General features: G+C 64.6%; 57 protein-coding genes and 3 pseudogenes (1 of these 60 running past the window's edge). 26 read left to right on the plus strand and 34 right to left on the minus strand.

Annotation, left to right across the window (positions count from 1 at the left end; all coding sequences use genetic code 11):
• Positions 1-150: 150 nt before the first annotated feature.
• The 7 genes from ACZY1F_RS14930 to ACZY1F_RS14960 form a co-directional block, all read right to left on the minus strand.
• Entirely contained in the window at positions 151-921 is a 771-nt protein-coding gene (locus tag ACZY1F_RS14930; protein WP_463942615.1) for an SDR family oxidoreductase, read from the minus strand.
• A 128-nt stretch (positions 922-1,049) separates the two neighbouring features.
• Entirely contained in the window at positions 1,050-1,991 is a 942-nt protein-coding gene (locus tag ACZY1F_RS14935) for a 2-hydroxyacid dehydrogenase (RefSeq protein WP_463942616.1), read from the minus strand.
• A gap of 55 nt (positions 1,992-2,046) precedes the next feature.
• Positions 2,047-2,796 (minus strand): SDR family oxidoreductase, encoded by a 750-nt coding sequence (locus ACZY1F_RS14940; protein ID WP_463942618.1) that lies wholly within the window; start codon positions 2,794-2,796, stop codon positions 2,047-2,049.
• Between the two features lie 93 nt (positions 2,797-2,889).
• Entirely contained in the window at positions 2,890-4,227 is a 1,338-nt protein-coding gene (locus ACZY1F_RS14945; RefSeq protein ID WP_463942620.1) for an MFS transporter, read from the minus strand.
• Positions 4,228-4,281: 54 nt separating this feature from the next.
• Positions 4,282-5,295, minus strand: a complete 1,014-nt coding sequence (locus ACZY1F_RS14950) for a 5-oxoprolinase subunit C family protein (RefSeq protein WP_463942622.1) — start codon at positions 5,293-5,295, stop codon at positions 4,282-4,284.
• Entirely contained in the window at positions 5,292-6,017 is a 726-nt protein-coding gene (locus tag ACZY1F_RS14955) for a 5-oxoprolinase subunit B family protein (RefSeq protein WP_463942624.1), read from the minus strand. Before ACZY1F_RS14955 ends, ACZY1F_RS14950 begins: the two co-directional genes overlap by 4 nt.
• Before the next feature lies 1 nt (position 6,018).
• Positions 6,019-6,807, minus strand: coding sequence for a LamB/YcsF family protein (locus tag ACZY1F_RS14960; RefSeq protein ID WP_463942626.1), 789 nt, complete (start codon positions 6,805-6,807; stop codon positions 6,019-6,021).
• Between the two features lie 417 nt (positions 6,808-7,224).
• On the opposite strand from ACZY1F_RS14960, the gene ACZY1F_RS14965 reads away from it, so the two are divergent.
• The 3 genes from ACZY1F_RS14965 (at position 7,225) to ACZY1F_RS14975 (ending at position 9,671) form a co-directional block, all read left to right on the plus strand.
• Complete coding sequence (locus ACZY1F_RS14965) at positions 7,225-8,145, plus strand: LysR substrate-binding domain-containing protein (RefSeq protein WP_463942628.1); 921 nt, start codon at positions 7,225-7,227, stop codon at positions 8,143-8,145.
• Positions 8,146-8,428: 283 nt separating this feature from the next.
• The gene (locus tag ACZY1F_RS14970; RefSeq protein WP_463942629.1) at positions 8,429-8,551 is read left to right on the plus strand and encodes a hypothetical protein; all 123 of its coding nucleotides are present in this window, start codon (positions 8,429-8,431) and stop codon (positions 8,549-8,551) included.
• Positions 8,552-8,741: 190 nt separating this feature from the next.
• Entirely contained in the window at positions 8,742-9,671 is a 930-nt protein-coding gene (locus ACZY1F_RS14975; protein WP_463942631.1) for a patatin-like phospholipase family protein, read from the plus strand.
• Positions 9,672-9,756: 85 nt separating this feature from the next.
• Here the strand turns inward: ACZY1F_RS14975 and ACZY1F_RS14980 are convergent, their stop codons facing one another.
• Positions 9,757-10,437, minus strand: coding sequence for a 4-carboxy-4-hydroxy-2-oxoadipate aldolase/oxaloacetate decarboxylase (locus tag ACZY1F_RS14980; RefSeq protein WP_463942632.1), 681 nt, complete (start codon positions 10,435-10,437; stop codon positions 9,757-9,759).
• A gap of 26 nt (positions 10,438-10,463) precedes the next feature.
• Complete coding sequence (locus ACZY1F_RS14985) at positions 10,464-11,672, minus strand: aspartate transaminase (protein WP_463942633.1); 1,209 nt, start codon at positions 11,670-11,672, stop codon at positions 10,464-10,466.
• A gap of 215 nt (positions 11,673-11,887) precedes the next feature.
• Here ACZY1F_RS14985 and ACZY1F_RS14990 point away from each other — a divergent pair, with 215 nt between their 5' ends.
• Positions 11,888-12,472, plus strand: coding sequence for a hypothetical protein (locus ACZY1F_RS14990; protein ID WP_463942634.1), 585 nt, complete (start codon positions 11,888-11,890; stop codon positions 12,470-12,472).
• Here the strand turns inward: ACZY1F_RS14990 and ACZY1F_RS14995 are convergent.
• On the minus strand, positions 12,469-13,698 hold the full coding sequence (locus ACZY1F_RS14995) for a beta-ketoacyl-[acyl-carrier-protein] synthase family protein (RefSeq protein WP_463942635.1): 1,230 nt from the start codon (positions 13,696-13,698) through the stop codon (positions 12,469-12,471). The two genes, ACZY1F_RS14990 and ACZY1F_RS14995, sit on opposite strands and share 4 nt — an antisense overlap.
• Positions 13,699-13,704: 6 nt before the next feature.
• Positions 13,705-15,318 (minus strand): peptide chain release factor 3, encoded by a 1,614-nt coding sequence (locus tag ACZY1F_RS15000; protein WP_463942636.1) that lies wholly within the window; start codon positions 15,316-15,318, stop codon positions 13,705-13,707.
• 199 nt (positions 15,319-15,517) lie between these two features.
• Here ACZY1F_RS15000 and arr point away from each other — a divergent pair, with 199 nt between their 5' ends.
• Positions 15,518-15,928, plus strand: coding sequence for an NAD(+)--rifampin ADP-ribosyltransferase (arr, locus tag ACZY1F_RS15005; protein ID WP_463942637.1), 411 nt, complete (start codon positions 15,518-15,520; stop codon positions 15,926-15,928).
• A gap of 46 nt (positions 15,929-15,974) precedes the next feature.
• Here arr and ACZY1F_RS15010 read toward each other — a convergent pair whose 3' ends face one another.
• Complete coding sequence (locus ACZY1F_RS15010) at positions 15,975-17,027, minus strand: SDR family oxidoreductase (protein WP_463942638.1); 1,053 nt, start codon at positions 17,025-17,027, stop codon at positions 15,975-15,977.
• Between the two features lie 95 nt (positions 17,028-17,122).
• On the opposite strand from ACZY1F_RS15010, the gene ACZY1F_RS15015 reads away from it, so the two are divergent.
• Positions 17,123-17,437 (plus strand): ArsR/SmtB family transcription factor, encoded by a 315-nt coding sequence (locus ACZY1F_RS15015; protein ID WP_463942640.1) that lies wholly within the window; start codon positions 17,123-17,125, stop codon positions 17,435-17,437.
• 13 nt (positions 17,438-17,450) lie between these two features.
• Here the strand turns inward: ACZY1F_RS15015 and ACZY1F_RS15020 are convergent, their stop codons facing one another.
• On the minus strand, positions 17,451-17,684 hold the full coding sequence (locus tag ACZY1F_RS15020; protein ID WP_463942642.1) for a hypothetical protein: 234 nt from the start codon (positions 17,682-17,684) through the stop codon (positions 17,451-17,453).
• Positions 17,685-18,055: 371 nt separating this feature from the next.
• On the opposite strand from ACZY1F_RS15020, the gene ACZY1F_RS15025 reads away from it, so the two are divergent.
• The 8 genes and pseudogenes from ACZY1F_RS15025 to ACZY1F_RS15055 all read left to right on the plus strand — a co-directional run bounded on the left by ACZY1F_RS15025 (position 18,056) and on the right by ACZY1F_RS15055 (position 24,560).
• The gene (locus ACZY1F_RS15025; RefSeq protein ID WP_463942644.1) at positions 18,056-19,105 is read left to right on the plus strand and encodes an aminoglycoside phosphotransferase family protein; all 1,050 of its coding nucleotides are present in this window, start codon (positions 18,056-18,058) and stop codon (positions 19,103-19,105) included.
• 83 nt (positions 19,106-19,188) lie between these two features.
• Positions 19,189-20,511: an alpha-amylase family protein gene (locus ACZY1F_RS15030; protein WP_463942646.1), complete on the plus strand. Its 1,323-nt coding sequence runs from the start codon at positions 19,189-19,191 to the stop codon at positions 20,509-20,511.
• A 292-nt stretch (positions 20,512-20,803) separates the two neighbouring features.
• Entirely contained in the window at positions 20,804-22,180 is a 1,377-nt protein-coding gene (locus ACZY1F_RS15035) for a sensor histidine kinase (RefSeq protein ID WP_463942648.1), read from the plus strand.
• Positions 22,173-22,856 (plus strand): response regulator, encoded by a 684-nt coding sequence (locus ACZY1F_RS15040; RefSeq protein WP_463942650.1) that lies wholly within the window; start codon positions 22,173-22,175, stop codon positions 22,854-22,856. The genes ACZY1F_RS15035 and ACZY1F_RS15040 overlap by 8 nt, the downstream gene beginning before the upstream one ends.
• An 83-nt stretch (positions 22,857-22,939) precedes the next feature.
• Positions 22,940-23,215, plus strand: a complete 276-nt coding sequence (locus ACZY1F_RS15045; RefSeq protein ID WP_463942652.1) for a hypothetical protein — start codon at positions 22,940-22,942, stop codon at positions 23,213-23,215.
• A 167-nt stretch (positions 23,216-23,382) separates the two neighbouring features.
• Positions 23,383-23,634 (plus strand): annotated as a pseudogene (locus ACZY1F_RS21260) (immunity protein CdiI family protein); the annotation flags it as partial.
• Positions 23,635-23,856: 222 nt separating this feature from the next.
• Positions 23,857-24,261 carry a VOC family protein gene (locus ACZY1F_RS15050; RefSeq protein ID WP_463942654.1) on the plus strand — a complete coding sequence of 135 codons (405 nt, stop codon included), beginning with the start codon at positions 23,857-23,859 and terminating at the stop codon, positions 24,259-24,261.
• Complete coding sequence (locus tag ACZY1F_RS15055) at positions 24,258-24,560, plus strand: winged helix-turn-helix transcriptional regulator (protein WP_463942656.1); 303 nt, start codon at positions 24,258-24,260, stop codon at positions 24,558-24,560. The genes ACZY1F_RS15050 and ACZY1F_RS15055 overlap by 4 nt, the downstream gene beginning before the upstream one ends.
• 229 nt (positions 24,561-24,789) lie before the next feature.
• Here ACZY1F_RS15055 and ACZY1F_RS15060 read toward each other — a convergent pair whose 3' ends face one another.
• Together ACZY1F_RS15060 and ACZY1F_RS15065 are read right to left on the minus strand one after the other, a co-directional pair.
• On the minus strand, positions 24,790-25,623 hold the full coding sequence (locus tag ACZY1F_RS15060; RefSeq protein ID WP_463942657.1) for a hypothetical protein: 834 nt from the start codon (positions 25,621-25,623) through the stop codon (positions 24,790-24,792).
• A gap of 1,170 nt (positions 25,624-26,793) precedes the next feature.
• A pseudogene (locus tag ACZY1F_RS15065) lies at positions 26,794-27,992 on the minus strand (IS110 family RNA-guided transposase).
• A 521-nt stretch (positions 27,993-28,513) separates the two neighbouring features.
• On the opposite strand from ACZY1F_RS15065, the gene ACZY1F_RS15070 reads away from it, so the two are divergent.
• Together ACZY1F_RS15070 and disA are read left to right on the plus strand one after the other, a co-directional pair.
• Entirely contained in the window at positions 28,514-29,056 is a 543-nt protein-coding gene (locus ACZY1F_RS15070) for a TOPRIM nucleotidyl transferase/hydrolase domain-containing protein (RefSeq protein WP_463942658.1), read from the plus strand.
• Positions 29,057-29,311: 255 nt separating this feature from the next.
• Positions 29,312-30,388 carry a DNA integrity scanning diadenylate cyclase DisA gene (gene disA, locus ACZY1F_RS15075; RefSeq protein ID WP_463918235.1) on the plus strand — a complete coding sequence of 359 codons (1,077 nt, stop codon included), beginning with the start codon at positions 29,312-29,314 and terminating at the stop codon, positions 30,386-30,388.
• A gap of 12 nt (positions 30,389-30,400) precedes the next feature.
• Here the strand turns inward: disA and ACZY1F_RS15080 are convergent, their stop codons facing one another.
• The gene (locus ACZY1F_RS15080) at positions 30,401-31,084 is read right to left on the minus strand and encodes a hypothetical protein (RefSeq protein WP_463942659.1); all 684 of its coding nucleotides are present in this window, start codon (positions 31,082-31,084) and stop codon (positions 30,401-30,403) included.
• Positions 31,085-31,218: 134 nt separating this feature from the next.
• Here ACZY1F_RS15080 and ACZY1F_RS15085 point away from each other — a divergent pair, with 134 nt between their 5' ends.
• The 5 genes from ACZY1F_RS15085 to ACZY1F_RS15105 all read left to right on the plus strand — a co-directional run bounded on the left by ACZY1F_RS15085 (position 31,219) and on the right by ACZY1F_RS15105 (position 34,121).
• Positions 31,219-32,211 (plus strand): iron-sulfur binding domain-containing protein, encoded by a 993-nt coding sequence (locus tag ACZY1F_RS15085; protein ID WP_463942660.1) that lies wholly within the window; start codon positions 31,219-31,221, stop codon positions 32,209-32,211.
• Positions 32,212-32,276: 65 nt separating this feature from the next.
• A complete protein-coding gene (locus tag ACZY1F_RS15090; RefSeq protein WP_463942662.1) occupies positions 32,277-32,708 on the plus strand; it encodes a DUF3592 domain-containing protein in 432 nt (143 codons plus the stop codon).
• A gap of 3 nt (positions 32,709-32,711) precedes the next feature.
• Positions 32,712-33,143: a DUF3592 domain-containing protein gene (locus tag ACZY1F_RS15095; protein WP_463942664.1), complete on the plus strand. Its 432-nt coding sequence runs from the start codon at positions 32,712-32,714 to the stop codon at positions 33,141-33,143.
• 36 nt (positions 33,144-33,179) lie between these two features.
• The gene (locus ACZY1F_RS15100) at positions 33,180-33,674 is read left to right on the plus strand and encodes a hypothetical protein (RefSeq protein ID WP_463942666.1); all 495 of its coding nucleotides are present in this window, start codon (positions 33,180-33,182) and stop codon (positions 33,672-33,674) included.
• Between the two features lie 153 nt (positions 33,675-33,827).
• Positions 33,828-34,121: a DUF3040 domain-containing protein gene (locus ACZY1F_RS15105; RefSeq protein ID WP_463942668.1), complete on the plus strand. Its 294-nt coding sequence runs from the start codon at positions 33,828-33,830 to the stop codon at positions 34,119-34,121.
• A 9-nt stretch (positions 34,122-34,130) separates the two neighbouring features.
• Here ACZY1F_RS15105 and dhaM read toward each other — a convergent pair whose 3' ends face one another.
• From dhaM to ACZY1F_RS15130, 5 genes are all read right to left on the minus strand, one after another.
• Complete coding sequence (gene dhaM, locus ACZY1F_RS15110; protein WP_463942670.1) at positions 34,131-34,838, minus strand: dihydroxyacetone kinase phosphoryl donor subunit DhaM; 708 nt, start codon at positions 34,836-34,838, stop codon at positions 34,131-34,133.
• Entirely contained in the window at positions 34,835-35,467 is a 633-nt protein-coding gene (gene dhaL, locus ACZY1F_RS15115) for a dihydroxyacetone kinase subunit DhaL (RefSeq protein ID WP_463942982.1), read from the minus strand. Before dhaL ends, dhaM begins: the two co-directional genes overlap by 4 nt.
• A 2-nt stretch (positions 35,468-35,469) precedes the next feature.
• Positions 35,470-36,471 (minus strand): dihydroxyacetone kinase subunit DhaK, encoded by a 1,002-nt coding sequence (gene dhaK / locus ACZY1F_RS15120; RefSeq protein WP_463942672.1) that lies wholly within the window; start codon positions 36,469-36,471, stop codon positions 35,470-35,472.
• A gap of 238 nt (positions 36,472-36,709) precedes the next feature.
• A complete protein-coding gene (locus ACZY1F_RS15125; protein ID WP_463942673.1) occupies positions 36,710-37,225 on the minus strand; it encodes an amino-acid N-acetyltransferase in 516 nt (171 codons plus the stop codon).
• Positions 37,226-37,366: 141 nt separating this feature from the next.
• Positions 37,367-37,879: a VOC family protein gene (locus ACZY1F_RS15130; protein WP_463942675.1), complete on the minus strand. Its 513-nt coding sequence runs from the start codon at positions 37,877-37,879 to the stop codon at positions 37,367-37,369.
• Between the two features lie 73 nt (positions 37,880-37,952).
• Here ACZY1F_RS15130 and ACZY1F_RS15135 point away from each other — a divergent pair, with 73 nt between their 5' ends.
• The gene (locus ACZY1F_RS15135; RefSeq protein WP_463942677.1) at positions 37,953-38,768 is read left to right on the plus strand and encodes a helix-turn-helix transcriptional regulator; all 816 of its coding nucleotides are present in this window, start codon (positions 37,953-37,955) and stop codon (positions 38,766-38,768) included.
• A 108-nt stretch (positions 38,769-38,876) separates the two neighbouring features.
• Here the strand turns inward: ACZY1F_RS15135 and ACZY1F_RS15140 are convergent, their stop codons facing one another.
• The 4 genes from ACZY1F_RS15140 to lysS all read right to left on the minus strand — a co-directional run bounded on the left by ACZY1F_RS15140 (position 38,877) and on the right by lysS (position 44,117).
• Positions 38,877-41,369, minus strand: a complete 2,493-nt coding sequence (locus ACZY1F_RS15140; RefSeq protein ID WP_463918249.1) for an ATP-dependent Clp protease ATP-binding subunit — start codon at positions 41,367-41,369, stop codon at positions 38,877-38,879.
• Positions 41,370-41,927: 558 nt separating this feature from the next.
• Entirely contained in the window at positions 41,928-42,257 is a 330-nt protein-coding gene (locus ACZY1F_RS15145) for a histone-like nucleoid-structuring protein Lsr2 (RefSeq protein WP_463942679.1), read from the minus strand.
• A 145-nt stretch (positions 42,258-42,402) separates the two neighbouring features.
• Positions 42,403-42,582: a hypothetical protein gene (locus ACZY1F_RS15150; RefSeq protein WP_463942681.1), complete on the minus strand. Its 180-nt coding sequence runs from the start codon at positions 42,580-42,582 to the stop codon at positions 42,403-42,405.
• 2 nt (positions 42,583-42,584) lie between these two features.
• Positions 42,585-44,117 carry a lysine--tRNA ligase gene (gene lysS, locus ACZY1F_RS15155; RefSeq protein WP_463942682.1) on the minus strand — a complete coding sequence of 511 codons (1,533 nt, stop codon included), beginning with the start codon at positions 44,115-44,117 and terminating at the stop codon, positions 42,585-42,587.
• A 67-nt stretch (positions 44,118-44,184) separates the two neighbouring features.
• Here lysS and ACZY1F_RS15160 point away from each other — a divergent pair, with 67 nt between their 5' ends.
• The 3 genes and pseudogenes from ACZY1F_RS15160 to ACZY1F_RS15170 all read left to right on the plus strand — a co-directional run bounded on the left by ACZY1F_RS15160 (position 44,185) and on the right by ACZY1F_RS15170 (position 46,830).
• Positions 44,185-45,072, plus strand: coding sequence for an alpha/beta fold hydrolase (locus ACZY1F_RS15160; RefSeq protein ID WP_463942683.1), 888 nt, complete (start codon positions 44,185-44,187; stop codon positions 45,070-45,072).
• A 30-nt stretch (positions 45,073-45,102) separates the two neighbouring features.
• A pseudogene (locus ACZY1F_RS15165) lies at positions 45,103-45,965 on the plus strand (alpha/beta fold hydrolase).
• Positions 45,966-45,999: 34 nt separating this feature from the next.
• The gene (locus tag ACZY1F_RS15170) at positions 46,000-46,830 is read left to right on the plus strand and encodes an alpha/beta fold hydrolase (protein WP_463942685.1); all 831 of its coding nucleotides are present in this window, start codon (positions 46,000-46,002) and stop codon (positions 46,828-46,830) included.
• An 88-nt stretch (positions 46,831-46,918) separates the two neighbouring features.
• On the opposite strand, the gene ACZY1F_RS15175 is transcribed toward ACZY1F_RS15170, so the two are convergent.
• Complete coding sequence (locus ACZY1F_RS15175; protein WP_463942687.1) at positions 46,919-48,409, minus strand: DHA2 family efflux MFS transporter permease subunit; 1,491 nt, start codon at positions 48,407-48,409, stop codon at positions 46,919-46,921.
• Positions 48,410-48,631: 222 nt separating this feature from the next.
• Entirely contained in the window at positions 48,632-49,264 is a 633-nt protein-coding gene (locus tag ACZY1F_RS15180) for a TetR/AcrR family transcriptional regulator (protein ID WP_463942689.1), read from the minus strand.
• A gap of 129 nt (positions 49,265-49,393) precedes the next feature.
• Between ACZY1F_RS15180 and ACZY1F_RS15185 the strand changes: the two genes are divergently transcribed.
• Entirely contained in the window at positions 49,394-49,675 is a 282-nt protein-coding gene (locus tag ACZY1F_RS15185; protein ID WP_463942691.1) for a hypothetical protein, read from the plus strand.
• 75 nt (positions 49,676-49,750) lie between these two features.
• On the opposite strand, the gene ACZY1F_RS15190 is transcribed toward ACZY1F_RS15185, so the two are convergent.
• The 7 genes from ACZY1F_RS15190 to ACZY1F_RS15220 form a co-directional block, all read right to left on the minus strand.
• Positions 49,751-50,461: a GAF and ANTAR domain-containing protein gene (locus ACZY1F_RS15190; protein ID WP_463942693.1), complete on the minus strand. Its 711-nt coding sequence runs from the start codon at positions 50,459-50,461 to the stop codon at positions 49,751-49,753.
• A 9-nt stretch (positions 50,462-50,470) separates the two neighbouring features.
• Entirely contained in the window at positions 50,471-51,166 is a 696-nt protein-coding gene (locus ACZY1F_RS15195; protein ID WP_463942694.1) for a GAF and ANTAR domain-containing protein, read from the minus strand.
• Positions 51,167-51,292: 126 nt separating this feature from the next.
• The gene (locus ACZY1F_RS15200; protein ID WP_463942696.1) at positions 51,293-51,538 is read right to left on the minus strand and encodes a hypothetical protein; all 246 of its coding nucleotides are present in this window, start codon (positions 51,536-51,538) and stop codon (positions 51,293-51,295) included.
• Positions 51,519-51,740, minus strand: a complete 222-nt coding sequence (locus tag ACZY1F_RS15205) for a hypothetical protein (protein WP_463942698.1) — start codon at positions 51,738-51,740, stop codon at positions 51,519-51,521. Before ACZY1F_RS15205 ends, ACZY1F_RS15200 begins: the two co-directional genes overlap by 20 nt.
• 289 nt (positions 51,741-52,029) lie before the next feature.
• The gene (locus ACZY1F_RS15210) at positions 52,030-52,956 is read right to left on the minus strand and encodes a 4-phosphopantoate--beta-alanine ligase (RefSeq protein ID WP_463942699.1); all 927 of its coding nucleotides are present in this window, start codon (positions 52,954-52,956) and stop codon (positions 52,030-52,032) included.
• A gap of 1 nt (position 52,957) precedes the next feature.
• On the minus strand, positions 52,958-53,848 hold the full coding sequence (locus ACZY1F_RS15215; RefSeq protein WP_463942701.1) for a Rossmann-like and DUF2520 domain-containing protein: 891 nt from the start codon (positions 53,846-53,848) through the stop codon (positions 52,958-52,960).
• On the minus strand, positions 53,841-54,539 hold the 3' portion of the coding sequence (locus tag ACZY1F_RS15220) for a PH domain-containing protein (protein WP_463942702.1). The gene runs 888 nt beyond the window's last position; the window shows 699 of its 1,587 coding nt (coding positions 889-1,587); its start codon lies beyond the right edge, outside the window; the stop codon is at positions 53,841-53,843. The genes ACZY1F_RS15215 and ACZY1F_RS15220 overlap by 8 nt, the downstream gene beginning before the upstream one ends.

The raw sequence follows: 54,539 nt of genomic DNA on the forward strand, positions 1-54,539 counted from the left end.
ACGCCACCTCCACCACGGCCTCATCCGGGGCCGGGGCCGCCACCGGGACCTCCTCGATCCGCAGATCCCCGGCCGCATACGCCACCACCGCCGCACCCGAGACCGGCAGCGCTGTATCTTCGGTCCCCTGAGCCACTGTTTCGATGCCCATCAGACCACCACCGTCATTCCACCATCGATAAAGATCGTCTGCCCGTTCACAAAGTCCGAGCCGTCCGAGGCCAGCCACACCGCCGGACCGGCCAGGTCCTGGACCGTGCCCCACCGGTGCGCCGGGGTCCGGCCCAGGATCCAGGCATTGAACTGCTCATCGTCCACCAGGTTCTGCGTCATCTCCGTATGGATATAACCCGGGGCGATCCCGTTGATCTGCAACCCGGAGCCCGCCCACTCCGCCGTCATCGCCCGGGTCAGGTTCCGCAGCCCACCCTTCGCCGCCACATACGGGGCGATCGTGGGCCGGGCCAGATCCGTCTGCACCGAACAGATATTAATGATCTTGCCCTTCCCCCGCGGGATCATGTGCCGGGCCGCCTCACGCCCCACCAGGAACGCGCTCGTCAGATCCGTCCTGATCACCCGCTCCCAATCCGCAACATCGAGCTCCAGCATCGGCACCCGATGCTGGATCCCCGCATTGTTCACCAGGATCGCCAACGGCCCCACCTGCTCCTCCACCCACAAAACACCCCGCGCAGCCTCGGCATCACTCGTAACATCAAACGCGACACTATGCACCCGGCCCGGCGCGAAATCAGCGGCCATCGCCGCCTCCGCCGCCTTCAACCGCTCCGCATTCACACCGTTCAACACCACCGTCGCCCCGGCCTCCGCCAACGCCCGCGCCAACGCATTCCCAATCCCCCGGCTCGAGCCCGTCACCAAGGCAACCCGCCCCGTCAAATCAAAAAGTGTATTCATAGTTGAGCAGCTCCTTCGCCGCGGTCTGCGCGGTATCTGCGAATAGTCGTTCGGTATGGCGCGAACGTACACTTGTGGCCCCCACAGCCATCGCTTTTAGGGCCTCAAGTGTACGTTCGCGCAGTTCGTTAGAAGGGGCCGTTCTGCACCAGGTTGGCCGGGGCCTGCCCGGCGGCGAGGGCTTCGAGCTGCTTCCTCAGGAGCTTGAGGATCCTGGGCTGGAAAGCCGAGGCGTTTCCGCCCACGTGCGGGGTGATCAGGGCGTTAGGGGTGGACCACAGCGGATGGTCCTTCGGCAACGGCTCCGGATCAACGACGTCGAGGGCGCACTGCAGGCGTCCGGACAGGACTTCCTTGGTCAGGGCCGCCGTGTCCACCACGGAGCCGCGGCCCACGTTCACCACCAATGCGCCGTCCGGCAGCGCGGCGAGGACCTCTTCGCCGATCAGCTGGTGGGTGTGCTCGTTCAGGGGCAGCACCGAGACGAGGATGTCGTGCGTCGCGGCCAGTGCGGTCAGCTCGCTGGACGCGTGCACCCCGCCGTTTTCGTCGGTGCGGGCCGAACTGCCCACCCGGGTGACGGTGACCTCGAAGGGTTCCAGGCGACGGGCAATTTCGTGCCCGATCCCGCCGACGCCCACCAGCAGCACCCGCCGGTCGGCAAGGGACTGCCGCCGTTCCGGCCGCCAGAGCCCGTACTGCGAATCGCGGACTGCCTGGTCGATACCGCGCAGCTTCGCCAGGATCAGGCCGACGGCGAGTTCCGCGGTGGCGGCCGCGTGGACACCGGAGGCGCTGGCAACGCCGGCGGCCGGCCCGGCAGCCTCAATAACCCCGTCGTACCCGGTGGACTGGGTCTGCACATATTTCAGGCCCGGGACGTTGCCGAGGGAGCCCAGCACGGCGGAGGCGTCGATGTACGGGAGAATGACGCCGTCGATCTCACTCAGCGTCCCGCCGTCGGGATCCGATTTCAGGTCCCACACCACCGCTTTCAGCCCTTCGGGCAGGGGCGAGAGATCGGCTAGGAGTTGCCGGTCGGGGAAGCTGACGGTGCGGACTGTTTGCATCGGAAAACCTATCGATCCTGGGTATGGAATGGGCCGGGTGGCGGGGCGTGGGCGCTCAGCGCCTGTCGAAGGTGAGGCCGCCGGGGACCTGGAAGGTGGGCATGAGTTCGAGCATGCCCACGTTCACGTGGCGGGGCGTTTCGATGGCGTAGTCCATGGCGTTGACGATGTCGTCGGTGGTCAGCGACTCGTAGCCTTCGTAGTACGTCTGCCACGCCTCTTCCATCGCCTCGGGCGTGCCGCCCATGTTGCGGCCGAAGATTTCCGTTTCGACGCGGCCGGGGCAGATTTCCGTGACGCGGATGCGCTTGCCCACGGTGTCGTTGCGCAGCTGCCGGGAAACCTGGTGTACCGCGGCTTTGGTGGCGTGGTAAACGGTGTGTCCGTAGAAGTTGTAGAGGCCCGCGATGGAGCTGATGTTGATGACGTGCCCGCGGTCGCGTTCCACCATTCCCGGCAGCACCAGCCTGGTCAGCTGGAGCAGGCCGCGCAGGTTGACGTCAATGAGTTCGTCGATGTCGCCCTCGCTGGAATCCAGGATGTTCCCCGGCCGGGACACGCCGGCGCAGTTCACCAAAACGTCCACTTCGAGATCACCGACGACGGCGGCCAGCGCCGTGGTGTCGGTCAGGTCCACCACGTGGGGGACGGCGCCGGTCTTGTCAGCGAGTTCGTTCAGGCGGTCCTCGTTGCGGGCGAGGGCATGGACCGTGAGTCCGCGCTTGGTCAGGCGTTCGGCGATCGCGGCGCCCATTCCGGTGGACGCGCCGGTGACGACGGCTGTTGAGTAGTCAGAGAAAGGCATGAAAGTCTCCTGGTGGGTGCTGCGGCGCTGATGCCCGCAAGTGGTGCGGTGCGCTGCCGTTGGGCAGCGCACCGCTGTTTGGATGGTGGCTGGTTAGGCGTCGCGGAGGGGCAGGTGTGCCCGGTCCTTGACCGTGCTGACGGCGGCCAGCGTGCCCAGCGCCGTGAGGACGGCGTAGAAGGCGGGCATGTAGATGTTGCCGGTGGACGAGATCAGCCAGGTCATCAGCAGCGGCGCGGTGCCGCCGAAGAGTGCCGAAGAAACGTTGTAGCCCAGGCCGTAGGCGGAGTACCGGACGCGGGTGGGGAACAGTTCGACGATCAGGATGTGGATGACGGCGGTGTGGCCGGCGAAGACAACGGCCATGATGCAGGCGCCGAGGATGGCCAGTGCCATGTTGCCCGTGGCGATCAGGGCGTAGGCGGGGATGCCGACGATTGCCATGGCGATGGCAGACCCGGCGATGACCTTTTTGCGGCCGATGCGGTCCGAGAGGGAGCCCATGAAGGGGATCGCGATGCAGATGGCCACCAGGCTGCAGGCGGTGACGATGAGTGCTTCACCGATGGTGAAGTTGAGCTGCTTGCCCTTCAGGAACGTGGGCATATAGGAGAAGAGGACGTAGTAGCCGGAGCCGTTCATGAGCGGGATGAAGAGGGCAAGGAGCATGGCGCGGCGGTGTTCGGCCGACTTGAAGGCTTCCTTGAGCGGGTTTTTGGACAGCCCGCCCTCTTCCTTCAGCTTCTGAAAGTTCGGGGTGTCACTGATGGCCTTGCGGATGTACCAGCCAATGATGCCCATGGGGATGGCAACCAGGAACGGGATGCGCCATGCGAATGCTCCGAAGCCGCCGCCGTCGATCGCTGCCTGTGTAAGCCAGGGCGACATGGAGAACGCGACGAGTGTGCCGGTGAGCAGGGCTGCGAAGGAGGCGATCTGGGCGTAGGAGGTGATGATGCCGCGCTTGCCTTCAGGGGCGTGTTCGGCGAGGAAGGTCATGGCGCCGGCAGCTTCGCCACCAACGGAGAAGCCCTGCAGCATCCGGAGCAGCACGAGGAGGATCGGGGCGGCGATGCCGATGGCCGAGTAGGCCGGCAGCAAGCCGATGCCCGCTGTGGCAACACTGATCAGCAGAATGACAAAGACGAGCAGCTTTTGCCGTCCGATGCGGTCCCCCAGGTATCCGCAGACCACGGCGCCGAGGGGGCGCACGAAGAAGGAAACGGCGTAACCGGCGAAGACGAACAACAGCGCGTTGTCCGGGTTGCCGGGTGCCAGGAACACGAGGGCAAGCGTTCCGGCCATGAAGGCGAAGATGCCGTTGTCGTACAGCTCGACGAAGATGCCGACGCAGCCGGCCGTCACAACTTTGCGGGTCTGCTTGCTGCTGAGCCGCTCTTGCGGCTGGGCCGCGTGCGTAGAAGTTGACATGGCTTTCCTTACTAAGGGGATGGTAACAAGGCTATGAATCTGATGCGAGGGTGGTTAGCTTCCGACTGCCGGGGCGAGCTGCTGCCAGCCTGGTCGACTGCCGATTCCGAGGAGTGCGAAGACGGTGCTGACAGTGGAGCGGAGATTCTCCAGTTCCCGCAGGGCCGCCCGGTATTTCGCTGTGGCGTCGGGGACTGTGGTCCTGCGGAAGATTATGGTGTGGCCCGGCCGGGCCTGGGCCAGAACGTCCAGTGAGCGGCTGGTGACCACTGCGAGGACGGGATAGCCGGCTGTGACTCCGCGGCCGCGGTGCAGCACCAGGAGTTCCTCCCGGGACGGCACTTCGATCGCGCCCACCGGGACGCCTCGGGAGAGCACTTCGGCGCTCGACTGGCGTTCGGGAAGTTCTCCGCCGAGGCGCAGTCCGATGTGGTTGCTCCTGGCGCTGACGGTGTATTCGGTGGTGTAGAGCAGGCCGGACGTGTCACCGAATTCGTCCAGGTCGGGGCCGTCCGTGACCTCAACCACGGCCCGGCTGCTGAACTCGGGCCGGGTCAGCCCCAGCCGGAACAGCGGCAGATCGAAGTAAGGCTGCCGGATAGGCGGGACGGTGCGGGAGGTCTTGAGTTCGGTGCCTTCGCCCAGCCGCAGGCCGAATCCGACGACGGTGTCCGGTGCGCAGCTGCCGAGCAGGACCGGAGCCTGCACCGAGCCGTGGACGGCAAGGTAGGCGCGCAGTCCACCGGTGATCCGGCGCAGCGCCACAGTTTCCCCGGCCCGGACAGACACCGGCTCCCATTGCTGGCATTCGCGCCCGCCCACGGTGAGGTACAGGGGTGATCCGGTGACGGCAATGAGGATGTCCGTGGTGGCCTGCATCCGGAAGTCCAGGGCGGTGATCTCCAGCAGCGGCGCGTTATCGTCATTGCCGGTGAGGATGTTAGCCGCCCGTGCGGAGAACTGGTCCAGCGCACCGTTCACGGGCAGCCCGAACCTGGGTCCGCGGAAGCGGCCGAGGTCGGTGACCACGGAGTTGCCGGGCTGCTGTATTACCAGGGAGCCGGTCATCGTGCCGCCTCCAGTTTCCGGCCTGCGTAGTTGGCGAATTCTTCCGGCTGGATCTGGTGGAACCTCAGCAGGTCGCCGGGCACGTAGGGAACCAGCGGCTCGCTGGTGGCGTCCAGCACTGCCAGCGGCGTCTGGCCAATGACGCACCATCCGCCGGGGGCCATGGCCGGGGCAATGACTGCCTGCCGGCCTGCGACGGCAACGGCACCTGCCGGAACGGACAGCCTGGGGTCCTTCAGCCGCGGTACCGGGAGCGGGAAATCGGGGCCGTCCATCATGGGCGAGCCCGCGGGGGCGCCGAGGCAGCGGATGACGTAGGACTTCGTGGTGTGCAGGGCGATGATCTGATCGACCGACAGCTGCTGATGCTCGGCAACGCGCTCCAGGTCGGGGCCATAGTCGCCGCCGTAGACGACAGGGACGCTGAACTCGCGGGAAGCCCGGGCCGGGGCGCCGATGAAGTCGAGCTGGCGCATTCCCAGCAGGACAAAGGCACGGACCTGGCGTGCTGTGGTGACCCCGGGGTCGAATTCCACGAGCAAGGAGTCATACGTGGGCACCGCCCCGTGGACGCCGTCGGCCCCTGCCGCCCCCAGCCATTCACCCAGGGCATGCACGGTGGACCAGTTCGACTCGCTGTCAGGTGAAGAGGCGACGACGCGCAGTGCGGCGTCCCCGGATTCAAAGACTTCCACGGGAGTTGGCGTCCGGGTGGTTGCCATCTCAGGCAGCCTTCACTTTGGCGGCCAGGACCTGCGCGACGGGGGCGATGGTCACGCCGGCGCGTTCAAGTTCGGTGCGGACCTGCCGGGCCAGATAGACAGCTCCAGGGGTGTCCCCGTGCAGGAGGACGGTGTCGGCGACGATCGGCAGGTCGGTTCCGGCGACTGTTTCGATGAGCCCTTCGCAGACCATCCGGATGGTGCGGTCCACGATGGCTGACGGATCGTGGATGACGGCACCGGGGCGGCTGCGCGGTACCAGCGTGCCGTCTGCTTCGTAGGCGCGGTCTGCGATGCCAACGATGGCGACCGGGAGCAACCGCTGCGCCGCGGCGTCCGCGAGTTCGCCGTCCTGGGCCAGGACGATCAGGTCCGGGTTGATTCGGGCTGCAGCGTCGGCCACGGCCTGGGCGTAGTCGGACCGGGTGGCCACGAGGTTGCCGAGGCGTCCGTGGGGTGCAATATGGGCGACGCCGGTGCCATGGTAGGCGGCGAAGGCGCTCAGTGCGCCGAATTGGTAGAGGATGTCGTTCCGGACTTCATCCGCGGTGAGGTCCATGGCGCGCCGGCCGAAGCCGCGGAGGTCAGGGAAGCTCGGATGCGCCCCGATGCTGACACCGCGCCGCACGCATTCGGCCACGGTGGCGTTCATGATGTCCGGGTCCCCTGCGTGGAATCCGCAGGCGATGTTGGCGCTGGAAACCACTTCGAGCAGGGCCGCGTCGTCGCCCATCGAGTAGGCGCCGAAGCCTTCTCCGAGATCCGCCACGAGATCAACTGTGGGTCCCATCTGAGCCCTCCTGGGGTGTTGGCTGCACCAATTCGCGCTGGGGCGCAAAAGTCAGCTTGCGGTAGTGAACTGAATGCCGGGATCCTGGCCCGTTCGGGGTCTGCGGTCCGGCTGCCCGGACTCCCGGGCGTCTGTCAAAAAGTCTGTCACCGCGACTTGGATCACACAAAGACGTAATCCATGTCACGGGATAGGTGGCTGTTATGACCCAAAAATAAAAGTCCGTCTTTTCGGCCCTGGATCGCTGATGCCATCAATGTATGGAGCAGATATTTCGGAAATGTAAAAAAGACTGCGCGCTTTGGTTAAGAACCTGATTATGCAAAATGCATCTGACCCCATAAAGAAATTGCATGTCAGTGGAGAGGTTAGAATGTACGATTAGCAAAATAGCGTGCTGGGAGAGGGAAGGCGGCTATGGATACGCGGAAGCTTGCGTACTTCGTACAGATCGTGGATTCGGGAAGCATCACCAAGGCAGCGGCGGCACTGCATGTGGCGCAGCCTGCCCTGAGCCAGCAGGTTTCGGCTCTCGAAACGGATCTCAAGCAGCGCCTGCTCATCCGCAGCAAGCAGGGCGTCAAGCCCACGGCGGCCGGACACACGCTGTACCGGCACGCGCAGTCAATCCTGCGGCTGGTGGATCAGGCCCGCCGGGACGTCGCGGCGTCGGGTGCCGCACCGTCCGGACGGGTCTCCATTGCGATCGCGCCATACAGCATGGCGTCGAGCCTCACGCCCCGGATCATCGGCGAGGTTGGCCGCCGGTACCCTGACATCGTCCTGCACGTCACGGAAATCTACGGTGGCGTCCTGAGCGAGGCAATCAAGAATGGCCGGCTGGACATGGCCCTCATTTACGAGCCGGGGCCCATCCGCGGCGTGCAGTTCACCACGATGATCGTCGAGGACCTGCACCTTGTGGTCAATGCGGCCCTGTTCGGGGCGGCGCCCGAAAACCGTGAAATTACGCTGGAGGAAGCCGCCGGCTTCGGGCTCTTTCTTCCCGAGAAGATCCACACCCTTCGCCAGGTCGTGGAGGGTGGTTTTGACAGCAAAGGGCTCAAACTCAAACTGGTCGGGGAAGTCGAGTCCGTACCGTCGCTGACCCGGCTCCTGCGCGCAGACCTGGGCGCCACCATCATGCCAAAATCGGCGGCCGACGCCCTGTTCCATGAAGAGGACTTCCACGTCCTGCGAATAGTGGGTCCCGCACTGCAGTGCAAGATCGCTCTCTGCACCCCCGATCACGACCCGCTCTCCGAGGCGGCGTCGGCTGTTCTCCTCGTTCTGAAAGAAATGCTTCAGGAAATACTCAGCAAGAAATATGCACGGTAGCCGCCCCATATAATCCGCTTATCAGGTCACGCATCATTGGTCTTAGTAAACGCGCTTCCACGAAACTAATCTTGAATATGAAATGCCGGATGAACCGGCAGTTATTTCTTCATTGGATTTAGTTGATTGGGAGCACATCGTGAAAAAGATCAGCAGTGCGCACCGGGGCCCTTCGAGCGGAAGCCGTTTGGCGGCGAGGACCGGATCCCACTGCCCCGCGAACGGATTCTGGCTTCCCCAAGGACAGCCGGGACAGGCCGTATTTGTCTTTGAAGGCAGCATCATGCCCAGAGGCGCGTCAGGGGCAACGCTCTGGCTCCTGGACGAAACCGCCACCGGCCCGGCCGCCTATCCCCTGCCCGGACCACAGCTCTCCGGGGCCAGGGCCCGCGCACTGGTTGGCTGAGCTCGACCTGATGCCGATTGCGCACGGCGTCGCTGGTATGCAATCATTCCCGTTATCGAGATCCATCGGCAGGAGGTGAGACCCATGTACGCAGTATCCGCAATGGGCACTCCCCTGCAGTCCGCGAGCGCGCGGCTGAAGTAGGCGCAACCGGGAGTGCCCGCCAGGCAACACGCGAAAGGCGACTCCCATGAATACAAATCCTTCTTTACCCCTGCACCTCACCCCGGCGACGGCCCCCGAGCGAGCGCTGGTCCTTGGCGGCGGCGGATCGACAGGCAACGCGTGGCTGATTGGCGTCATCGCAGGCCTGTTCGATGCCGGGCTGGACGTGACCACAGCCGAGCTGACCATCGGGACGTCAGCAGGCTCGACGGCCGCGGCCCAGATAGCTGGCGCCAGCCCCGCCGACCTGTTTGCTGCCATTCTTGCCGCTGCCCCACAGCAAAGGTCCGGTCCGGTCGGATCCGGCCCAGGACGCGTTTCGATCAGGCCGGTGATGGATCACTTGGAGAGAACGGGCAAGATCATTGCCGACTCTAAGGATGCGGTTGACATGCGCCGCAGAATGGGCGCGGCGGCACTCGACCTGGATGCAGGGTCGGACGGCTCATGGCAAACGCAGTGGCGCACCACTGTCGCCTCGCGGCTGCCCAGTCAGCACTGGCCGCAACGGACGGTACTTATCACGGCGGTCGATGCCCAGACCGGTGAACCGGTCGTGTTCGACCGCCACAGCGGAGTCGAGTTGGCGGACGCCGTCGCCGCCAGCTGCGCCAGTGGCCGTCCCTACAGGATCGGGGACAACCAATACATCGACGGCGGCTACCGATCCAACGCCGAGAATGCCGATCTGGCAGCCGGATACGGGCGGGTGCTTGTGCTGTCACCCTTCGGCGGCAGATCCCTGGTGCCGTTGGAGTGGGGCATGCATCTCGCATCACAGGTGGATGAATTATGCGCCCGCGGCAGCAGAGTCGAAACGGTCTTCCCGGACAGCAACTCCGAGCACATGTTCGGCGCCAATGCGATGGATTTCTCGCTGCGTCCGCCCGCCGCCCGGGCCGGACACGACCAAGGCAGAGCCCTCGCCGGGCGGCTCACCGCATTCTGGCGCTGACGCCGGTTGGTGCCGTATTGGCCGAGGGCACGTCTGGACGTCCGCAGGGTGCGCCGCTGAGTCGCGGCGCACCCTGCGAGCAACGTCAGCTGGCGTCTTCGACCAGCAGGCCCTTGGCCTTGAGCACCTCGGTGAGGTTGCACAGCTCGATAGTGGTGCCGCCGGCCTTGTACAGGCCGATAAGTTCGCGCTCGGCATCGTCACGTTCCTGGGACAGGCGAATGACTTCCTCGATCTCGTCCCTACGCACCACAACCACACCGTCGGCGTCGCCGCGCAGGATGTCACCGGGATATATGATCTCGTCGCCAAAAACCATGGGGTGGTTGATGGGGCCGATGGTTTCCTTGACGGTTCCCTTGATGCTGACGCTGCCGGAGAACACCGGCAGTCCCAGCTCGATCAGGTCCTGGGTGTCCCGGACGCCTGAATCCGTCACCATGGCTGCGAGGCCCTTGGCCTTCATGGCGTTGCCCAGAACGTCGCCGAAGGTCCCGGCCTCTTCGAATTCGCCGGCGGCAACCAGGACAACGTCGCCCGGCTCCGCATAGTGGATGGCAACCTGCAGCATCAGGTTGTCGCGGGGTGCGCAGCGGACCGTCGTGGCGGGTCCGCAGAAGGACATGCTGCGGTCGATCGGCTTGATCCTGGAGCTGAGCGCACCCTTCCTGCCCTGGGCTTCGTGGATGGTGGCAGAGGAGAACTTGGACAGCCTGAGGACGGCGTCCGCCGTCGGCCGTTCAACGTTTGTCTTGACGTGGATCATGTTGTGTCCTTCGGTTTGGGGATGGATCAGCTGAGGGCTTGGACGGCTTTGTCGATGGCGGCGACAGCCTCTTCGATGACGGCCAGGCTGGTTGCGTACGAGATCCGGAAGTACGGCCCGAGCCCATACGCGGAGCCGGGAATGGCAGCCACGGATGCCTGGTCGAGGAGGTAGAGCACAAAGTCCTGGTCATCGTTGATGACGCTGCCGTCCGGCGTCGTCTTCCCAAGTACCCCGCCGCAGTTCACGTACGCGTAGAAGGCCCCCTCCGGCGTCGAGCATGACAGCCCCGGGATCGCGTTCAGACTGGCGACGGCGGCGTCCCGGCGGCTGCGGTACACCTCGCCGCTGGTGCGGATGAAGGACTGGTCGCCGGTGAGGGCGGCCGCGGCTGCAGCCTGGCTGACCGAGGACGGGCACGAGGAGATCTGCGACTGCAGCTTGTTGATGGCACCGATCAGTCCGGCCGGACCCGCGCCGTAGCCGAGCCTCCAGCCCGTCATCGCGTACGCCTTGGAGACGCCGTTGACTACCAGGACGCGGTCCTTCAGTTCGGGAGCCGCTTCCACCAGACCTGTCAGCTTGCCTGCACCAAAGTAGATCTGGTCGTAGATTTCGTCGGTCAGGACAAGGACTTGGGGGAAGCCGGCCAGGACGTCCGCGAGCGCGCGCAGCTCGGAGCGCGAGTAGACGGCACCGGTGGGGTTGGACGGGGTGTTCAGGATCAGCCATTTGGTCCGGGCGGTGATGGCACCGCGCAGGGCGTTGGGCGTGAGTTTGAACCCCGAGTCCTCGCCGCAGGGGACGATCACGGGCCGGCCGTCATTGGCCAGGACCATGTCCGGGTAGGAGACCCAGTAGGGCGCGGGAATGATGACCTCGTCGCCGTCGTCCAGGGACGCCATAAACGCGGTGAAAATGACCTGCTTGGCCCCGCCGCCGATGGTTATTTCGTTGGCAGCGTAGTGCAGGCCGGTGTTCAGCTCCAGGGTCTGCAGGATGGCCTTTTGCAGGGCAGGCGTCCCGGTCACGGAGGTGTACTTGGTTTCGCCGTCCGCTATTGCCTGCACGGCTGCGGCTTTGATGTGTTCCGGCGTATCGAAGTCCGGCTCCCCCACAGTGAGGTCAAGAATGCTGCGGCCCTCTGCTTTGAGCTCCCGGACGCGGGCGGCCGCGGCCACGCTTGGAGACGATTTGATGCGTGAAACACGCGATGCAGGCACGAATTCAGACATGTTCTCTTCCAATGGTTCATCAGTGAGGGGACTTGCGTCTTTCGAGCCTATGGACTGCAGGCGGCTGTGGATAAGACGTATTCTGCGTGGACGGATAAGGAAGCCTTATGGCCCTGACACCACACGATTCACTTATTGCCGCACCTGATTTAGGTATTTCCCGGGAGCCGCGGACACGCCTAGCGTTGTGCGTACTGTTCAAGGGAGAGGAACCGATGGCCCGCCACCAACCAGCAACGGCAACGGACAGCGGGGCGCTCGGGCGCCCGGTGCGCTCCTCTCTCCGAGGAGGCTACCGCTATCGAGGCGATCAACGCCGGCGAGCGGCGGATCAGCAACGGGCCGAGCTCAGCCGGCTGCTCACGGACAGGCAGGGCGCTATCCGCTACCGGTCGAGCCGGATCCGGTCTCTGACAGCGAGCCTCAGCCAGTTGGTGGCGCAGGCCCTCCGGGACGGCACGCCGGTCGCGGACCTGGCCCGGATTACCCATCTGTCCGCCTTGGCCGTTAGGCGGACCGGCCGTGCCTTCGACGACCTGCAGCCGACGGGCATGGCGGCGGCTTGTCACCTCAGGGCGATCTCACACTTGCTGCGGGAACTGACCGCCCTGGAGGACTCGAAGGCAGCAGTTGAAGTGGAGCGCCTGCACCTGCTTGCCGAGGCCAGCAGGCAGCAGATTTTGGACGAATTCGAGCTGGCATCCCTGACAGGGCTCAGGCCTGAACAGATCAAGAAAATGACCCGTGGCGTAGCGGCGCAGCCTCGAGGGAATGTCGCGGATCACCGCGCCACCGGCTAACTGCCCGTGATCACCAGGGCAACGCTGTGTCCGCCGAAGCCAAAAGCGTTCACAAAACCGGCAGGGGCGGATCCGGGCGCCAGCGTGTGGGCCTTCTCCGTCACGACGTTCAGGTTCACTTCGGGGTCCAGCGCCTCGACGTTCGCCGTTCCGGGGAGCTGTCCGGTCTGCAGGGCCTGGACCACCACAACGGCGGCCAAGGCACCCGCGCCGCCCAGCAGGTGGCCGGTGTGGCCCTTGGTGGAGGTCACGGGCACGTCGGCACCGAAAATGGCGTTGATGGCCTGCGCTTCGAGCCGGTCCCCTACCGGGGTGGAGGTGGCGTGGGCGTGGACGAAGCCGATGTCCGAGGCCTGCATTCCGGCCGAGGCCAGGGCCTTCTGCATGACCCGCCGCTGCATGGCGGGGTCCGCGGCCACGATGTCGTTGGCATCGGAGGTTATCGCGCCGCCGGCCACTGCGCCGAGGATGGCGGCGCCGCGTGCCCGGGCGTGGGCCTCACTCTCAAGCACCACAATGCCGGCGCCTTCCGCGAGGACAAAACCGTCGCGGCCGCCGTCGAACGGGCGCGAGGCGCGCGTGGGGTCGCCGTTGCGCGTGGAGAGTGCCCGGATCTGGGAGAACCCGGTGATCACCAGGTCGTTGACGGATGCGTCCACGCCGCCGGCAATCACGACGTCGGCCGCTCCGGAGCGGATCATCTCGGCACCCTGGACAATCGCCTCCGCGCCGGACGCGCAGGCGCTGACCGGGGTCCGGGCTCCGCCGCGGGCACCGAGGTCAATGGAGACCCAGGCCGCGGGGCCATTGACCATCAGCCGGGTGAGGGTGTGCGGCGAGACCCGGCGGGGCCCCCCGCTGGCGAGCGCACGGTCCTGTTCGAGGGTGGAGCCGAGGCCGCCATAGGCGGAGCCGATCACCACGGCGAACCGTTCGGGGTCGACGTCGGGCGCCCCGGCCTGCTGCCAGGCCTCGCGGGCAGCCACCAGGGCCAGTTGCCCGCACCGGTCCATCCGCTTCAGCTCGCGCGTGGTGAGGTGCGCCGAAAGGTCGGCGGTGACCTGTCCGGCAATACGAACGGGCAGCTGCTCCGCCCAGTCCTGATCCAGCGCGGCGATGCCGGACTGTCCCGCCAGCAGGCCGGTCCAGGTCTCCGCCACGGTGGATCCGAGCGGGTTGATGGTGCCGACGCCGGTGATCAGCGCGCGGGGTTGGTCTGCAGGCATTGGACGCTACTTTGCGGGGTTGTGGGTGCCGATGGGCACGAGGGTCAGATCGGGGTGGTTCTTCTCGATCCGGCGCAGGGCCCAGACGTCGTTGAACAATGCGAGGTATTCGCCGTCGGACCGCAGCAGCACCTCAGCGCCGGGCACGTTGGCCAGCGCGGGCATGGCGTCCGCCGTCGAAATCCTGGCGATGGAGTACGGCAGGCGTTCCAGCCGCATCGGGGCGCTGAAATCGTGCGCCATGCGGTCCTCCACCACTTCGAACTGCATGGGGCCGACGGCGGCGAGCACCGGCGCCTGGTCGCCGCGGACGTCGGAGCGGAGCACCTGGATGACGCCCTCGTGCTCGAGCTGCTCGATGCCGCGGCGGAATTGCTTGAACTTGCTGGGGTCCTTGGACCGGGCCACCTGGAAGTGTTCCGGGGCGAACAGCGGAATGGCGGGGTATTCCACCGCGTCTTCGAGGAAGAGGCTGTCACCGACGCGCAGCGTGGAAGCGTTGACCAGACCAACAACGTCGCCGGGGTAGGCCTCGTCGATGACCTCGCGTTCGCGGCCGAAGACCTGCTGGGCGTACTTGGTGGCGAACGACTTTCCGGTGCGGGTCTGGGTGACCACCATGCCGCGTTCAAAAACTCCGGAGCAGACGCGGATGAAGGCGACGTGGTCGCGGTGGGCCTTGTTCATGCCGGCCTGGACCTTGAAGACGAAGCCCGAGAAGGACGATTCGACCGGGCGCGGGCTGCCTTCAACGTCGGGGCGGGGGGCGGCGTGCGGCGCGAAGTCCACCAGGGCGTCCAGCAGTTCCTTCACGCCGAAGTTCAGGGCGGCGGAGCTGAACAGGATAGGGGTGGCGGTGCCGGCGTGGAAGGCTTCGACGTCGAATTCGAGGTTGGACTCGATGACCAGGCCTGCCTCATCCACGGCGTCGGTCCAGTTGCTGCCCTGCGTCTCCGCGGCCTCTTCGGGCGTGAAGTACTCGGTCAGTGCGATGTTGGCGCCTGAATTGTTGCGCTGGAAGCGGGCGAAGCGGTCCTGGCGGAGGTCCCAGACGCCGCGGAAGTCACCGGAGATACCCACGGCCCAGGTCAGCGGCATGGGCTGCAGGCCGGTGCGCTCGGTGAGCTCGTCCATCAGCGCCAACGCGTCAAGGCCGGGCCGGTCCCATTTGTTGATCACGGTGATGATGGGCAGGTTCCGCGCCTTGCAGACTTCGAACAGTTTCATGGTCTGCGTTTCCAGGCCCTTGGCGGCGTCCACGAGCATCACTGCGCAGTCGACGGCGGCCAGGACGCGGTACGTGTCCTCGGAGAAGTCCGCGTGGCCGGGGGTATCCAGCAGATTGATGACGGTGTCCCGGTAGGAGAACTGAAGCGCCGCGGAGCTGATGGAGATGCCGCGGTCCTTCTCCATCTGCATCCAGTCCGAGACTGTTTCCTTGCGGTTGGCCTTGCCGCTGGAGGCGCCGGCGGTGCCAATCACCTTCGCGTGCAGCGCCAGGGCCTCGGTGAGCGTGGACTTGCCGGCGTCAGGGTGCGAGATAACAGCAAACGTCCGACGCCGGGCCGCCTGTTTGTGAATCTCGTTGACCCGGGCGGGGCTAAGGACATCTTGGGACACGGTGCTACTTTCGCTGCGGTGGGGTTACCCCAAGGCGCTCGGCAGGCCTCAAGGGGAAGCATGGCTCTGTGACAGCCAAGTTCCAAGTTTATCGCAGCGGCGGACTTTAGGCTGGGGCCATGAATAACGCCAAGAGAGCAACGCTGATTTGGTTCTCTCCGTCCGGGCAGCCAGCGGTTCAGACGCTTAGGCTGTAGCTGTGAGCAAACCGCTGGACGAGGGTCCGTTCTTTCACGGCACGAAAGCCAACCTCCGGCACGGTGATCTCCTCAGGGCGGGCTTCAGGTCGAACTACCGTCCCGAAGTCGTGATGAATCACATCTATTTCACCGCTCTTCCGAACGGTGCGGGACTCGCCGCGGAACTCGCGGCGGGTGACGGCGCCCCGCGCGTCTACGAGGTCGAGCCGACCGGGGCATTCGAGGACGACCCGAACGTGACCGACAAGAAATTCCCCGGCAACCCCACCCGGTCATTTCGCAGCAGTGCCCCGCTCAGGGTCATCGGCGAAGTCACCGATTGGACACGACTGGCGCCCGAGGCGCTACAGGAATGGAAGGAGCGGCTCGCAGCACTCCTGGCGGACGAGCGAGGCGAAATCATCAACTGACGAGGATCAACGCTCCTTCAAGGGCATGGAACGTAGGCGGACCGGCTTAGGGAATCAGCCGCTGATCTCGGAGACTCTGGAAGATTCTCAGAAACATCTCTTCGCTTTCAACATATGCGTGGAAGCCTGCACGTCTCGATTTTGAAGTGTCAGCGATAACGTCGTAGTCCCACGCGAAGACGAAATCGCCAAACTGCCAGGAAGACACCTCAGAGTAGGCGGTCTTCGCCAGAGCGTGCTTCGCAACCATGGCATCCCAGAGATCAGATTTGTCTGCCATCACATCGCTCAGGCTCATCGGTAAAGGTGGCGCTACGTCGAGATCGAAGAATGCTGCAATTTTTGGCCACATCGAGGACCAGCGGAACATGTCACCGTTCGTGATGTTGAAGGCTTGGTTCTGACCTTCGGGGTTCGTTGCCGCCCAGACGGTCGCTTCCGCCAGCAGCCCTGAGTCGGTCATCTCGATCAGGCTGGTGTACGCCCCGGCTTTGCCCGGGAACCGGAAAGGGATGCCGAGCTCTTTGCTGATGGAGGCATACACCGCAATCACCATGGCGAGATTCATAGGGTTGCCGAGCCCTATGCCAGCCACAACCGAGGGGCGCAGCGCGGACCACGACCAGGCGGCGTCGACTTGCCGTCGTTCAAGGAACTGTTGCTGGTCGACGTTGAACTCCGGTGGCATGTGGGGTGGATCGTCTTCACGGGCCGGCGTCGAGAAAGCCCCTAGATGGGCGCCGTAGACCTTATACCCCTGCATCAAACTGATGTGCTCCAGGTCCGGGGCCACAGGTTCGATCGCGTCGACGACATTCGCGAGCATCGCCACGTTCGGCGGCACCAGGTCCGCCCAGCTGGCGCGGTCCTGATAGGCGGCATAGAAGATATGGGTGACTTCAGTCAGGCTGGCAAGCTTCGCGGCGGTGTGGTCCCTGTCCAGAAGATCAACCGAGATATGCCGAACCGATCCCTTACTAGCCCCTCCCCGCCGAGAGAGCCCTATGATCCTCCAGCCTCCTGCGCGGTCGAGGTGCTCGATCAGATTTCCGCCGATCACACCGCGTGCTCCGACGACCAATGCAGTTTTCGATGCCATAACTCCTCGTTCATCGTAAAATCAAGATTTATCGATCCAAGTTGTACCACAATATCGTGGCATCGCGATATTACGATTAGAGCTACAGTGGACCCATGGGAGAACTCAGCGACGATCAACTGGTGGGCGCGTTCAAAGCGCTTGGTCACCCAACGCGCTTGGCGATTCTGGGCTGGCTCAAGGACGGCAACTCATTTCCGCCGCAGGACCGGCCAGCAGACGAGGTGGGAGTGTGTCTGAAACACATTCAGGCGCGTGCAAACGTGTCACAGTCAACCGCTTCACAGTTCATGGCCACGTTGCAGCGCGCGGATCTTGTGATCTGTACTCGCATCGGCCAGTTCTCGCACTACCGACGTAACGAGCAGACCATCGCCAAGCTCGGCAATGCCATAGGCTCCGAGGTCTAGCTGCAGAAAAATGTCAGCCGGTTGTCGGCTCCTCATCGTTGGCGACAGCCTCGATCCAATCTACGGCCTCGTCGGAAAGCTGGGGGCCGTCTTCTGATTCGCCAGCCCACCACGCAGAATCGGTCTCGCCGCCCGTAACCACCAAGATAGCGGCGATGACATGCTGCGGCAGCGGCTCGCCATTGTGCTCAATAAGCCAGCCGCGTGTTTCCACATCGACCAGAGGCCACCACTCGAAGATGTTCATCAACGCAGTGTTGCACGCAGGAAGTCGTGTGTACACATCCCGCCGTGCGAGGGCCTCCGGCAAAGACACCGGCTAACGAGCACAAAGCCCCAGGCGTGTCCCGCAGGGGGCCCTAACCGGACACTTGCCGGCAGCAGCGCCTGTCAGCCGGCTCCTGAAACGGTCATGCAGTGCGTAATGAACTCCGTGGCGGCGGTTAGTCCGCGTCCGGCACGACTCATGCTCAAACGACTACCCGCACTGCACCCTACGCGCCGATGCCAAGTCCCTCTCGCTGTGGGGCACGGACCATGGCAGCCCTCCCGCACCCAAGGTGTCCGCTGAGGGATCCTCTACTGGGCCGTTGGCTCGGATCAGGTAGCGTCGGAGGCATGGCAATGCACGACAACGAACTACCGATTAACGAAGCCGTTGCTCGCCGGTTGATAGCCACTCAGTTTCCGGAATGGCGCCATGAGCCCGTCCGCCGCATCGTGACGGACGGCACGGTCAATGCCATATTCAGAATCGGCGCTGATGTCACGGCCCGTTTCCCACTCCGCCACGCTGACCCGGCTGCTTCTAGCGCCGAGCTTGCTCGAGAATCCCTTGCAATGCGCGAGTTAGTGGCATGCTGTCCGTTCCCCACGCCGGTGCCCATTGCCTTGGGCCATCCGGGCTACGGCTATCCACTGGCGTGGTCGGTCCAGACTTGGCTACCCGGCATTACTGCAACCGCCAACGGCGTAGCGCACTCCGATGCATTCGCGCATGACCTTGCTGTCCTCATCCATTCGCTTCGTGCCGCCGACACGAGAGGACGCCAGTTCGCGGGTGCCGGCCGCGGCGGAAACCTGAAGGACTCAGACGAGTGGATGGAGGTTTGTTTCCATAAGAGTGAGGAATTGCTGCCCGTCGATCGGCTCCGCACCCTCTGGGCAGCATTCCGAAGCCTGCCGGCTGGTGGGCCGGCAGTGATGAACCACGGCGATTTGATTCCCGGCAACCTCCTCGTCGATGGCGACCGGCTGATTGGCGTTCTGGATGGCGGAGGTTTCGCTCCAGCTGACCCTTCACTCGATCTCGTCGCCGTATGGCACCTGCTCGATGACCAGAGGCGCACGCTCCTCCGCAACGAGCTCGCATGCGATGACCTCGAGTGGTGGCGCGGGGCCGCATGGGCGTTCCAGCAGGCGGTGGGCCTGGTCTGGTACTACAAGGAGTCGAATCCCAGGATGAGCGCGCTTGGCCGTACCACCTTGGCACGCATCTTCGATGACTCATTGTTCCGTCCGCTCATGGAACGTCCGTTGAAGGATGGGTCAACGGACGCGAGCCATCATTTTCGATGGCTCGGTCCGCTCGGTGAACCCGTACTGAGCGTAAAGCCCGTGAGCATCAGTTCAACAGCTCAACACCGGCCCACATCCCGGTCGATATAGCCTAGACGGGACGTCGGCCCCGTCCGGGCCGGCCTGCCGGCCTTAGTGGGTCGGCCGGGAACGAAGAGAAGAGCCTCATCGCAATGATCGAACCTGACTGGGTCCAGCACGCCATCTGGTGGCAGGTCTATCCCCTCGGCTTCGTCGGCGCGGAGAAGAACGCGACGCCGGAACCCGCCGCTGACCGCCGGCTGCTGGACCTTGTCCCGTGGCTGGACTACGCGGTGAAACTCGGGGCATCGGGGCTGGCCCTCGGTCCCATTTTCGAATCGGAGACGCACGGGTACGACACCACAGATTACTTCCGGATCGATCCGCGGCTCGGGTCCGAGCAGGACTTCGACACCCTGGTGGCCGAGGCACACCGTCGCGGACTACGCATACTGCTCGACGGCGTCTTCAACCACACCGGGCGCTCCTTCGCGCCGTTCCAAAATGTCCTCGTACGCGGGCCGGAAGCGGACACCGCCTCCTGGTTCTCGCTCGAATGGCCCGACGGTGCCGCTCCCGGCGTCGAACCCGCGTACCGCGATTTCGAAGGCCACCACCACCTCGTGGCTCTCAACCATGACGAGCCGGCCGTTGCTGATTTTGTCGTTGAAGTCATGGAGCACTGGTTGCGCCGGGGTGCGGACGGCTGGCGACTCGACGCCGCCTATGCCGTCCCGTCGTCGTTCTGGGCCACGGTCACGGCACGCGTCCGGTCATCCCATCCGGATGCGTACTTCGTGGGTGAGTACATCCACGGCGACTATGCATCAGAGGTCCGGTCCGGCGGCCTGGACTCCGCCACGCAATACGAGCTCTGGAAGGCTGTCTGGAGTTCGCTAAATGACGCGAACTTCTTCGAACTCGCAGCTGCATTCGAACGACACAACGCACTCCTGCGCTCCTATGCACCGCTCACCTTCATCGGCAACCACGACGTCACCCGCATCGCGAGCAAGCTCACCGATGCAGCGCTCGTCCCGCACGCCGTCGTCGTCCTCCTCACGGTCGGCGGAACGCCGTCCATCTACTACGGCGACGAGCAGGGCTACCGGGGCGTCAAGGAGGACAGGGCAGGGGGCGACGACGACGTGAGGCCTCTCTTCCCGTCCTCCCCCGACCAGCTCTTGGCCGTGGGAGGACCCATCTTCGCCGTGCACCAGGAGCTCATCGGGGTGCGGAGGCGGAACCCATGGCTGCATCGTGCGACCACAGACGTCCGCCAGCTCTCCAATGAAGTGCTTGCCTACCGCATCGCGGTTGACGCCGATGCGCTCGTGGTCGCACTGAACCTCTCGCACGACACCCAGCGGATCAGCGCCGCGGGCGCCACTACCGTCGTAGCCGGACAGGCGACACTCGATGACGGTGCGAACGCCGTCCTGGTGCCACCACGGGGGTGGGCCGTCCTGGCCTAAGGCAGCCGCGAGAGGACGCCCTATCCAAGGTTCTTCCGGCGGGCCTCCAAGACGCACCGACTGCCCATAAGCCGGTCCGTTAGTGGAACCCTCTACGGGAAACATTGAGAATTGTTCTCGGATGAAGGCGACTATCGATCCCGAATCGCTCGCTGAGCATGCCGTGATTCGGACTCAGCACGCGTCGCTGCGTGCCCAAAAGCTGGCTCAAAGAATGAATCATCTGGCTTTTAGGTTGAGATTGCACCGATATGGCGAGAAGGGTGTGATTGCCGTGGATATGGTGACTGGCATGGAACCAGTTCTGAAATTTGCACGGCGTTGGGGCGCCCCCGTGGCGGCCGTCATCTTCTTCTCCCTGTGGTGTGTGGCCGAGGCAGGCAGGATGGGAGGGTCCTGGTTGTCATGGTCGGGGAACTGGCCGCTGGCCCTGATGACGCTGGCTGTTGCCACCGCCTCCTGGAAACCCTTGGTGTCCCTTGGGTTCACGGTTGCGCTCCTTGCCGGACAGTTGAGTCATGCCCTGCCGGCGATGTATTCCAATCACTGGGCCATCTATCTGGGTTCCTTTGTCGCTCTTGGCTTCATCATGTGGACCGCTCCACCGCGGATGCGGTACATCGCTGGGGGCGTGAACGTGGTCGCCGCTGCCGTCATGGCGTTCCTGATGCTCTCGTGGAGATACGGCGACGGCGTCGGTTGGTACCCGCCGGCGTACGCCGGCGACCGGTGGATGCTGCAGGACTTTGGCTGGCAGCTGTTTGCGCTCCTCCTGGTGATCGCCGGGGCCTGCGCCGCCGTCGGACTTCTGCTGGCGCTGTATCAGGAACGGGGCAGTCTGTTCCGGGCCAGGGAGCTGGCCCAGAGCAGCATGAAGGAAACCGAGATCGACCTCATCGTGGAGCAGGAACGGACACGCATCGCCCGCGATCTGCACGACGTCCTCGCCCATTCCCTCGCGGTCATCGCCGCCCAAGCCGACGGCACCCGCTATCTGAGCAAGGACCAGCCCAAGGCCGTCCTCAATGCCCTGGACACCATCGCCCGGTCCGCCCGCAGCGCCCTTGTGGATGCCCAACGCGTGATCGAAGGAGTACGCGATGACGGGATGGTGACGCCCCAGCCTCGGCTGAGCGACATCCCGGCACTAATCGAAGGTATGCAGCGCGGCAGTTTGAAGATCCACCCCAGCGAGTCCGGGACACCCGTGGAGCTCTCCTCCGGGCAGGAGATGGCGGTTTTCCGGATCGTTCAGGAGTGCCTGACCAATGCACTCAAACATGGCGGGCGCGGCACGGACGTGCGGCTCCACTTTGACTGGAGCGGGCCGGGCCTGACCCTGCATGTGGCCTCGGCCGTTGCCCCGGCCGGCCAAGAAGACGCTGCGAACCCTGCTGCCGCCCGGGTCGGGAGAGGACTTCCCGGCATGCGCGAACGCGCCCATCTGGCCGGCGGCTGGCTGACCGCCGGACCGGACGGCGAACACTTCCGCGTGACGGTCTTCATCCCCTACGCAACCCGGGAAACGAGGGCAGCGGACGATACAGCCGGTGCCGAAGCCGGGAGTACCTTCGGTGAAATTTCGGGTGCGGAAGCCCAGCCGGCGCTGGCCGCAACGGGTCTTCCCGTTCCGGCAGGGGCCGCACGGGAAGCAGCCGACCGTGGCTGATGCCGGGACACCCATCACCGTGGCCCTGGTGGATGACCAGCCCTTGTTCCGTTCGGGTATCCGCATGCTGATAGAAAGCCAGGAGGACTTGGAGCTCTCGGGAGAGGCCGGTGATGGGGAAGAGGCGGTGACCCTGGCAATCGAACGGCGTCCGGACGTCATGCTGATGGACCTGCGTATGCCGGTCATGGATGGCGTCGAAGCCACCCGTCGGATCGTGCAGCACGCCACGGCGGCCGGAACCGACAAGCCAAAGATCATCGCACTGACCACCTTCAACAGAGATCAGGCCGTGGTCCAGGCCGTGCAGGCCGGGGCGAGCGGGTATCTGCTCAAGAGCGCGGAACCGGAATTCCTGCTCGCAGCGATCCGGACCGTCCACTCCGGCTACTCCGTCATCGCGCCAGGATCTATCCACTCTCTCTTCGAGCATGCTGCCCGCAATGTTCCCGCTGCCGGTCCGGACTTGTCCGTACTCAACGTCCTCTCCGTGCGGGAGCGAGACGTCTTTCTACTCGCGGCCAAAGGCCTCAGCAATGGTGAAATGGCGGAGAGTCTGTTCGTCTCCGAAGCCACCATCAAAACTCACCTGCGCAGTGTGTTGGACAAACTGGAACTCCGCACCCGGCTCCAGCTGGTCGCATTCGCCCACGAACGCCGCCTACTGGGCACCTGAACAGACAAACTGGAGCCGCGCAGGGCGCCTCTGCCCGGACCATAGTCCGCCCATATCGCAAGAAGAGAGCTCAAGGACAAATGATGGACGTTTCAACTGCTGCCCTCAACATGACCTTTCTCCTGACCCTCGGCATCGGTTTCCTGATGTTCCTTGGCCACATTCTTATTTTCACGACCATGCTGATGCTGGCCGGCTCCGCCCACTTGGCCGCGCGCACCTTCACAGCACTTTGGAACCGGCTCCGGATGGCAGAGGTGATAAACCACCGATCCGAACCTGCTCGTGATCGGGAAGCATTGCGCGCCAACGCATTAGCTAATCTGGATCATGAGGCCCACGGCACGACCGCCTCGTAGAGCAGCGCGACCAGCATGTCGGCAGTTGGTGCACGCCCATGTGTGCCCGATTGAGGATCCCTCACCGGGACAGCTCGTGAGGGTTGTTGTTGCATTCAGGGAGCCACCGCCGACATTCGCTGACGGGTGATAATCAGACAGTGATGTAACTAGAATTTTGGCCGGACTATGGCCCAGGTCCACTGTGGGAGCAAGGAAAACCCGCGGATTTGCGATCTCTGGGGCTCCCTCGCGAGCTCGCCGAGCAGCTCATGTCTTGGAACTCTCAATTCGAAGAAGACAAAGTCCCTCTTTCGGGCCCAGGTGACGTTGGCTGGGTCGCAGAGGGAGTAAGCCTTCTGCGCCAGGTCCGCCTTGCCCTGGGAGCTGGCTACAACGTCGTGGTCACTGAGCATTGGTGGGGAGAGGCTCCAGTCTGAGATTGCGTGCAGTGCTCGCACAATTCAGCAGGCAACGATCACGGAAGGACGGCCTCTACTCCCGGTCAGATTGTCCGATCAACGATCCTTGTCTGCAGCATTGCCGACGCACGGTCTGGTCCCTATTACTCGGCCTTAGCTCTGAATGGGCTCCTACAAGCCCGCAAGTCGTGAAGTGGCCAGGCCTTGACGTCATACTTGCATTTTGCAAGTATAGGTCGCATGAGCCTCTTCATCACCTGCCCGGTTGAGAGCGTCGAGCGCGCGACCGCCTTCTATACCGCCCTCGGCTGGACCCTCAACGCCAAGATGTCCGATCACAACGTGTCATGCTTCGAGATCGCGCCCGAGCAGTACGTCATGCTCGGTAGCCGCGAGATGTACGCGAGCGTCGGCGGCGCCGAGGAGCTGGTCGGCGGACCCGACACCCCCTCGAAGGTCACGGTCTCATTCGACCTTGGCAGCCGCGAGGCGGTCGACGAGCTCACCGAACGCGCCGGCGCCGCCGGCGGCCGGATCGGTGACACCGACGACTACCCCTTCATGTACCAGCGCCAATTCGACGACCCCGACGGCTACCACTACTCGCCGTTTTGGATGAAGCCGGACGTCGATCCGACCGCGTGAGTAACCTCGCCGCAGCCCTCGACATCGTCGGAGCGCGGTGGGCCCTACTCGTCGTGGAGCGGCTGCTCGACGGGCCGCAGCGCTATGGCGATCTGCAGCGCGACCTCGGAGTACCGACCAACATGCTCGCGACCCGCCTGCGCGAGCTCGAGGCCGCCGGCGTACTGTCCCGCCTGCCACTCCGGCACAACACCCGGGCCTACGCGCTGACCGAGAGAGGGCTCGCCTTGCGCGAGGCGATCGTCGTCCTAGCACGCTGGGGCGGCGAGGAGTGGCCTAGGAGCGCCCCGGAAACTTAAAGCTTCTAAGTCACCCGAACGGGCTGTGCACCGCGTACCCATTCCCTGTGAGTTGCAGCGGCGATGGCGTGGTTTCCGCAGCGCTTTGTGACCGCGCGACAAGTCCCGTAAGCCCATCCCTCATCGGACGCATCGTCGTCCAATGAGCACCCGGCTTGCGCAACACGTTCGGTGACGAATGTGGCTTTGTCTAGGCGATCAGGAACCTATCGCCATTACCTCTAGTGCGCTATCCGCAAGCCCAGTCGAACGAATCAGATTCCAGATCGAATTGAGCGTTGCCGCCACCGCCGAAGTTCAGCCCCGAGATCTCTTCCAGTTCGAGATACCAGGGAGTAAGGCCGACAGGCATCGCCTGGACGGGGAAGGCCGTTCCGCCCAAGTGGCTTATGGCGAAAAGCGGTTCAGCCCAGTCCGCAAGGCTGCTCCCACCTGCTGAGGGATTGACATACCCATCGGCGCCGACCTCATCTCCCCAGAGTTCGACCGGGGCCTTGCCAGCATTTGGATCGACGCGCGGAATCAACCAAATGTCGATGGTGGGCTCGACGATATCCCAAGCATTCGTACCTTCTGACTCGTCCACATGCTCACCCTCGGCACGAACATCGGGACGAGGCGGCGTCGGGCCGGCGGCCAACTCATCATCTGTGAGCCAGAGGATCGCGAACTCTCCGTCGATCACGTCTCTGCGCCTAAGTAGGCCGGGATGGTCCTTGGTTGCGGCAAGGTCGCGTAGGAACGGATCGGTTGATTCGGCGCTGGGGATGGGAGATTTGCTGTTGTCTGCGAATTGTCCCTCACCAGCGAATATGGCGATTCCAGGAAACTGTGGACCACGCCTTTGAAAGTCACCGGGTAGCCAGAGCGTCAGCACATGCATCATGGGCAAACCAGTGTTGAGGCTTCGTGGCCACTGTTCCCAACGAACGCCCGGCCCAAGGCTTCCTGTCCAACCGGACGGCGGCTGGCTGGGAAGGGCAGCCTCGGCAGTTCGCCCCGGTGCCTTGCCAACTCCATTGCCGCAACGAAATGCCAGGTTCCAAGCGATTGCCTCAGTCATGGCACCACCATATGAGGTCATGATCCAATCCAACGAAGCTGACTGAATCTTTCACGGGGGCTAACGCCCAGCTTCGCGATGAAGAATCGCTGAAGAGTCGGCAGGGTTCGTACACCATCGGCCATAAATTGAAATTATCGAGTGCTCTGGCATTGTGCCACCCAACTAGCCAGTCGAAAAGCGTTCGCTGAGGGATCCCTCACCGGACGGTTGTAAGCCGGCTCTGTAGTGGCTGCAGCCCGCCTGGCGTTTGGGTGTCCTACAAGGAGGTCAGAGCCAACCGCGAATGGCGACCTAACTCAGCGCCCAAACACGAGTTGACGAGATTTCAGAGAGTGGTTATATTTTTTCTCGTAAGAAAAAGAGAACGGAAGTTCCCCCACTTGAAGTAGCTGTAGTTTGCCGGTTCAGGGGGAAGCACCGTTGCAGTAACACCTGGTCGTCGGACAGCTTGAGATGGCCAGAGCAGCATCAGCAGTACCGGGCCGTCAAGCAATAGGAGACGGATACAGCAGTATCAGCAGTACCTGGTCGTCGGACAGCTTGAGACGGCCAGAGCAACACCAGTAACACCTGGTCGTCGGACAGCTTGAGATGGCCAGAGCAGTATGAGCAGTACCAGGCCGTCAAGCAATAGGAGACGGATACAGCAGTACCAGCAGTACCTGGTCGTCGACAGCTTGAGACGGCCAGAGCAACACCAGCAACACCTGGTCGTCGGACAGCTTGAGACGGCCAGAGCAACACCAGTAACACCTGGTCGTCGGACAGCTTGAGATGGCCAGAGCAACACCAGTAATGCGGGGCGGGCAAGTTGAGTGCATCCTTATGCATTCCTTGCCCGCCCCTACCGTTAGGGTCTGCTGCCCGGTATTAGGGTCCTTTTGTTAGTTGGAGGCCCGAGCAGACACTGCTCGTAGTTCACTCGGACATCAAAATCCTCCGCAGCCCCGTCCGGGCACCCGGGCGGCCTCATCACCCCACGAAACACAGCGAAACATTTCTCGCATACCCGCCCGCACAAGCTGGCCCGTAAGCCGGTCCCCCAGCGGGGCACCGGCCACCCAAAATTTGCGGATCACGCTTCGCCGAGATTCCGCGGCCGCTCGATTCCCGTAAGACCCGCCCGAGAAAATGCCCGGTGACGGGGGGGTGTCCCTATGCTTTTCGTCAAGCGGTTTGCGGTGCTTTTGCCTCGTAGAGTGTCCCGTTTCGGAGCATCGCGTGGATGACGTCGCAGCGGCGGCGTGCCAGGCAGATGACGGCGGCGTTGTGCTTCTTCCCTTCGGCGCGTTTGCGGGCGTAGTAGGCCTTGGAGGCGGGGTCGTGACAGGAGGCGACCCACGCGGATCTGAAGAGTGCGTTCTTGAGTTGTTTGTTCCCGGAGCGGGCAGGGAATTCTCCCCGGATGGAGGTCCCGGAACGCCGGGTGACGGGTGCGATGCCGCCGTAGGCGGCGAGGTGGCCGGCGGTCCGGAAAGTGCCGGCGTCCCCGATGGTCAGGAGTATGGTGGCGGCGGTCTTGATGCCGACTCCCGGCATGGACATCAAGACCCCGGAAAGAGGGAAGTCGTCCAGGAGCTTCTCGACTTCTTCGGCCACGATGGCCCGCTGGTGTCTGAGTTCCTTGATCTGGGCTGCGACGCGCGGGATGACCAGCTCCACGGCCTGCGTCCCGGCGACGGTCACGCTTTGCTCGCCAAGGGCCTTGAACACGGCGTCGATGAGCGTGGCCGGGTCTTTGCGGCTGTGGTTCCTGGCCCAGCGGAGCACATTCCCACGTCCCGCGGCGCGCAGACCGGTCGGGCCGGCGTATTTGATCAGCATTTCCAGGACCAGGGAACGGGTCAGGACGGTGCCGGGAAAGGCCCGTTCCAAAGCCGGGAAGATCTGCAGCAGGAGACTCCTGAGCCGGTTGATCGCACGGGTGCATTCATGGGTCAGGTCCGCGTCGAAGCCGGAGAGGACTTCAGTGCCGAGAGGACCTCGCTGTCGCGGTCGACCGCGCGCAGCGTGTGCGGCATCGCCCGTGCCGTATCGGCGATGATGAACGCGTCCCGGGCATCGGTCTTGGACTTCCCCGGATACAAGTCGGCCGCCTTGCGCATCGCCAGGCCCGGCAGATACGCGACCTCGCAGCCGGAGTCCCGGGCCACCGCGACCGGCAGCGCCCCGATGGTATTTGGCTGATCGACCACCACCAGGACCTTGCCGTGCTCCTGAAGGCGTGTGAACAGCTCCCGCAGCTGTGCCTCGTCCTGCGGCAACGGCTTATCGAAAACCCGTTCCCCGGCGGCAGTGAGCGCCGTCGCATGATGCTCGCTCTTGCCGACATCGAGCCCGCAGAATATGTCGAATCCCTCATCCATATCGGCGCTCCTTCGCACCCACGAGATGGCCGCAGCCACGACACCCGATGCCGGCACCCACGTTACAACGAGACCTGGACACACTGGCCCGGCCATGTCCCTATCAGCGGTCAACAAGTGCCTCCGAACCCGGCGACAACACCCCCCGGATCATCAATGACAGGGCGAGAAAGTCATACCGGGTCCAGCGACCAGTCCCCGGCCTTCGGGGACTCAATAAATGTAACGGGGGGGGACAAACGGTACCTGCTGAAGCACGACGGGAATCCTCATAGGTACGCCCGTGTATCCACCAACGACCAAGACCTCAGCGCCGAAAAAAGCGCCCGGGCGGCCCTTGGGGTGACGCCGGACAAGACCTTCACCGGCCAGGGCCTTGCCGGGCACGGACGCACACTACGGTGGAGCTTGCCGAACTCATCGCGATGACGCGCTCAACGGGCTAACGCGTACAACCCTCGGACCGTGACAGATCTGACGGCGCGCGGGCTGCCCACGCTGGCGTTCGGCATACTGGTTCCATGCAGGCGACGACGGTGTTGGTTGAGGGCGAGAGTGACCGGATGGCGGTGGAGACGCTGGCCGTGCGCCTTGGCCATGACCTGGCGGCCGAGCGGGTGACGGTGGTGCCGATGGGAGGCGCCACCAGCATCGTCCGCTTCCTCGACCGTTACGGCCCGGACGGCGCAGGCCACCGGTTGCTCGGTCTGTGTGATGTGCGCGAGTCCCGTGGCATCGCCCGTGCGCTCGGCCGGGCAGGCATCGGGTCGGGCCCGCTGGCGGAGCTTGGCTTCCACGTCTGTGACGCCGACCTGGAGGATGAACTCATCCGCTGCCTTGGGGTCGACGCCGTGCTCGGTGTCATCGCGGCCCAGGGCGAGCTCGCGTCGTTCCGGATCCTCCAAAACCAGCCGTCACAGCGAGACCGGCCCATAACGGCGCAGTTGCGCCGGTTCTTCGGGGGACGCAGCGGTAACAAGATCCGGTACGCGCCCCTGCTCGTCGACGCATTGCCAACCGGGCATGCACCGCCGCCGCTCGCGAACCTCGTTGCCTCATTCTGATGTGGTGGGGGCGCAGAGCCCGCCACGCACCCAAACTGGCCAAAAGTGCCCACCCGGCTAGCCGCCGTCGCACGCGTTCCCAAGGCACTTCGCGGCACGCCCTAACGGGGCACTTTGGGGCTTGTCCGTGCGGTTGTTGCCGCTTCTTACCTCTATCATTGAGCTTGCGGGAAACTGAGTACTTTTGATCCTGCCGGCGGAGTGAGAAACCGGCGTACCTGCGGGCGGCAGTCTGCACCTTTGAAGGGAACACCTATGGCTCGGAGCCCCGAAGAATCGCTCAAGGCGACTCTGGGAAGAGTGGCTCCAGGCACGCCGTTGCGCGATGGCCTGGAGCGCATCCTCCGGGGACGGACCGGTGCGCTGATCGTGCTGGGCTCGGACCGGACCATCGATTCCATCTGCTCCGGCGGGTTCGACATCGGCATCGACTTCTCCCCCACAAGGCTCCGCGAACTGGCCAAAATGGACGGCGCCATCATCTGCGACAAGGACGCCGGCAACATTCTCCGGGCCGCGGTCCAGCTGGTCCCGGACTCAAGCATCGAAACCCAGGAATCCGGCACCCGGCACCGCACGGCCGAGCGTGTGGCCATCCAGACCGGCGTTCCCGTGATTTCCGTCAGCCAGTCCATGCAGATCATCGCGCTCTACGTGAACGGGCTCCGGCACGTGCTGGAGGGATCCGAGAAGGTCCTGGCCCGCGCCAACCAGGCCCTCGCCACGCTGGAACGGTACCGTTCGCGGCTGGACCAGGTGACCAGTTCCCTGTCCGCCCTCGAGATCGAGGCCATGGTGACCGTCCGCGACGTCGCGGTCACCCTCCAGCGCCAGGAAATGGTCCGCCGGATCTCCGAGGAAATCTCGCAGTATGTCCTCGAACTTGGCGAGGACGGCCGGCTGCTGTCCCTCCAGCTCGATGAGCTCACCGTGGGCCGCGGCCCTGGCAGCGACGTCATCATCCGCGACTACGGCGGACCGGACGCGTCCGCCGAGGACATCGAACGGGCTGTCAGCGAGCTGGTGAACCTTGGCCCCACGGAGCTGATCGACCTGGGCAAGATCTCCGGGATCGTCGGTTTCGCCGGCGGCGAGGCCAACCTCGACGCCGTGGTTCAGCCGCGCGGTTACCGGCTGCTGTCCGGCCTCAAGGCAGTCCCCAAGGCTGTTGCCGACCGCCTGGTGGACCACTTCGGCGGCCTGCAATTCCTGATGGCGGCCACCATCGACGACCTCATGACCGTTGACGGCATCGGCGACCAGCGCGCCCGCACCGTCCGCGAAGGCCTAAGCCGCATGGCCGAAGCCAGCCTGCTGGACCGCTTCCTCTAGTCGGGTTAAGCGTCAGCTGAGCTGGAACACGGCCTTGGGGCTGGCCCTGGAGCCGAGCTTGGCCGTGAAAATGTAGTACGCCCCGCCGGCCCCTGGCTTAGCCTCGACGGTGCTGCAGCCTTCCAGCGTGCGGTTGCGGGCCCACGGGAAGTTCGCCGTCTCGCTGGCGCCCGGGGCGATCGTCTTCACCAGGTCTTCGCTTTTGGCCTGGCAGTCCTTGGACGAGAAGATCCTGTCCGCGCCGCTGGTCACCAGGAACTCCATCTGGGACGTTCCGATGTTCACCTCGCATGGCATGGTTCCGCCGTTGGTCACCTTCAGGGTGAGCAGCGGGTTCTCATCGGGGCCATAGGCGGCTTTGTCCGTCGAAGCGGACACTGTCACCAGGTTTTGGCTGCAGGACGGCGTGGGCGTGGGCGTGGGTTCCCTCACCGCGGTTTCCGACGGCGATGCGACGGGGGCGGGGGCGGATTCGGTGGCGCCGCCGGTGGAGGATACCGGCTCGGTGCCGCTGAAAGCACCGGCCACCGCAAAGCCACCGAAGGTGAGCGCCACCGCCATCAGCAGGGCTGTTCCCACAAAAAGCCGACGGCGGCGGTAGACGGCCGCGCTCGGCTGCCGGGTAGCGCCGGAACCGCCCCGGGAACCGGATGCGGATGCCGCATTGCGCGGTGATGAATTGCCTTGCCTGCCCATCCTTCTAGGCTAGAGAACCCGCCGGATTCTGCCGTCCCACCACGCCGGTCCCCGGCCAACGCTAAGATCACAGTTTGTCCGCGGGATCTTCGCGTGGGGTCCCACGAATCCACTACAGTGTTGGGATCGACGCTATGACCCATTCCCCAGCCACGCCCGCGGACGGCTTGTCCGGCACCAACGAACTCCGCCCCGACCAGCTCACCGCCCTGCACCGCAGGATCACCAGCTGGTTCGCGGAGACGGCGAGGGACCTGCCCTGGCGTGAAACCCACTGCTCACCGTGGGGAGTCCTGGTCAGCGAGATCATGCTGCAGCAGACCCCCGTGGTGCGGGTTTTGCCGGTCTGGCGGGAATGGCTTGAGCGCTGGCCCGCCCCTGCCGGGCTCGCCGGAGAGCCCGCCGGGGAAGCCGTCCGCTCCTGGGGCAGGCTCGGCTACCCCCGCCGCGCCCTCCGCCTGCACGCGGCCGCCGCTGCCATCGTCCGCGACCACGCCGGTAAGGTCCCCGCCGACTACACGGAGCTCCTGGCCCTGCCCGGCGTGGGCAGCTACACGGCCGCCGCCGTTGCCGCTTTTGCCTTCGGACACCGGGAGACTGTGGTGGACACTAACATCCGGCGTGTGCACGCTCGCCTGGTTTCCGGCGTCGCGCTCCCCGCGCCATCCCTGAACGCCGCAGAGATGCGGCTCGCGGCGGAGCTGCTGCCGGACGACGTCGGGACCTCCGTGCGCTGGAACGCTGCGGTGATGGAGCTGGGGGCGCTGGTCTGCACCGCGCGGGCGCCCAAGTGCGCGGACTGTCCGGTGCGGGACTCCTGTGCGTGGCTGGCAGCCGGCGAGCCGCCGCCGTCGTACGTTCCCAAAGGACAGGCGTGGCACGGCACCGACCGGCAGGTCCGGGGCGCCGTGATGGCTGTTCTGCGGCTCGCGGACGCACCGGTGCCGGCGGAAATGTTCCAGCGGGAACCTGCTGACCTGGGCTTTGCGGCGGACGGAATCGGCGTGCCGCTCTCCGCATTGCACCGCCTGAACTCCGCCCCCGAACAACTCGAACGTGCCATTGCCGGCCTCCTTGGCGACGGGCTGGCCGAACTGCACCAGGGCGGTTACCGGCTGCCGGCGTGAGGCGTCTTTAGGGTGGCCTGCCCCTGGATGGCATACTTTCTGGTGACTCGAACCGGGGGAAATTCATGAGAATCGTGTTGTACGTCATCTGGGCGCTGTTTGTTGCGGGTGTCATTTTTGCACTGGTCCGCTCACTGCGGAAGACCAAGCGGCAGGAAAAACTGATCGCCGGCTGGCCAAAGGTGCAGGCGACCGTCACTGGCAACGTGGCGGGCTGGACACATGGTGGAGGCGGCTCAACGCGGAGCCGGCGCTTCTACCCCACCTACCAGTTCGCCGACCCCCACGGGACCCTATATGCGGGCGAATCCGAGGTTTCGTACGCCAACCAGCAAGCACCGGGCTCGCCGCTGCCTGTGGCCTACAACCCGGCGAATCCCAACCAGTCGTTCCAGGTGGCGTCCGAATCCAAAATGGCGATCGGGTGCCTGGTGCCGGTCTTCGCATTTTTCGCCCTGTTGCTGTTCTGGGTCGCCGGCAACTTCCCGCTGGGCTGAACCATGGACTCCCTGAAACTGCTGTTCGTCGTACTTCCCGGCCTCTTCCTTGCCGCCGGACTGATCCTGATGGGGCTGTCCCTGGCCGCGTCCCTCCGCCGGAAACGCTCCATGGAGGGGTGGCAGGAGGCTTCGGCCACCGTCACAGGAAACCTGCACGGCACCGACGGACCCGCGAGCAACGGCCGGAACCGGTTTGCGCCGTCGTATGAATTCGTGGACGCCGGCGGCAAGCGCTGGCCGGGACAGTCCGATATCTACAGCCAGGACCAGGCGATCATCGGCGCCCACATCCCAGTGGTCTACAACCCGGCCAATCCTGCTGAATCCACCCTCCCGGTGTTTGCCGTTGCAAGGGGCCGGCTGGCGACGGGTCTCATTATGGTGATCTTCGGAGCAACAGCCATAACAATGTTTGCATCACTTTCCTGGTAGCGCCGCCGGCTGCCGGCCCCGGATTTACGCTGAAGTATGGGCAAAACCCGGGTACTTTTCGCACTGATGACGACGGCGGCACTCACCTCCGGTTGCTACTACTACTATCCCGCCCCTACACCGTGCCCGATGATCGCCCAGGCGTCGGCGGTCTCCCTGACCGTGGCGCGGGAGTACGTGGCGCAGGTGGGATCGTTGCGGCTGAAGGCTTGCCAGGACGGCGTCTGCAAGGAAGCCGCCGTCGAACTGTTTCCCGGCACTGCTTCAATTGACCAGGGCTGCACACCGGACGGTGTCTGCTCTGCCACGGCTTCTCCGGACGGGACCATGATCGGGATGCTGATGCTGGAGTCCCTTACGGAGGCCCCGATGGCGCTGACTGCCACCGGTGTTTCTCCGGACGGATCTGCCCTGCCGGTTCGCACCCTGGATTTCCGGCCCCGCGGCGCCTTCCCCTACGGGGAGCAGTGCGGACGGTTTGTCACCGCCTCTGTAGTGCTCGACGCCGACGGGTTGCGGCAGGGAGCGTGAGCTTTGACGGCGCTCTCCGGTTGGGCTATTTGGCGGGCAGGTTGGGCCCGCGAGGCCACCCCTTGACTTCCACTCAGGACACTTCTACGGTCTGTATTACTAGCATCGGCGACGTTGATTTACAACAGGTTTTGCCGCCAGGAAGGGGTTTCGATGCCACTTTCAGATCGGGAGCGGAAACAGCTCGAGGAGTTGGAATCGGGCCTGGCGGCTGACGATCCGAGGCTCGCCGAGGAACTCTCATCCGGCTCCGTGGGGATGAGGTTCGGGCGCCGCACCTACTTCGGTGCCATCGCATGCCTGTTCGGGCTCGTGTTGCTGATTGTCGGCGTCAGCACGCAGATCATCATAGTCGGCGTTGGCGGCTTCCTCCTGATGGGAGCCGGCACGTACCTGCTGGTGGACAACCACAAGTTCGTCCCCCGCCGCCACCCGCAGGTCAAATAGCAGCCGGCCCTACGGCTCACCGAAGCCCGCCTGCACCAGGCCGCCCACGTAGTTCAGGGCACGCTCGGCGTCGGGCCCCCACGCCTCGATGTGGAGCGTGGATCCCTTGCCTGCCGCCAGGGTCATCAGGGATGTCATTGAGGCGCCATCCACGCCGTTGACCGTGACTTCGGCGTTGAGGGACGCCAGGCCGCCCGCGATCTTGGCGGCCGGACGGGCATGCATGCCGGCCTCGTTCACCAGTTCGAAATCGCCGGTGAAGTCCGGGCCCGGACCGGTGACGGGCCCCTCGGTGACAGTACTTGCGGCCAGCACGGGCGGAGCAGCCGCCACGTCCGGTCCCAATCCGTAGACCGCTTCGGCGGCACGTTTGACTGCCTTCGCATCGGCGCCGCCCTGTGCGGCCACAGCGGCAGCTACGAGGCCTTCCACCAGCGGCGCGTCTGCCAGGAGCACACCGGCGGGCTCGTCCACGAGTTCCAGGGCCGACTCCGCCGTCATCACGGCAGATCCCAGATCTGTCAGGACCACCACGCCATCGCCGCCGGCCGCCTTGTCCAGGGCCGACATGACTTTCTCCAGGCTCGTTCCGATCCGGCCGTCGGCGGTGCCCCCGGCGGCGAGGATGACGACGTCAGGCGCCATCTGGGCGGCAAGCTCCACGGCGCCGTCGGCTATCTTTTCGCTATGGGACACCACCACCAGGCGAACCGTCACCCTGCGGCCCCCACGGCAGCCCGGAGAATAAGTGCACTGGAGGCGGCGCCCGGATCGCGGTGGCCCGCACTCCGCTCCCCCAAGTAACTGGCGCGGCCTTTGCGGGCCACCAGCGGATCGGTTGCCAGGGCGCCGGCTTCGGCCGCTTCGGCGGCGGCCACCAGAACTCCAAGGACGGTGCCCGCACCGTCTGCAGCGGCGGTCTGCGCTGCCTCAGCGGCGGGAGTCCAGGCGTCAACCATGGTCTTGTCGCCGGACTCGGCCTTACCCCGGGCCACGATCCCGTCACGGGCGGCCACGAGCGCTTCGGCAAGCCGACCCGGATCGATCTCGGCGGCGTCTCCCAGGGCGGTGGAGGCGCGCAGGAACGCGGTTCCATACAAAGGTCCGGCGGCTCCGCCCACCTTGGACATCAGCGTCATGGCAGTCAGCTTCAGCGCCGCGCCGGGCGTTTCCGGCGGCGCTTCGGCCAGTTTATCCAGTACGGCCTGGAAGCCGCGGTCCATGTTCTCGCCGTGGTCAGAGTCCCCGATGGCACGGTCCAGTTCGATGAGCCACACCCGGTTTTCCGCCATGGCCTGGGCGCACAGTGTCAGCCACCTGACGGCCCAGTTCACGTCCAGGACCACGGTCACACGCCCCAGCGCAGGGCCGCGGTGTGGACCGGAGCGTCCCACAACTGCGTCAGTTCATCGTCGAGCCGCAGCACGGAGATGGAGCAGCCCTGCATCTCCAGGGCGGTGATGTAGTTTCCCACCAGCGAACGTTCGACGACGGCCCCACGTTCTGCGATCACCTGCGCTGCGCGGCGGTAGACGATGTACAGCTCGCTCAGGGGCGTGCCGCCCATGCCATTGACGAACAGCAGGACTTTCTCGCCGCCGGTGATGCCCAGATCGCTGAGGACTGGGTCAAGCAAACGGTCGGTGATGCCGTCCGCGTTCTCCATCGGGATTTTGTGCCGGCCGGGCTCGCCGTGGATGCCTATCCCAATCTCGATTTCATCATCCTCCAGATCGAAACTGGGCGTTCCGGCATGCGGTACTGTGCACGCGGACAGTGCGACCCCCATGGTTCGAACGTTGCTGTTGACGCGGTCACCGATCGCGGCCACGGCATCGAGGTTGTCGCCCCGTTCGGCCGCAGCGCCCGCGATTTTCTCCACGAGCACTGTGCCACCCACCCCGCGCCGGCCCGCCGTATACAGGGAGTCCTCCACCGCGACGTCGTCATTCACCAGGACCGTTCGGATGTCCACACCTTCGGCCTGCGCCAGTTCCGCTGCGGTCTCAAAGTTCAGGACATCGCCGGTGTAGTTTTTCACGATATGGACCACGCCGGCGCCTGAGTTAACGGCGAGCGTCGCCGGAAGAATCTGGTCCGGAGTGGGCGAGGTGAACACCGCCCCCGGCACGGCGGCGTCGAGCATTCCCAGCCCGACAAAACCGGCGTGGAGCGGTTCGTGGCCGCTTCCCCCGCCGGAAACGAGTCCGACTTTTCCGGCCACCGGCGCGTCTTTGCGCGTGACGTACTTCGGATCGGCGGTGACGGTGACGAGTCCCGCATGGGCCAGACCGAATCCCTCGACGGATTCGTCAACCACGGAGCGGGGATCATTGATGAGCTTTTTCATGGCAGAACTCCTGGGGTGTGGGTGCTTCCTGGAGGATGCACTCTGACCCTACTACCGCCGCACAAAGTCCGGTAGCCTGCGACGACTCGGTGGAAGCGGTAAGGGACAGCCCCCAATGACTGTCCCTTACGGCAGGCCCCACACTGCAACCTTGGCAGTTTATCCATCAATTCGACTTAAAGCTATTTTTGTCACAGGTGACTTCTTGCCGCGGTGGCCCGGGCGGCTTGTTGGGGGTTTAGAGGGTCTTGATCATGCGGGTATTGCCCAAGGTGTTGGGCTTGACCCGCGCCAGGTCCAGGAACTCGGCAACGCCTTCGTCATGGGAGCGCAGCAGCTCGGAGTAGACCACCGGATCCACTGCCGTCTGGTCGGCCATGACCTCGAAGCCATGACGCTTGAAGAAGTCCACCTCGAACGTGAGGCAAAAAACCCGTGTCACCCCCAGCCCACGGGCTTCGGCCAGCAGGCTTTCCACCAGCACGTGCCCTACGCCCTTGCCGCGCCACGCATCGGACGCGGCCAGCGTGCGGACTTCAGCGAGGTCCTCCCACATAACGTGAAGCGCGCCGCAGCCGATGACTTCGCCGTCGTCGGCCTCTGCGATCCGGAATTCCTGGAGGCTCTCGTAATAGGCCACCGTCTCTTTTGCCATGAGGATCCGCTGCTCAGCCAAGGGCGCAACAAGGCCCTTGATGGCGGCCACGTCACTGGTACGTGCGGAACGGATGCGGAAGGAATCAGAGTCAGTCACTCCACAATCCTACGGTGGCGGGCGGCTGGCTTTGGGCGCTCCCGTGCCGGCGCCATTTGCCGCTTGCTGCTCCTTCGCCGCTCTGACGCAAGCTACACAAATGCCCCCGGCACCCTCGCGTTGGCTGCCTTCGTCCGAGGCTCAGCCTTGCTTGGCGGCCCAGTCGGCGACCCGCTGCGCGCTTTCCTCTTCGGAGAGATCCTCGACGCGGGTCATGATGGACCAACGCACACCGTAGGGGTCCCGGATGCTGGCAAAACGGTCTCCTGAGACAAAGGTGGACAGCGGCTCCCGAACTGTGGCCCCTGCCCACTCGGCGCGCGCAACGAGAGCGTCCGCGTCGGCGCAGTAGAAGCCGATGGAGTAACAATCATCGTCGCCCTTCGGCGCGGGAACGAGGCGGTAGTCCGGGTTGGGCTCGCCAATCTGGAGGCGCCCCTGACCGAAGTCAAGCTCGGCGTGAACCACGATTCCGCCCATCTCGGTGACATTCACTGTGCGCGCGCCGAAAACGTCCCGGTAGAAGGTGATCGCCTCCTTGGCAGAAGGGATCGCCAGGAACGGTGTGAGGCTCGTGAAGCCGTGCGGAATGCCGGAGTTTGTGTGCTTGCCATTGGCGGCCTTGGCCACTTCGGGGCTTGTAGTATCAGTCATAGTTCTGACGGTACGCACATGTCCGCTCAGCGGCTTGGAGAATTGCGACAACCTGGATAAGGAGTGTCCTCCGATGGAGGGTTCGTTCAAGGGGATCCTCTACCCGGCCAGGCTTCCCACGTTTCACCGGGTGCCCGCGGCTGAGCCTGTAACGAACCTGGTGCAGTGGTTCTGGATCCCCGAGTGGGACATTGAGCCAGGGCACACGTCACGCCAGCACGTGATCGCGTTCCCGACGTCCAACCTTGTGGTCCAAAAGGACCTCGTTGAGTTCGCAGGCCCAACGACCCGTCGGTCGCATCGCGATCTCTCGGGCCGGGGCTGGGCGGTTGGGGCCCTCCTGCGTCCCGCGCTGGTTCCACGTTTCACGGATGATCCGGGGAGCCTGCGGGATTCCCAGTTGCCACTACAGCTCGCGGATCTGCATGCCTCAGTGTCGGAGGCCATGAAGGGAACGGATCCGGGGGAACGTCGACAACGCGCGGTGGAGGCTTTCACTTGCTGGCTGGTAACGCAGGGTCCCGAGGTGTCCGAGGAAGGCATTCTTGCCAACGCGATGATGGACATTATCGGAACATGCGCCGACGTGACCCGCCTTGAAGACGTTGCCGCGCGCCTATTTGTTTCGCCGAGGACCCTTCAACGGATAGCGCGGAAGTACATCGGTCTGAGCCCGTCGGCGCTCATCCGAAGGCGCCGCCTGCAAGAGGCCGCTGACCGGGCACGGACCGACCCGGCGACAGACCTCTCGGCAATAGCTGCCGAACTCGGCTACACCGATCATGCCCATCTGACGAACGACTTCCAAAAGTTCCTGGGATTCACGCCAAGAACATATCGACGCTCAGTTCTCCAAGACCATGCCCCGGCCCAGGACGACCGTGGATAGCTGAGGGCCCAAGCTCTTGCGCCTGAATCCGGTTCGCAATTGCCCGGACAACGCAAAGGCCCCGCCTGCTCCTTTTTGGGGAGCGGCCGGGGCCTTCGCTGTCTTGCCTTAGACGCTGGGAGCGATCTCCGGGATGAGCGGCTTGGCGTTGCCGGCGAACGTGAATTTGGCGTCGTCGCCTTCGCCATCCACGTCCACTACAACGATGTCGCCGGCGTGGATCTCACCAAACAGGATCTTCTCTGAGAGCTGGTCCTCGATTTCGCGCTGGATGGTGCGGCGCAACGGCCGGGCACCCATGGCGGGATCGTAGCCGCGGGTTGCCAGGAGAACCTTGGCCGCGGTAGTGAGCTCGATGCCCATGTCCTTGTCCTTGAGGCGCTTCTCCAGGCGGCCGACGAACATGTCCACGATCTCGATGATCTCGTCCTGGGTGAGCTGCGGGAACACCACAACATCATCCACACGGTTCAGGAACTCCGGACGGAAGTGCTGCTTGAGTTCCTCCGTCACACGGGCACGCATCCGGTTGTAGCCGGTCTGGGTGTCCGTGCCGGACTGGAAGCCAGTGGCAACGCTCTTGGAGATGTCCCTAGTGCCCAGGTTGGTGGTCATGATGATCACGGTGTTCTTGAAGTCCACCACGCGGCCCTGGGAGTCGGTCAGGCGGCCGTCTTCCAGAATCTGCAGGAGTGAGTTGAAGAGGTCGGCGTGCGCCTTCTCCACTTCGTCGAACAGGACGACGGAGAACGGACGACGGCGGACCTTCTCGGTGAGCTGGCCGCCCTCTTCGTAGCCCACATAGCCCGGAGGGGCACCGAAGAGCCGCGAGACCGTGTGCTTCTCCGAGTACTCGGACATGTCCAGCGTGATGAGGGCATCCTCTTCGCCGAACAAGAACTCGGCCAGGGCCTTGGCAAGTTCGGTCTTGCCGACGCCGGTGGGGCCGGCGAAGATGAACGAGCCGCCCGGACGCTTGGGATCCTTCAGGCCTGCACGGGTACGGCGGATGGCCTGGGACAGGGACCTGATGGCCTCGTTCTGGCCCACCACACGCTTGTGCAGTTCGTCTTCCATCTTCAGCAGGCGCGAGGACTCTTCCTCGGTCAGCTTGAAGACCGGGATGCCGGTGGAGTTGGCCAACACTTCGGCGATGAGATCCTCATCCACCTCGGAGATATCGTCCATGCCGCCGGACTTCCAGTGGCGCTCCTTCTCGGAGCGCTCGGTGATGAGCTTCTGCTCCTTGTCCCGGAGGGAAGCGGCGCCTTCGAAGTCCTGGGCGTCGATGGCGGATTCCTTCTCCATCTTCAGCTTGGCGATCCGCTCATCCATGGCCTTCAGCTCCGGCGGGGCGGTCATCCGGCGGATCCGCAACCGGGCACCGGCCTCATCGATCAGGTCGATGGCCTTGTCCGGCAGGAAGCGGTCCGAGATGTAGCGCTCGGCGAGGTTCGCGGCCGAGGCGAGGGCGCCGTCGGTGATGGTGACACGGTGGTGCGCCTCATAGCGGTCACGCAGGCCCTTGAGGATCTCAATCGCGTGCGCGACGGAGGGCTCCTTGACCTGGATCGGCTGGAAGCGGCGCTCCAGCGCGGCGTCCTTCTCGATGTGTTTGCGGTACTCATCCAGGGTGGTGGCACCGATGGTCTGCAGTTCACCGCGGGCCAGCATGGGCTTGAGGATGGACGCAGCATCGATGGCACCTTCAGCAGCGCCGGCACCCACAAGCGTGTGGATCTCGTCGATGAAGAGGATGATGTCGCCGCGGGTACGGATTTCCTTGAGGACCTTCTTCAGGCGTTCTTCGAAGTCACCGCGGTACCGGGAGCCGGCCACCAGTGAACCGAGGTCCAGGGTGTACAGCTGCTTATCCTTGATGGTTTCCGGGACGTCGCCGCGGACAATCGCCTGCGCGAGGCCTTCGACGACGGCGGTCTTGCCGACGCCGGGCTCACCGATCAGGACAGGGTTGTTCTTGGTGCGGCGCGAAAGGACCTGCATCACGCGTTCCATTTCGGATTCGCGTCCGATCACCGGGTCCAGCTTGTTCTCGCGCGCAGCCTGGGTGAGGTTGCGGCCGAACTGGTCCAGGACCACGGAGCCGGCGGGAGTGCCTTCGGGCTGGCCCGGACCGACGCCGGCGCCGGTGGTTTCCTTGCCCTGGTAGCCGGAGAGCAGCTGGATGACCTGCTGGCGGACCCGGTTAAGGTCTGCGCCGAGCTTCACCAGCACCTGGGCGGCAACACCCTCACCCTCGCGGATGAGTCCCAGCAGGATGTGCTCCGTGCCGATGTAGTTGTGGCCCAGCTGCAAGGCTTCGCGCAGCGAGAGTTCCAGCACTTTCTTGGCGCGTGGGGTGAAGGGGATGTGACCGGACGGGGCCTGCTGGCCCTGGCCGATGATCTCCTGTACCTGCTCGCGCACGCCGTCGAGCGAAATGCTCAAGGACTCAAGAGCTTTGGCGGCAACGCCCTCACCTTCATGGATCAGACCCAAGAGGATGTGTTCGGTACCAATGTAATTGTGGTTCAGCATGCGTGCCTCTTCTTGGGCAAGCACAACTACGCGACGGGCACGGTCCGTAAATCGCTCAAACATTTCGCCACACTCCTAGCTACGACGTACTTTGATGCTACGTGGCAGACCCCCTCTTGGGGAGCGTGTTCGCCACAGGGGAAACATGACGTGTTCAACCTCCCGTCACCCTGCACCGCTTGGATCCGGTGTTTGCGCTGAGCTTCGTCGGCGCCTTCCTCGCATTAGCGGGCTCAAGAGCCCATTCGTGGGCCAGTGGGCTTGCCAGCGCACTGCCCATCTCGGTCAGCCAGGAAATCGTTCGACGAACAGCGCCGCCAGGACTGCCACAAATTTCCGAGACCCGCTAATTCCAGACATTCCCGTCTCCCCACGCTCAAAAATTCGAGTCGGCTAATTCGAGCGGGCGCCCCGGCCAGGGGCCCGACCCGAATCACCGGCTGATCCCAAGGAAATTGCGCGACGATTAGCGGCCCAACGGCACGCCCGGAGGCCGTTAGCCAGCAAAGGTTTTGCGTATACTCGAGTCCGTCTTTGCGCATTCACTATTGGCATCAAAAAACCCTGCCCCCACCCGAAGGGTGAAGACAGGGCCTAATACGGCGGTCGGAGACGCGCAGGTCAGGAATTTGCCTTTTGGTAGGCTTCCTGGATTTCAGCCTGAATTCGGCCCCGGCTGTTAACCGTGTAGCCGTTATCGCGGGCCCATTGACGGATCTGAGCGGAGTCGTTGGCGCGGGCGCCTGCAACCGGTTTGGTCCGGGTAGCCCTGCCGGCCGAGGTCTTGCGCCCGGCTGCAACAAAGCGCTCCAAGGCAGAACGGAGCTCGGCCGCATTGGCCGAGGACAGATCGATTTCGTAGCTGACCCCATCGAGGCCAAAACGGACGTTCTCGTCCGCAGATGCCCCATCCAGATCATCGACGAGGATGATGTTTACTTTCTGTGCCATTAAATATGTCTTCCTCTTGGAAAGGTTCGGTTGTCAGAAAATGAGGATGTTCCTATAAAAAGTATGAACCTCTTTATGGCAACGCGTCAAAGCGTCGAATCGTTCCTGTGGATATCCACAGGGGCCCGCAGAAATCTTTTTCGGGCTATTTGTCCGATTCCGGGTTCTGTTCGTTCAATGGCAACCCGGAACGTGATTCCGCCTCGGCCTGGGCCTGCGCTTCGGCCTTACGCTCGGACTTATCGGCATTGAAGATGGATTTCATGGCAAACCAAAAAAGCAGGCCAACCACCAGCGAGGGCAGGAGTACGGCTACATATTCCATGGTCAGTGGCCTTCGGGCTTCAGGAGCGGGAAAAGGATGGTTTCGCGGATGCCGGCGCCGGTGAACAGCATCACCAGCCGGTCAATACCCAGGCCGATGCCGCCCATGGGTGGTGCGCCGTATTCGAGGGCCCGGAGGAAGTCCTCGTCCAGCTGCATGGCCTCGTCATCGCCCGCGGCAGCGTGCCGCGACTGTTCGGTCAGCCGCTCGCGCTGGATGACGGGGTCGATCAGCTCGGAGAAGGCCGTGCCGCGTTCCATGCCGCCGATGATGAGGTCCCAGGCCTCGATCAGCCGGCCGTCAGTCCGGTGCGGGCGGGCCAGCGGCTGGGCAGACGGCGGATAGTCGTATACAAACGTGGGGTTCAGCAGCGTGGGTTCCACAATCTCGCCAAACAGTTCCACGGCCAGTTTCTCAGCCTCCCACTTCGGGTCCACCTTGACCTCATGCTTAGCCGCGATTTCGCGGAGCACCTCAAGCGACGTGTCAGGCGTGACTTCCTGGCCAACGGCGTCGGACAGTCCCGGGTAGACCGAAACCCAGGCCCAGTCGCCGTCGAGGTTGATCTCCCCCGCTTCGGTCTGGAGGGTGCGGCCCACACCCACGGCGTCAGCAGCGTCGAGGATGATCTCCTTAATGCGCTCGGCCATGACGAACTGGTCAGCCCAGGCTTCGTAGCACTCCAGGGTGGTGAATTCGGGGCTGTGGGTGGAGTCCACGCCTTCGTTGCGGAAAACGCGGCCCATGTCGTAGACGCGATCGATCCCGCCCACCACGGCGCGCTTGAGGTAAAGCTCCGTGGCAATGCGAAGGGTCATCTTCTGGTCGAACGCGTTCATGTGCGTCTCGAACGGGCGGGCCAGGGCGCCGCCGTGGACCAGTTGGAGGATGGGGGTCTCCACCTCGACGTAGCTGTGGCGGTGCAGGCTCTCGCGGATGGAACGGGTAATCGCGGCCCGGGTGTAGACCATCTCCCTGGCTTCGTCGCGCACCATCAGGTCCACATAGCGCTGGCGGACGCGGGTTTCCTCGTTCAGTTCCGCGTGCAGCACCGGCAACGGGCGCAGTGCCTTGGAAGCCATGGACCAGGACTCGGCCATCACGGACAGCTCGCCGCGGCGGGAGGAAATCACTTCGCCCTTGATGAACACGTGGTCGCCCAGGTCCACCAGCGACTTCCAGTCCGCGAGCGCTTCCTCGCCCACGTTGGCAAGGCTGAGCATCGCCTGGAGCCGGGTGCCTTTGCCGTCAACGCCGCCTTCCTGGAGCGTGGCGAAGCAGAGCTTGCCGGTATTGCGCACAAAAACCACGCGGCCGGTGACGCCCACAACGTCGCCGGTGGTCTCGTCAGCCTCAAGGTGCGCGTACTTTTCGCGGATCTCCGTGAGGGAATGCGTGCGTTCCACACCCACCGGATATGCCTCGGTGCCGCGCTCGATCAGCTTGGCGCGCTTGTCCATTCGGATGCGCATCTGCTCGCTGGCGTCGAGCGGCTCTGGGGCATTTTTTGGGGTGGGGGTGTTTTGGGAAGTCACAATCCCCAAGTTTACCGGGAGTTCGCGTCACCGGCTCCCGGCGCACGCCCAGGCATAGACTCGGGCTGTGGAGACCTGGAAAGTTGAAGCGGAGGACGGCGGGCGCCTCGACGTGCACTCGTTCCGCACCCCCGCGGGACTGGACCCGTCGACGACGGCGGGACCTCCCGGCGTCGTACTCATCCATGGCACTCTGGTCACCGACGCCCTCTACCGGCCTTTTGCCCGGAAGCTCAGCGTCCTGCTGGGCCGGCCGGTGCACTGCTACAACCGCCGCGGCAGGGCGGGTTCGGCCCCGCAGCCGGAGGACTACTCGGTGGAGACGGAAGTTGGCGACCTTGCGGCGGTCATGCGCGAGACCGGCTCCACGGACGTGGTGGCCCACAGCTACGGCGGCTTCGTGGCATTGCAGGCGGCCCGGACGCTGCCCGTGGGCCGGCTGGTGACCTATGACGCCGCGGTGTCGCTGTCCGGCAACCTGAGCCACCGCTGGCGGCCGGAGCTTGAGGATGCCGTCACCGCGGGCCAACTTAACCATGCCTGGGCGCACCTGGTCCAGGGCCTGGCCACGGCGGGTCCGCTGTCCTACCTGCCGCTCGGCGCGCTCCGGATGCTGAGCATTCTCTCCGCCAGGACCAACCTGGGCGCGGAGATGCGACAACTGCTTCCCACGGCCGTCACCGAAATGCGCGCCGTGCTCGACGCCGACGCCGAACTGGAGAATTTCACCGCCCTCACCACCCCCATCCTGATGCTCAGCGGCGGCTGGAGTCCGGCGTATTTTGCCGAGACAGGCCGGCAACTGGCGGCCGCCGTGCCATCCATCGATTTCCAGGTGGTCCCCGGCCAGCTGCATGAAGGACCCATCCGCCCCGGCAAGGGACTGGCCGTGCGGATTGCCCGGTTCATCAACGGCAGCGACGGCCAGGACCGGAAGCTGGGGAGGCGCCGGTAGGGCGCTTTGCCTGCAAAGGGCGCGCCTAGGATGGGGAGCGTGAAAGAACAGGAAGTCCCCACGCTCGACGGCGGCAGGCTGGCTGTCTACAGCTACGGAACCGAGGACGCGCCGGGCGAACGCCGCGTGGTGGTCATCGGCGGGGCCTTCCTGACGGCCCTGATCTACCGGCCATTCTCGATGGCTTTAGCCGATGGGCTGGGCGCCGGGTGGGCTGTTGACGTCTATGACCGGCGCGGGAGGGGCAACTCCACCGAACAGCCGGCGGATTATTCCATGGCCACGGAAATCGCCGATGTCCGTGCGGTCATGGATGCCACGGGCGCCCGTAACCTGCTGGGCACAGCCTGGGCGGATCGGTGGCGCTGAACGCTGTCCAGGAGTTCGTGGGCACGTCCTACGAACCGGACAAGCTTGCGGTCTACGACGCCGCGGTCAACATCGACGGCAGCATTGACATGTCCTGGCTGGACGAGTTCGAGGCCGCGGTGAACGCCGGCCAGGTGGCGCATGCCATGGCCCGAATGAAAAAGGGCATGCAGCCGGGCACCGCGCTTTCAAAGATCCCCGAGCCTGTCCTTGCAGGGCTGATGGCCGTGGTGTCCCGCACAAGGGTGAACAAGATGCTCCGGGAGCTGATGCCCACCGGCGTGGGCGAACTGCGGGCCGCGTACGACGAAGCCGAGCATGCCAGGAACTTCGCCATCCTGCCCGCCAACACGCACTTTATGGTGGGCGGCAAGAGCCCGAGCTACTACAAGGTCACGGCCCAGCGCCTTCACGCGGCCGTCCCGGGGAGCACGTTCGAGCTCTCACCCAAGGGCTTCCACGGCTCCATCCCGGCCGCAGTAAAGGAACTTGTCACTGACATCGCGGAATACTTCAAGGGCTAAGGCTTTCCGCAGGTTGCTCGGCTAGGCTCGGATCATGACGAGCGAGAACATCAAGACCCCCGACGGCGGCACCCTGGAGCTCTTCTCCACGGGTGCTGAACTGGCGTCCGCCGGTTCCGGCGTGGTTGTGGTCCCGGCCTCCATGGTGACCGCGGCCGACTACACAAAGTTCGCCCAGAAACTCAGTGCTGCGCTGGGCCGCCCCGTACACACTTTCAACCGCCGCGGCCGCGGTTCGTCCTCGCCGCAGGCCGACGACTACACGCTGGACGCGGACATCCGGGACCTGGACGCCGTGATGAAGCACACCTCCAGCACCGACGTCTTTGGCCACAGCTTCGGCGGCGCCGTGGCCCTGCACGCGGCCCGTACCCTTCCGGTGGAGCGGCTGGCCGTGTATGACCCCGCGGTGTCCGTGAACCACAGTGTGAAGGCCGACTGGACTGCTGAATACGAACGCGCCACGGCCGCCGGGGACGACGACCGCGCCCTGGCCGTCCTCACCAAGGGCCTGGAGACCGGCGCCTTCTCACGGATGCCGCTCTCCATGCTCACCATCGCCAACAAGCTCACCGCCGGCACCCACGTGGGCAAGCAGATGCGCGAGCTGATGCGTACCGGCGTCCGGGAAGTCAAAGCGATCATCGCCGCGGACATGCCGGCCGAGCCGTTCCAGGAGCTGCCCCTGGAAACGCTGATTGTTGTGGGCGAGAAGAGCCCCGCGTATTTCGGCGTGGCCTGCGGCCAAATCCACGATGTCCTGTCCGGCTCCAGCTACACCATCCTGCAGGGGGCCGGCCACGACGGCGTCCTGCGCGCCCCGGACAAGCTCATCACGGAGCTGAGCGACTTCTTCGCCGGCTGACCCCAATCAAAGCAACGCGGGGTCACTTAGCGCCCGTTCCGGTGGGCCGGATGGGCGCTAAGTGACCCCGCGTTGGTCTATGAGTCCGTTAGTGGGCGCCGTGGTTGGGGGCGGCACCTTCTGTTTTACGCATCATCGCGGAAAGTACGACGGCGGCCAGGGCTATGGCGGTTGCGGTCAGGAACGCTGCGCTCATGCCGGCAACGAGCCCCGACGCTGCCGAAACCACGGCGAAGATGGACACGAGCAGCGCCGTGCCGGCGGCGCCGGCCACCTGCTGGGCAGTGCTCATGATCGCCGAGCCGTGCGAGTAGAGATGCGGCGGCAGCGGGTTCAGGCCGGTGGTGAATGCCGGCGTGAACAGCAGCGCCAGGCCGAAACTGAGCCCCACGTGGAGGGTGACGATCCACCAGACCGGAGTGCCGGCGTCGAGCATTGAAAACTGCCACAGTGCCAGCACCATAAGCACGGAACCGGTAACGGTGAGCGGAAGCGGCCCCACTTTGTCGAACAGCCGGCCGATGAACGGGCCCAGCAGGCCCATCGCCAGGCCGCCCGGAAGCAGCGTGAGGCCGGTCTCCAGCGAACCCAGGCCGCGGATTTCCTGCAGGTAGAGCGGCAGCAGGATCACGCCGCCGAAGAGCGCCATCATGGCCACCACCATCAGCAGCACGGAAACCGTGAACATCCTGAAGTTGAAGGCGCGGAGGTCCAGCAGCGGGGCTTCGGCCTTCTGCAGCCGGAGCTGGCGGAGCACAAAGACCGTCAGGCTGGCGACGCCGATGACCAGCGCGGCGATGGCCACGGTGCTCGGACCGCTTTCGCCGCCATGGCCGCCACCGATCTGGCTGAGGCCATACACCAGGCCGCCGAAGGCAGGAACCGTGAGGAGCACGGAGAGGAAGTCGAGCTTGGTCTTCTCGGTTTCGCCCACGTTCGTGAGGTACTTGGCGCCGATGGCCAGCGCGGCCAGGGCGACAGGCAGGACAAAGACGAACATAAAGCGCCAGGTGAAGTGCTCAAGGATCAGCCCTGAGACTGTTGGCCCCATGGCCGGCGCCACGGAGATGGCGATGCTGACGTTGCCCATGACGGCGCCGCGCTTGGCCAGCGGGACCAGGGTGAGGATGGTGGTCATCAACAGCGGAAGCATGATGGCTGTGCCGCCGGCCTGGACGATGCGCGCCAGAAGCAGGATCTCAAAACCCGGAGCCACCGCCGCCAGGGCGGTGCCGCCGGCGAACAGACCCATGGCCAGCATAAAGACGGCCCGCGTAGACAGGCTTTGGAGGATGAACCCGGTGGTGGGGATGACCACGGCCATGGTGAGCATAAAGCCGGTGGAGAGCCACTGCACGGTGGGGGCGTCCACGTTAAGGTCAACCATCAGGCGCTGCAGGGCAACATTCATGATGGTTTCGTTCAGGATCACCACAAAGGTCGCCACGAGCAAAGTGGCGATGATGGTCACCGATTCGCGGGACATCTTCTCCGGCGCGGAGGACTTCGGCGCCGCCGCCTTGGATTCGATGGCCTGCGCGGGGTCGCCGGCGGCGTTCGAAGAGACTTCTGTAGACATGGGTGTTCCCTCAGGGAGTAAGAATGAAGTGTCGCGCGAGCATCGTCGCTGCAGATTCCAACACTCTACCGGCTGGAGTAATTCCGGGCAGGGGATTTTTCTTCGCCACGAGCATTTTCCGGCCCCGGGCCCATCGCGGGCCAGCCTCAACGGTTGCTCCAACAACGCCCTTTTGGGGCGCTCAAAAAGGCGGGGGCTTAAGTGTACGTTCGCGCCGGCGGGTTAGCGGCGGTGGTGCTCGATCAGCCAGCCGGCCATCTGCTGGGCCCGCTTCGCCGCCTGGGTGTCGCCTTCGGTGGCGGAAACGATGGACCCTTTCATCAGGATGTGCCAGGACCGGGCAAAATCTTCCGGGCGGTCCAACCCGGCCTGCTGCGCGAGGGCCTGCACATGGCCTCTGATCCTTGCCAGGTAATCGATGCTGGCCAGGCCCAGCGGATGGGCCGGGCCCATTTCCAGCAGGATGTTGATGAAGGAGCAGGCCTCGAAGTCGTCGCGCAGGAACCAATCGCCGAAGACGTCAAAGATGGCCAACAGTTGTTCGGTGGGGGTGGTGCCGCGCAGCTTGGCTTGGCCAACGATGGCATCATCTGTCCAAATCCGGTCGCGCTGCTCCAGGAAGGCCAGGACCAGTGCGTCCTTGGACGGGAAGTGCCGGTAAAACGTTGCCTTGGCCACGCCGGAACGTTCGATCAGTTCATTAACACCCACGTCCCGCACACCGCGGCGGGAAAACAGTTCATAGGCCACAGCCAGGATCCGTTCCCGGGAACCGGCAGGCCGAACTGCCGCCTCGGCGGGTAAATCCGCAGGAGACAGTGCGGGTTCTGCAGTGTGATCTGCATCGGAAATCATCGTAAGAACAGTTTACTCCAAGGGGCAGACAGACCGGTCTTACTCGCTGTAATGTTTTCTCAGACGCAGTGCTTTGACTCCGACGGATTGCCTTCCAGGGTCCCGTTGGCCTGGTGCAAGGAGGCTCCAATGTCAGCAGAGCGACGGTTCGAATTTGTCCGCTGCGACGATCCCGACCCGTGGATTGACAGCACGACGGCATCCGCCGAGGTCAGGTATTTCGCCCGGGAGTCCCTCAGGTGGCAGGCACAGGAAATCATCGACGAAGTGCTTCGCGGAACAGCCCCCGGCGAGGAATTGGCCCGGGCCAGGTTGCGTCGCTGCGTGGCCCAGAACCCCGGCAAGCCCGAACGTGCGCTCCTGCAGCAGCTCATGCTCAACCGCGACCCGCAGGGCAAATCGACGCTGTAGGGCAAGCCGTTCCTGCGCCCTCCTGACAGCGGCGGGCTTCATAAACGTGAGGCTCTCCTACGACGTAAGGCAGCCTTACAACGTGAGGCTGCGGTCCACAATGAGCCCGGCCGTCACCTGGAGGCTTTGGCTGTTGGCGCGTGCATGGCTGCGCAGCAGGTTGAACGCCGCGTCCATGTCCACCCCGGCGGTATGGGCAATGACGCCCTTGGCCTGCTCAATCAGCACCCGGGTGTTCAACGCGAGCTGCAACTGCTCGTTGACCAGTCCCGCTTCCCTGATGGTGCGTTCCTGCATCAGGCTGATAGTGGCGACGTCGGCAAGGGCCTGGCCGATTGCGGCATCCTCCGCGGACAGGAAGCCTTCACTGGCGCCGAACAGACCCATGGCTCCGATAATCCGGCCGTGAACGCGCATGGGTACTGCATGCACTGAACGGAAGCCCTGCGAGAGCGCGGCTTGGCGGAAACCCAGCCATTTGGTAAGCCCGGCTATGTTGTCCACTCCAACTGCCGCCCCGGTGAGGTAGCACTCAACGCAGGGTCCGGCTCCGGCTTGAAGCTGGAGCACCTCGACGAGCTGGCTCTCCTCGCTGGTGGATGCCACCACCTGCAGCTCTCCGCTGGGATCGGCAAGCAACAGGCCCGCGGCTGCGACGTCAAGCAGACCCACGGACTCCTCCACCAGAATATGGAGAAGGTCCAACACGTCGTAGTCGGCCACCAGCGTGTCAGTGAGCTTCACGAACGCGGCACTGGCGCGCTCGGCGCGGGTACTCGTTACCATGGCCCCATTTTACTGCAGGGCGGGTCCGGCGGCCCCACCTTTGGCGATGTCGAAGCTGAGCCTTCGTTCAAGCACAGCGGCGGCTGTCTCCCTCAGCGTGACGTCATTGGCAAAAGCGTAGGCACGCAACAACAGCAAGGATTCCGCCGCCGTCGCACCAGACTGCGCCAGGACCATTCCGGTGGCCTGGTGGATCTCGCGGCGCGACATAAGCGCCGGCTCCAGCGCTGGATCTGTATCCGGTGAGCTGAGGCTCAGTATCTTGCGCAGGAGGTACCAGGAAGTCTGCCCGGCAAGTACGGCCGCCATCGACTGGTCCGACCGGTTCAGGTTTCCACGAACGACGTGATACAGCTCAACGACACCTAGGTCCATCGCGCCCACGGTGAGTGGAAAAACGAACAGGGCGGCTGCGTCCGTCCCGGCGATCGCCTGCTGGAACATGGGCCATTCTTGGTCGGCGGTGGACTGTGCGTCGGGGATCAGCACGGGCAGGCGGGTCTTGTGGGCACGCCACCGCGGGCCTTCGCCCAGGTTGAACTGCAGTTCGTCCAGGCGGGCGGCGAGGTCATCGCTGGCGGAAACCAGGGTCTCCGCTGCAGCGCCGCCAAAAAGGGACACCGCGGCACCCGTTATGGGCAGCTTCTCCAGATATGGAGCACACACGGTCTGGTCACCGGCAACCACATCGGGTGCAATGTCCATGGTGAGCCTCTGATCCCTGAATCTTCCCGCGGTGAAGGATCCGGCTGCAGGCTGAACCGGAACGGCGGAGTCGTCACTTCAAGGATACAGATTGCGGCGAACCCGCCCGTCGTCGCCGGCCGGGCCTCAATTGGTCGTCTCCTGGTCGTAAGCATTGACCACTTCTGCCGTGGCCATCAGATGGGCCCGCAAGGCAAGTTCCGGCGCTCCAGGGTGGGCGTCCAAACACCGGCGAAGGCGCCATTTGACCTGGTCCAGATCAGGTGAGGGATCCTCCAGGATGGACGTGATGATTTCGTACGCCTGCAACCCGATGGGTGTAATTTCGTCAGCAGCGATGTACTGCATTTCCCTAGGGATCGTGGCGCTCACGGGTCTCTCCAAAAGGTACGGCCTCGCTGACGGCAACGGTGTAGGTGTCGTGCGCGTGGCGGGTTACCAGAATCCCGCACAGGCCGGTGCTGGAGGCATACTGGCGGGCAAGGTCGACGGCCGAGTTCAAATAGTCGTCCAGGACGGACGCCTCGTTTACTTTGACGAGATAGGACAGACCGTCATCTACTGTGCGGATCATTGGATTCGCTCCTGCTTTGAGCGTGACCTGTCGGCCACGGGGATACGGAAATGCCGGCGAGCAACGCTCTGACCGTGCATGCGGCTGCGCCGGGCAGGCAGAGGCCGCGCAACGCAAAGGCTGTGGAAACAGCCGAGGAATTATGGGGTGCCCTGAGTTAGATTGTTCCTCCTGGAATACGCCGAATAAGGCGATGCCAGGGTCTGGGGCAGCAGTTTCAGCATAGCCCATACACAGGGCGCCGAACAGGGATCCGAGGCCGTGCGCGCCCGCAACCTGACGTTACATTTCAGCTGCTCAGCGGCACGTTATCGATCAGCCGGACCGGCCCCACCTTGGCGGCGATGAGAGCCAGGCCCTCGCCACGGAACGGCACTTTCCGGCAGTTCTCGGCCAACGGCTCAAGCGTCAGCGGATCCACCACGTCGAAATAGTCCAGTCCCACCAACGGCTGGGATTCAACCATGGCCTGGGCCGATTCCAGATCCAGCGGCTGGTGGGCGTCCGCCCGCTCCGCCAGGAGCCGCAGCGCCCGTGACAGCACCAGGGCGGCCTCGCGCTCCTCCGCCGACAGGAACCGGTTGCGGCTGGACAGAGCCAGCCCGTCCTCGGACCGCACAGTGGGAACGGCAACAATTTCGACCGGGAAGTTCAGGTCCGCCACCATACGGCGCACCAGGGCCAGCTGCTGGGCATCCTTTTGACCGAAGTAAGCCCGGTAGGCCGGCAGTCCCCCGCCGCCGGAGGCAAAAGCACCGGCCGGCGGAAGCCCTGAGCCAGGGATGCCGTAGTGCAGGAGTTTGGCAACCACCGTGAGGGCGCCGTCGAAATGGCCCGGCCGTGAGGCGCCCTCCCACTTCTCCCCCAGGGAGCCGGCAGTCACGCGCACCAGCGGCTCGCCGCCGGGATAGACCTCTTCCACCGGCGGCGCGAACACGAGGTCCACGCCCTGTTCTTCCAGCAGGGCAAGATCGGCGTCGAGTGTCCGCGGGTACCGGTCCAGATCCACCGCATCGCCGAACTGCAGCGGGTTCACGAAGATGGACGCAACCACGACGTCGTTCTGTTCGACCGCGGTCCGCGCCAGCCGGGCGTGCCCTTCGTGCAGCGCGCCCATGGTGGGCACCAGGCCCTGGGACCTCCCCGTCTTCTGCGCGAGCAGCCGGGCACTCGCTTCACGGAGCTCCGCGGCAGTTGTCACCAGTTGCGTGGCCATGTCAGTTTTCCTCTTCCAGGGCCGCGCGGAGGGCCCCCACTTGATCCGCTTTGAGCAGCCCCCGGCTGCCTGCCCGCTGTGCCGTGGCGCGGGCCATGGCGAGGTAAGCCTCCAGTACGTCGCCGTGCGCCCCGGCGTCGTACTCCCGCAACGCCTCAGCATGGGCCGCCACTGTCCCCACATCACCACGGGCCACCGGCCCGGTCAGCGCCGATTCACCGGAGGCGAGCGCGTTCTCCAGCGTGGCCCGCAGCAAGGGGCCCAGCATCCGCTCCGGCGCGTCGACGCCCACGTCGCGGAGCAGCTGGGAAGCCTGCGCCACCAGGGTGACCATATGGTTCGAGCCATGGGCAAGAGCCGCGTGGTACAGCGTCCGGTCCCCCTCGGCGATGGCGACGGGTTCGGCGCCCATCTCCACCACCAGTGCCTGGGCAATCGGCAGCATCGCGGCGTCAGCCGTGACGCCGAAAGTGCAGTCCAGCAGGCGCGTCAAATCCAGGCTCATGCCCGTGAACGTCATGGCGGGGTGGAGCGCCAGGGGAATGGCTCCGGCGGCGCGCACCGGGCGGAGCACCCCCACGCCGAACCTGCCTGAGGTGTGCGCCACGATCTGACCGGGCTGCCACGCCCCGAGTTTGGCGAGGCCGTCCACCAGCCCGGCAAGGGCGTCGTCGGGCACGGCCAGGAGCACCAGTTCGGACCGTTCCACGATCTCCTGGATCTCCAGGATGGGCACGCCCGGCAGGAGCGTCTCCGCCCGCTCACGGCTGGCCTCTGACACCGCGGAAACCCCGACGACGGCGTGCTCGGCCGAGCGCAACGCCGCACCAAGGACGGCGCCTACTTTCCCGGCACCGATGATTCCGACGCCAAGGCGCCCGGGCTTAGCCACGTTGTGGGCCTTCCTGTTGGGTTTCGACGGGCTCAACCACCGGGGCGGCCACAACCACCGGAGCGGTTTCGACGGGCTCAACCACCGGAGCGGTTTCGGCGGGCTCTACCGCCGAGGCGGGCACAACCACCCTTGCCAGCCATTGTTCGCTGGTCTGCCGCTTGCGGGCGAGTCGGGCTCGAGCGGACTGGGCATCAAAAAGGGCCCGGGCCTCGTCCAGTCCGGCCTGGGTGAGCCGCGGCGAGACCGGCCCGGCCGTGGTGTGCAGGACAAGGTCCGCCACACGGAACCGCCGTGCGAGCGGACCCTGGTGCAGTGCCATTGACTGGGTGCGCTGGTGCGGGACCACCACCAGTTCCCGCCACCACCGGCCGGAGCGGAGCAGCAGGGCAGTGTCCGTGGTGGCGAAGCCGTTGCGGCGCCAGCCCAGCGGAGCCAGGAACCTGGCGCGGTGCGGCGTGGTGACAAATCCGCCGTCGGAATCCAACCCCGAGAGCCCGGCAGCGAAGATGTGTCCGGGTTCCGGCGTTCCGGGATCCGGCAGCACGAGTGCAAGCATGGACATCACGTCGGGCAGCTTGCCCACGGGCAGCAGTGTGGTCCGGGACGACGTCTCGCCGTTGCCTCCACCGGCGCCGTACCCGGCGACGTTGACCTGGATCCGGTACCAGCCGAAGATCCGCCACAGCGG

The organism is Pseudarthrobacter xylosi, from assembly GCF_055412765.1.

What these genes read in the sequence shown, in the direction of transcription:
- ACZY1F_RS14990 (WP_463942634.1), top strand. Translation starts at nt 11,888, where the DNA reads ATGGCCCGCCACCAACCAGCAACGGCAACGGACAGCGGGGCGCTCGGG.
- ACZY1F_RS15140 (WP_463918249.1), bottom strand. Translation starts at nt 41,369, where the DNA reads ATGTTTGAGCGATTTACGGACCGTGCCCGTCGCGTAGTTGTGCTTGCC.
- ACZY1F_RS14970 (WP_463942629.1), top strand. Translation starts at nt 8,429, where the DNA reads ATGCCCAGAGGCGCGTCAGGGGCAACGCTCTGGCTCCTGGACGAAACC.
- ACZY1F_RS15010 (WP_463942638.1), bottom strand. Translation starts at nt 17,027, where the DNA reads ATGGCATCGAAAACTGCATTGGTCGTCGGAGCACGCGGTGTGATCGGC.
- ACZY1F_RS14980 (WP_463942632.1), bottom strand. Translation starts at nt 10,437, where the DNA reads ATGATCCACGTCAAGACAAACGTTGAACGGCCGACGGCGGACGCCGTC.
- ACZY1F_RS14960 (WP_463942626.1), bottom strand. Translation starts at nt 6,807, where the DNA reads ATGGGACCCACAGTTGATCTCGTGGCGGATCTCGGAGAAGGCTTCGGC.
- ACZY1F_RS15185 (WP_463942691.1), top strand. Translation starts at nt 49,394, where the DNA reads ATGTCAGCAGAGCGACGGTTCGAATTTGTCCGCTGCGACGATCCCGAC.
- ACZY1F_RS15175 (WP_463942687.1), bottom strand. Translation starts at nt 48,409, where the DNA reads ATGTCTACAGAAGTCTCTTCGAACGCCGCCGGCGACCCCGCGCAGGCC.
- ACZY1F_RS15150 (WP_463942681.1), bottom strand. Translation starts at nt 42,582, where the DNA reads ATGGAATATGTAGCCGTACTCCTGCCCTCGCTGGTGGTTGGCCTGCTT.
- ACZY1F_RS15090 (WP_463942662.1), top strand. Translation starts at nt 32,277, where the DNA reads ATGAGAATCGTGTTGTACGTCATCTGGGCGCTGTTTGTTGCGGGTGTC.
- ACZY1F_RS15085 (WP_463942660.1), top strand. Translation starts at nt 31,219, where the DNA reads ATGACCCATTCCCCAGCCACGCCCGCGGACGGCTTGTCCGGCACCAAC.
- ACZY1F_RS15205 (WP_463942698.1), bottom strand. Translation starts at nt 51,740, where the DNA reads ATGATCCGCACAGTAGATGACGGTCTGTCCTATCTCGTCAAAGTAAAC.
- ACZY1F_RS15190 (WP_463942693.1), bottom strand. Translation starts at nt 50,461, where the DNA reads ATGGTAACGAGTACCCGCGCCGAGCGCGCCAGTGCCGCGTTCGTGAAG.
- ACZY1F_RS15095 (WP_463942664.1), top strand. Translation starts at nt 32,712, where the DNA reads ATGGACTCCCTGAAACTGCTGTTCGTCGTACTTCCCGGCCTCTTCCTT.
- ACZY1F_RS15180 (WP_463942689.1), bottom strand. Translation starts at nt 49,264, where the DNA reads ATGATTTCCGATGCAGATCACACTGCAGAACCCGCACTGTCTCCTGCG.
- ACZY1F_RS15070 (WP_463942658.1), top strand. Translation starts at nt 28,514, where the DNA reads ATGCAGGCGACGACGGTGTTGGTTGAGGGCGAGAGTGACCGGATGGCG.
- ACZY1F_RS14955 (WP_463942624.1), bottom strand. Translation starts at nt 6,017, where the DNA reads ATGGCAACCACCCGGACGCCAACTCCCGTGGAAGTCTTTGAATCCGGG.
- ACZY1F_RS15025 (WP_463942644.1), top strand. Translation starts at nt 18,056, where the DNA reads ATGGCAATGCACGACAACGAACTACCGATTAACGAAGCCGTTGCTCGC.
- ACZY1F_RS14930 (WP_463942615.1), bottom strand. Translation starts at nt 921, where the DNA reads ATGAATACACTTTTTGATTTGACGGGGCGGGTTGCCTTGGTGACGGGC.
- dhaK (WP_463942672.1), bottom strand. Translation starts at nt 36,471, where the DNA reads ATGAAAAAGCTCATCAATGATCCCCGCTCCGTGGTTGACGAATCCGTC.
- ACZY1F_RS15130 (WP_463942675.1), bottom strand. Translation starts at nt 37,879, where the DNA reads ATGACTGATACTACAAGCCCCGAAGTGGCCAAGGCCGCCAATGGCAAG.
- ACZY1F_RS15100 (WP_463942666.1), top strand. Translation starts at nt 33,180, where the DNA reads ATGGGCAAAACCCGGGTACTTTTCGCACTGATGACGACGGCGGCACTC.
- ACZY1F_RS15080 (WP_463942659.1), bottom strand. Translation starts at nt 31,084, where the DNA reads ATGGGCAGGCAAGGCAATTCATCACCGCGCAATGCGGCATCCGCATCC.
- ACZY1F_RS14935 (WP_463942616.1), bottom strand. Translation starts at nt 1,991, where the DNA reads ATGCAAACAGTCCGCACCGTCAGCTTCCCCGACCGGCAACTCCTAGCC.
- ACZY1F_RS14940 (WP_463942618.1), bottom strand. Translation starts at nt 2,796, where the DNA reads ATGCCTTTCTCTGACTACTCAACAGCCGTCGTCACCGGCGCGTCCACC.
- ACZY1F_RS15210 (WP_463942699.1), bottom strand. Translation starts at nt 52,956, where the DNA reads ATGGCCACGCAACTGGTGACAACTGCCGCGGAGCTCCGTGAAGCGAGT.
- ACZY1F_RS15035 (WP_463942648.1), top strand. Translation starts at nt 20,804, where the DNA reads ATGGAACCAGTTCTGAAATTTGCACGGCGTTGGGGCGCCCCCGTGGCG.
- ACZY1F_RS15105 (WP_463942668.1), top strand. Translation starts at nt 33,828, where the DNA reads ATGCCACTTTCAGATCGGGAGCGGAAACAGCTCGAGGAGTTGGAATCG.
- ACZY1F_RS15145 (WP_463942679.1), bottom strand. Translation starts at nt 42,257, where the DNA reads ATGGCACAGAAAGTAAACATCATCCTCGTCGATGATCTGGATGGGGCA.
- ACZY1F_RS14950 (WP_463942622.1), bottom strand. Translation starts at nt 5,295, where the DNA reads ATGACCGGCTCCCTGGTAATACAGCAGCCCGGCAACTCCGTGGTCACC.
- ACZY1F_RS14985 (WP_463942633.1), bottom strand. Translation starts at nt 11,672, where the DNA reads ATGTCTGAATTCGTGCCTGCATCGCGTGTTTCACGCATCAAATCGTCT.
- ACZY1F_RS15060 (WP_463942657.1), bottom strand. Translation starts at nt 25,623, where the DNA reads ATGACTGAGGCAATCGCTTGGAACCTGGCATTTCGTTGCGGCAATGGA.
- ACZY1F_RS14945 (WP_463942620.1), bottom strand. Translation starts at nt 4,227, where the DNA reads ATGTCAACTTCTACGCACGCGGCCCAGCCGCAAGAGCGGCTCAGCAGC.
- ACZY1F_RS15015 (WP_463942640.1), top strand. Translation starts at nt 17,123, where the DNA reads ATGGGAGAACTCAGCGACGATCAACTGGTGGGCGCGTTCAAAGCGCTT.
- ACZY1F_RS15030 (WP_463942646.1), top strand. Translation starts at nt 19,189, where the DNA reads ATGATCGAACCTGACTGGGTCCAGCACGCCATCTGGTGGCAGGTCTAT.
- ACZY1F_RS15045 (WP_463942652.1), top strand. Translation starts at nt 22,940, where the DNA reads ATGGACGTTTCAACTGCTGCCCTCAACATGACCTTTCTCCTGACCCTC.
- ACZY1F_RS15170 (WP_463942685.1), top strand. Translation starts at nt 46,000, where the DNA reads ATGACGAGCGAGAACATCAAGACCCCCGACGGCGGCACCCTGGAGCTC.
- disA (WP_463918235.1), top strand. Translation starts at nt 29,312, where the DNA reads ATGGCTCGGAGCCCCGAAGAATCGCTCAAGGCGACTCTGGGAAGAGTG.
- ACZY1F_RS15195 (WP_463942694.1), bottom strand. Translation starts at nt 51,166, where the DNA reads ATGGACATTGCACCCGATGTGGTTGCCGGTGACCAGACCGTGTGTGCT.
- ACZY1F_RS15050 (WP_463942654.1), top strand. Translation starts at nt 23,857, where the DNA reads ATGAGCCTCTTCATCACCTGCCCGGTTGAGAGCGTCGAGCGCGCGACC.
- ACZY1F_RS14975 (WP_463942631.1), top strand. Translation starts at nt 8,742, where the DNA reads ATGAATACAAATCCTTCTTTACCCCTGCACCTCACCCCGGCGACGGCC.
- ACZY1F_RS15020 (WP_463942642.1), bottom strand. Translation starts at nt 17,684, where the DNA reads ATGAACATCTTCGAGTGGTGGCCTCTGGTCGATGTGGAAACACGCGGC.
- ACZY1F_RS14965 (WP_463942628.1), top strand. Translation starts at nt 7,225, where the DNA reads ATGGATACGCGGAAGCTTGCGTACTTCGTACAGATCGTGGATTCGGGA.
- ACZY1F_RS15135 (WP_463942677.1), top strand. Translation starts at nt 37,953, where the DNA reads ATGGAGGGTTCGTTCAAGGGGATCCTCTACCCGGCCAGGCTTCCCACG.
- ACZY1F_RS14995 (WP_463942635.1), bottom strand. Translation starts at nt 13,698, where the DNA reads ATGCCTGCAGACCAACCCCGCGCGCTGATCACCGGCGTCGGCACCATC.